Source organism: Nonomuraea sp. NPDC049646, from assembly GCF_044465525.1.
Taxonomy (GTDB): domain Bacteria; phylum Actinomycetota; class Actinomycetes; order Streptosporangiales; family Streptosporangiaceae; genus Nonomuraea.
Genome location: NZ_JBITLU010000014.1, coordinates 219,598 through 275,281 on the forward strand (window position 1 = coordinate 219,598; position 55,684 = coordinate 275,281).

Genomic DNA, 55,684 nt, shown 5'->3' on the forward strand with positions numbered 1-55,684 from the left:
CGTTGACGCCGGCGAAGGCGAGGGTGACGAACGTCCGTCCGGTGAGTGCTTCGCGGGCCTTGCGGATCAGCTTGCGCTGGTGCGCACGCCGCTCCTCGGTGTGAGCACGCTCCTCCTCGGCTTGGGCGGTCTGGAGCTTGGCGTGCGCGTCGCGCAGGGGTGCCAGTTCCAGGTCCGTGCGCAGCCGGCGCTTCTCGGCGGCGGCGTGCGCCTTGTCGGCCTCGGCTTGCGCATGGACCTCGGTGGCGTGCGCACGCGCTCGGGCGGTGGCACCGTCGGCGTGCGCCTGGTCGATGCGGGCTTGCGCCTCGGCGGCGTCGGCGAGCGCACGCAGGCGCCGGGCCTCGGCCTCCTCCGGCGTGATCTTGCGTAGGAACATCTCCATCCTCGGGGGTCGGTTAGAGGGACATGAAAGCGATGACGGCGGCCGCTGCGCACGCGTACCGGAGAAGACGCAGGGTGCGCGGGGTGTGCGAACGGCTGATGACGTAGAGCGCGGAGATGATCAGAACGACCAGGGTGATCATCGTGTGGGTGACGCCCACGGCCAGCGCTCCCAGGGTCTGGGCGCTGCTGGCGGAGATCGCCGCGGTGATGGTCGAGGCGAGGGCGGCGAGCGTTTCCAGCCACGCCACGACCAGCAGGCGGCCGCGCAGTTCCAGAGGCTCCAGGTACGAGATGTGCATGGTCGAGGTCTCCTGTCGTGACGGTGGGTGACGGACTGCTGGAGGGCGGCGGGCGCCGGGCCCGGCCGCCGGTGTGGGAGGTGTGGGTCCACGTGGCAGGCCGAGGGGTGGGGGGTCCCCGGCGGTTCTCCCGGGGGCACCCGGGGGGCGCGTGGCCTGCCACACCTCCCATACGTGAGGTGTTTGCGCTGGTGGGAGCGTCCACGGGGGTCCATGGCCCCCTGTGGACCTGCCACGTGGACCCATGCTCCCCTGTGGCAGTCAGGCGGCGCCCCATCGCGCCACCTCCTCAGGCACGTGGACCTGCCCGAGACGGATACGCTCCGTAGCGTCCTGGAGGTCTTCGAGGGCGTAGCCGCGCAGCTTGACGCCGGAGCGGCTGAAGGCGTTGGGCAGGGTTCGCACGCCCAGGGGGCGCAGCAGGTCGGCCAGCGTGTCCTGGCTGATGCCGAGCACGGCGGCCAGGGTGGCCGAGTGCATGCGGTCATCGCGGGCCTGGGCGAAGGCGTCCAGGCACGCCAGCAGGATGCGCGGCAGGTGCTCGCGGCCGTCGCCGATCGCGGCCGGGGCGGGGACCTGCTCGGCTGTCCAGGTGGGCTGTTCCCCGCCGGTGGGGAAGGCCGGGGCGCGGCTGGATGCCTGCGCGGCGATGTCGGCGGGGTTGGGCCAGTCGTCGGGGTTGTTCGGCACGACGGTGAGCCGGGGCCGTCCGCCTTGGGCCGGCGGGCTCGCAGGGGCGGTCAGCGCGGTGCTGGGCCGCTCGGCCGCCGGGCGGGGCTGGTCGTCGGTGACCGCCAGGTCGGTGGATCGGGTGAAGGCCACCCGCATGCGCTCCCACCGCTCGGCGTAGTTGCGGCCACCGATCGCGGCGGCCGGGGTGTCCACGTCGGGCCGGTTGTTGGCGATGAAGACGGCGGCCTTGCCGACCATGTTGTAGCGGGGGTCGTGCGGCTCGACGTCTTCGGGGAAGAGGTTGCCAGCCTTGAAGGGGCGGGTGCCGATCTCGGGCGACTGGACGAAGCCGGTGCCCGGCCCGTACAGGTCTTCCACGGAGATCGGGGCGCCCCAGCCGAACAGGTAGTTCAGCTCTTCCTCGTCCATGACGAACATGCCCATGCGCAAGGTGGACTGCTTCTTTATGTTGGCCGCGATCGTGTCCTGGGTGGCGCGCAGGGCGGAGACGACGACGTTGACGGCCGCGTCCCGGCCGACCCGCTGCAGTTCCTCGAGCATTTCGCGCAGTTCGACCTTGGCGGGGTCGCGGTTGCCGGGGGCGAGGAATTCCGCGCCCTCGTCGGCGAACAGGGTCAGGGCGGGAGGGCCTTCGCCGGCGGCGCCGGTGCCGATCGGCATGAGCGACGCGTTGTGCTTGATCTTCAGGTGGCGGTAGGTGTGCTTGCGGTCCTTGGCCACGTCCAGCAGCCAGGCCACCAGGGCGAGCCCCTCGTCGATGTCGGCGGCGGCCCAGTCGATCGCGGGCCGGTCGGTGATGTCGTCCAGCCACGGCTGGAGCCAGGGCTGCGACAGCGAACCGGCGTTGAGGTCCAGGTGGTAGGCCAGCCCGTCGTAGCACATGGCGCACCGGTAGGTGAGGCCGTGCAGCAGGGTGGTCTTGCCGGAGCCGCGCTGACCGGTGATCAGCGCCGAGGTCTGGCGCATCCGGATGAGCACCGGCGAGCCGTCCCGGAAGGAGCCGACCGCCTTGGGCTCCTTGAAGGAACGCATCTCCAGCTTGTGGCCGAACTCGACGTCCTCGGTCAGCTTGTTGACCGTCGCCACGTGCAGGACGACCTCGTTGCGGCGGCCGCGGTCGCGCCGGTCGACCTCGACGCCGCACCCGTCAGGCAGCCGTGCCGCAGACGCGAGCTGGTCTTGGAAGTTGGCGAGCTGGCCGCGGGTGGCGCCGCCGTACATGAAGCCCGTGATGCTATAGCCGGCCTTGCTGTCCCACCAGCGGATGGACAGCACCTGCATGCGGATGCGTGCGACGTTGAGCACCCGCTGCTCCCACTCGCGGGCGAGCGCGGCGGTCTTGCGGTGCAGGATGGCTCCGCCTGCCCGGCCGGTGCTGGTGGCCGGTCCTTTGTGGCGGAACAGCGGCGACAGCACGCCCGCGGTGAGCACGCCGAGGCCGAGGCAGATGAGGCTGGTCTTGGGCAGTCCGTCGGCGACGGCGACGGTGTAGGTGAGCCAGCTGCCGGCGCCGAGCACGCACAGCAGCCGGTACAGCAGGGTGGGGGTGTGGGCGCCGATGTCGGCGGAGTGGGCGATGCTGCCCAGGCAGCACACGCCGGTGGCCACGGCGGGCACGATCACGGGCAGGTTGGCGGCCTGGGCGATGACCGACAGTGCTGCGACGCCGAGGAGTCCCATGGCCGATCCGGCGATCGGCCCGGTGGGCTGGGGGGACCAGGTGGCCCTGCGCTTGGTGGATGTGGCGGGCACTGGCCCCCCTTTCTGGTGCGAATTGGCCGGCGGTTCAGCGGCGGACGTTCCAGGCGCCTTCGTTGGTGCGCGGGTTCTCGTCGCGCTTGATGTCGGCGGCGTGGAGCTGGCGGTAGACGGTGTTGAGCTCGGCGGCGATGGCGCCGGTCTTGGCGATCGCCTGGAACAGCTCGAACAGCAGCTCGACGGCCTTGGGCTCGATCGGGTAGTGATCGAGCAGGTTCTTGGCGTAGAGCCTGAAGGCGGCGGCGATGAACTCGGGCACCTGGTGCAGTTGCCGGATGTCCTCGCCGACGTCCCACATGTCGGTGGGCCAGTAGCTGGCCATGGCGCCGACCATCTCCTGGGAGATGACGACGAGCGGGGAGACGCCGCCGCGGACGCGGGTGTTGGCGGACATGGTGCTGTACCTCCGGGTGAGGGTGAGTGGCGTCGGCGGGTTGGCGGGCGCGAGGTGCGTGGTGGCGGGCGGGGGCTCGTTGGGGGTGTTGGCCGGCGGGTCGGTGGAGGGCTGGCCGTTGCCACTGGAGCTGCCGGTGGTGAGGCTGTCGGCGGTGCGGCGGGCCCGGTTGCGCAGGGGCGTGGACAGCCAGGCCGTCAGGCCGACCAGCGCGGCCAGGAGTTCGCTTTCCCAGGCGCGGTAGTGGCCGCGCAGCGTGGTGCGGGCTGCGCGCCAGCCGCCGGCGGTGATCTGTGCCCAGGCGGTGGACACGCGCTGGCCGGTGCGGCGGTCGGCCCACAGGGCCAGGCGGCGGCCGAGGTGGCCGGCGGCCGTGGTCCATTCGGCGTCCAGGGCGCGGCCGTAGGTGCGGGCCCGGCCGACGCCGGTCCGCAGGGCGCGGCCGGCGCGGCGTGCCCGGGGCCAGCGGCCTGGGGCCTGGCGCGAGCCTGTGCCGGGAGGCCGGCCGAGGTCTGGGCGGCGGCGGCTGCTGGGGTCGCGGGGGAAGGTGTATCGGCCGCGGCCTCGCGGTCCGGGGGCGGTGCGGAAGGCACCGGCCCCTCCCCTGCCGGAGCGGCCGGGGCTGCCGGAGCGGCCGCCGGTGGCGCGGGGGCCGCCGCTGGCGCTCGAGCCGCCCGCGCGGCGGCGGGCGGAGCCGGCCATTCCCAGAGCGCTTGACCGGCTACGGCGGCCGGGCGTGCCGCTGCCGCTGGGGCTGGGGCTGCCGAAGGTCATGCGCCGCTGGTTGCCTCTGCCGGAGCGGCCGGTGCCGAGGGTCAGCCCCGCTAGGCCGGCGCCGCCTCGGGCGGTGCGCCTCGGCCCGGTGGCGGGGCCGGGGCGGCCGTCGCGGGGGTGGTTGCGGTGGTGGCGGTAGTAGCCGAGGGCGCCGGCTCCTGCTGTGGCTGCCCCTCCGGCCCACAGCAGCGCCGTGGTGCCGACGTACTCGGCCAGGGCCCAGCCGCCGAGGACGACTGCGGACGCGCCGAGGATGGCGATCTGTCCCATGGGCAGGCCGGTGTCAGGGTCGTCGTCGGGGTCGGCGTCTTGTTCGTCGGGCTGGTCGTCGGGGTCGTCGTCGGCGTAGGAGTGGGAAACCTCGACGACCTCCTCGGGGTCGGCTGTGGCGCCAGTGGTGTCCGCGGTGTCGGCGGCGGGGGCGGGGGCGGGGGCGGGGGCGGGGGCGGGGGCGGGGGCGGGGGCGGCCTGGCCGGCCGGGGCCTTGGGCGGTGCGGCGCCGGGCTTGCGCGGCAGGCGGACGGTGGCACCTTCGGGCACGTCGCCGAGGTGGAAGCTGTCGCCGCTCATGAGCGCACGCAGACACCGGATGAGGGGCGGAAGTTCACTGATAGGTGTCTCATAGGGCCGGACAATAGCATGCTATTGCCGGGGGCGCGGGAATTGCAGTCCACACTAAAGACGCGCGCCGGGCGTTTTGCGCTACATGACGGATTTGAGTGACGCGAGAAGAAAAAAGCCCCACCCAGGCCGCATCATGGTCGCGGCCCGGACAGGGCTATGAAACGAATCTAGCGGCGGGCCCGGCGCTGGAGCATCCGGCGCCGCCGCGGCACCCGGACCGGCTCGGTGAGCGCCTGGCGGCGGTCGAGGCAGTAGAGCCAGCCGAGCAGAACGGCGCAGGCGTGGACGAGGTCAGCTCGCAGAAGATCGGGACGAGGTTCGGCCAGGACCGCGGTGGCAGCCTCCCTGGCCAGGTCCGCCCAGGTCAGATCGCCCCGTTCGCGAGCGTCATCGGCGACCATGCGGGCCACGTCCCAGTCCAGGGTGTTGTTGACGCCTCCGGTGCCGTCAGGCAGGTCACCGCGCAGGTCGAGCTCACCGAACGCCCGCACCACGTCCTTGGCGGTGCGGGCGTTCGGCGTCCGGCGCGTGCTTCTCACCGGTGCGCACCCCCGCGCGCGCACCGGTGAAGCCACGGCCGGAGCCGGCCGCCTGACGGGGCGGCCCGGCGGGCCCGGCCTGCCACGCCTGGCCGCAGCCGCTGGCGCGGCAGGGTCATGAACAACCCGCCGCGTACAGGGCCAGGAAGCTGCCCGCGTGGTAGCCGACGATGAGAGCGGCGAACAGCGTGACAGCGACCAGCGCGGTGACAGGGTGCAGGGCGATGCCCAGGCCGCGGCTCCGTGAGCGGCGGCGTTCCCCACCGGGGGCGCCGGTGACCAGCAGGTGCCAGCCGTCCAGGACGGCCCCGCCGCGCGCACTCAGGACGGCCGCCGTCCAGCTGACGCCGCAGGCGGCGGCCAGGACGACACCGACCAGGCTGTCAGCTCCCATGCCGCTCATGCGGGCACCGGCGCCACCTGGCGGCCGAGGTCGACCGGCCTGCGCAGGGAGGCCTCGACGGGCCCGGCGGCGGGCGCCGGCGACGGCTGGGATGCTCCAGGGCCGGACGACGCGGAGGGGGTGGCCGGGCCGCTCCGGCCCAGGGCCTCGGCGAGCGCTCCTTCGCCGGGCGTGGACGCCTCCCAGTGGCAGTCGATGGCCAGGACGGTCTCGGTACGCACATAGGCGGTCGTCGTTCCGCCCGAGACGAATTCGATCCAGTGGCCGTCAGCCCCGATACGGAAGTCGTCGGCCCAGATCTTTTTCGGTTCGATTTCGGGCAGGTTGTAACCGACGACGTAGTACTTCACGGAAATGCTCTCCTCTTCGATTCGAGCCCTTTCCCTGGCGGCGCGGTGGCGGGGGTGGCGGAGGAGTGCGAATGCCTTACAGGGCCGTGGTCGCGAGGGTGGGCCGGGGGCGGGCTTGGGCGCAGATGGGGCAGCGGTCGATGGTGCCGTCGTAGGTCCACCCCTTGAGGGAGGCGTGGGCGCGCGCGGCGTCGACGTCGGCGACTTCGGCGCGGTACCGGGCGGTACATGAGCCGTCGTCGTCGATCTGCTGCTCGCAGGAGAGAACCACAAATGCACTCACTGTGACAACCCCTTCGCGCAGAGTCAGGTTCGCGTCACGGGCTGGTGGTGTCCATGACGCGGGTGGCGTCGAGGCCGTGCCTGCCGCCGGAGGGCGAGGGGGGCGGGGCGGCCGTGGAGCTCGCCGGCGCGGCCGGCGGGTCGGGCAAGCGCGTGCCGGGCGGATCAGTGATGGGGGGGCTGGACGGGCGCGGGTCGGGCAGCGGGGCCGGCTTGGTGGTGATGCGGTCCCAAAGGGCGCGGGCGAGCCCGGCGCGGGTGAGGGCGGTCTCGGGCTGGGCCAGCTCAGCGGGGGGCACGCCCATGATCGCGGCCGCCACGAACGGGTCGCCGGGGTGGCTGTCGAGCAGGTCGTAGTCCAGGGGCGGGGGCGCGATGGCGTCGAGGCCGGCATGGCGTGCGGCGGCGTACCAGCCGTGGCGCAGGCCGTACATGGCCCAGCGGGCGGCGGGGGTCATGTCGTAGCTGGCGGCCCAGGCGGCCAGCTGGCCGAACCCGGTCAGGTAGCGGGACAGGAAGGGCAGGTCGTGGGCGGGGTCGACGGTGACGACGGTGGCACCGAACAGGTGCTTGGAGACGGTCGTGGCCACGGTGCGCGGGTCGACGGCGGTGGCCACGCCGCCGAGCTGGTGGTCGATGGCGACGGCGTCCTCGGCGTACTGGGACTGGGGGCGGTCGAAGTACTTCGTGCGCTGCAGCTCGGCGGGGTCGGCGTCGGGCAGGCGTGTGGGGCGGATCCACCAGGCGTGGGTGGTCTCGCGGCCGGTGTCGGCGCGCTCGATGAGGGCCAGCTCGACCAGCTCGTGGCGGCGGTGGTCGTTGCCTGTGCGCGTGGTCGCGAGGAACACGATGCGGCTCAAGTGTGCTCCACCAGTCTCAGGTGGTGTCGCCGGGCGGCGATGCGCCGGCTGACGTCCAGCTTCCGGGTAGGGGGGTGGCTGGCGAAGATATCCGTCCCGGAGTCCAGGCGCACGACGACCGCGATGGCGCCGGTCGAGGTGGGGTTGACGGAGCGGACGCGGCCGGGGGCGAGGGCGTCGTGGATGTAGTCGTGCTGCTGCAGGTCGGCGGCCTCGACGAAGTCGCGGATGACGCGGGCCATCGTTCTCCCTGGTCACGGGTGCCCGGGGTGCGGCGGGCCGGGACGGCGAGCGCGGAGTACAGGGGTTGGTGCGGGGCTGGGTGCTGTGGCCGCGCCGGGGGTGGCCGAGGGCAGGGCGGCCTCGCGCCTGTTTGCATGATGGACACTACGGTTAGGTGGTGGGGCGCAGCAACCTGTGACAGGTCTAGGTGTGGGCTGGCCTTGGAAAACAGAAGGCCCCGAAACTCTTGGTGAAGAATTTCGGGGCCTTACTGAACTTGGGCGTGTTGGGCGTTTCCCGCGCGGAACGGGCACTCCGCCTACTCATCCCCCTGCACGGTCTGGACGAAGACGATGATCGCCTCGTCACTGGCCATGCGTTCCGGATTGCGCTCGATGGCGCTTTCGATCATCGACGCCAGCATGCGGGCATCAACCATCGGCACTCCTCGATGCCGGAGGGGCGGCCTCCGGACCTCGTGGGCGCGCTGCTTTCCCCCAGGATCTACAGCGGAATCAGGCTAACCCTTCACACCTCGCCATGAGGGAATTACTCACGATTACCCGATCACTTCCACACGAAGTTAATGCGTTCGGGCTCGAACTCGTTGTTGCCCCGCATGATCACCGGCCCGACGGTGACATGGTCGAGCACGGCCATGATGAGCGCCCGCTGCTGCTCCATGCTGGTGTTCTCGTCCAGCCACCATTCGGCCAGCGCGGCCGGAGTGGTGGGCAACTGCGCAGGCAGGCCGGCCAGCCGCTCCGCCTCGACGATCTTGCCCTTCAGCTTGCGGATGTCGTCCTGCAGCACGTTCTGCGCGGCACGGAAGGCGATCGGGTCGATCTCACCGCGGGCTCGTTCACGGCCGAGCTCCGCCAGGCGCTCCTCCAGCTGCGCGATGCGCTGCGCCGCCGACCCCTCGGTGCCGGGCGAGGCTGCCGCGACAATCTTCTGCCTGACCTTCGGGGAGGCGTAGTGGGCCAGGACCTCGGCGGCCACGTACGCCTCGAACTCCTCGGCCATGATCCGTATGCCGCCACAGCCGGCATACGGCGGCCGCTTACGGCACACGTACCCGCGGCGCTTGCTGTTGGACGGCTGGGCCTGCAGGCGGGCGCCGCACTTGCCGCACAGCGCGATACCGCCGGACAGCAGGTAGGTGCGGCGCTCGTCGAACGTCCGCCGGCCCGGGTCGGTCAGGAACGCCACGATCCTGGCGTGCTCCTCGTCGGTGAACACCCGCGGGAAGACCTCTTCGGCGACCACCTCGCCGCGGTACAGGCGGCGGCCGGTCAGGCGCGGATTCTCCAGCAGGCGGCGCAGCGCGGTCTGGGTCCAGTCCTTTCCGGTGCTGGATTTGATACCGCGCTCGGCGAATTCACGGACCAGGGACCGCATTGATTCCGGATTGGGCGGCAGAACGCGTTCGGCCGCCTCCTTGATAATGTCGACCTCTTCCGCGATGAGTTCTTTATCGTCTTCCGAATAGCCGTAGCACCTCATGCCGCCGCTATGCCTCTTCCCGGATCGTGCCAGCGCCGCATATGCGGTCTTCATTTGCTCGACTTTGTGTTCGCCCTGATAGGCCCCGTAGTTGGAGAGCATGCGGGCGAACAGCCTGCCTGCCGGGGTGGTCAGGTCGATGTCCCCGTGCAGCGACGCGAAGATGGTGCCGTGCGCGTCGTGGATGTCGACGAGCTCCTCGAACTCCTTGGGGCGCCGCGTGTAGCGGTCGACGTGGTAGGCGCCCACGGCCTGGATGCGGCCCCTCTTGGCGTCGGCCTGCATCCGCCTGTACTCGGGCCGCTGCTTGCGCTTGGTCATCCGGCCACTGGCGGGGACGTCGTTGTCGACGTAGATGTCGATGATCTGCCCGTCGGGATCCCACACGGAGATGAGCCGTTGCCTCACCTCCTCGATCTGGGCGCCGACGCCGATCTCCTCCAGCTCCGTGCCCTTGCGCTTGTCGGCCGATAGGCGTGCGTAGATGCCCCAGCGAAGGCCGGTGCGTTCCAGTCGCGCCATGGCGGCTACCGCCCGCCACCGCGGCCTCTGCGGCAGGTATGGGGCGGGTGGTGGCCGGGGGCGCCGGCCGAGCTGGCGGGCGGGGCGCCAGCGCCGTGGCGGCGGGGAGGGGCCGAGGGGAGCCGGGGAGCGGCCGGGGCCGCCGGTGGGCGCGGGGGGCGGGGAGGCCCGCTTGAGGCTCTGATTGAGCCACTGAGGGGCTGAGAGCCCACGGTGCGGCTCTCGGGGCGCACGGGGGGCCGATCGGCGCGCACGGGGCCGTAGGGGCGCGCACAGATGCCTTGGGGGACGTGCATCCAGTCTCCAGCGGGCGCGTCAGGTGATCGAGGGGCGGCCTCAGCGTATGACGTACCACTGCAGATCTGGATCCCCCCTAGGGCGTTTATCCCTAGGTGCAAAGGGAAAGTGCCGCGTTCACCTAGGGTCTCGCCCTAGGTGAATATTAATACATGGGGTTCGCCATCGCCACCACCTGACCGTCGTGCCCGGCGACCAGCGAGAAGCCCCTGCCGCGGTCGCAGAGCCGGTCGAACGTGCGCGGCGGGAGCGCGGGCATCGAGGTGAAGTAGCGGAACCTGCGGGCCTCGGGCGAGCACCTGTCGTGCAGGTCGCGCACGGCCTCGCGGTAGATCGTGGTGAGCGGCCGCACGGTGACCTCGGCGCCGTCGGCCAGTTTCAGCGCGTGTTCGGACGGGGTCTGGCCGGGCGCGGGCTGGGCGAGGCGGGCGAAGGAGGCCGCGCGGGCGGCCTCGGTCAGCGTGAACGGCAGCCCGGTGCGGCGCAGGCGGACCGCGCGCCGCCGCGCCACGGGCACGACGAGCAGGGTCGGGTCGGGGAGGTCGTTCACCGGTTCACCGTAGATCCACCGGGCGTCGTCCGCGCGCAGCAGCTCGGCCAGCAGCTCGGGCAGCCGCCAGGGCATGGAACGCAGCCGGGAGGCCAGCAGCAGCGCCCTGGTCGGCTCGTCGGTCAGCTCGTGGGCGGTGGCGGGGACCACCTGGACGCGGCGGCCGCCGGCGGCCTCCAGCGCCTCGCGGACGGCCTCGGGGCTCGCCGGGATGTCGGCCACGAACTCGTCGACCGTGCCGTCGGCGTCGGACTGGACGCTCAGGCCGAGGATGTTGCCGCCCCTGGCGGCCAGGGCCGAGGCCAGCGAGGCCAGCCGTCCGGGTCGCTCGTCCACCGTGGTCCGGATGCGCAAGAATCCCATACGAGGAGCATGCCTGGGACGTGTTACATGCCCGCTACCGACGGGTTTCATCACGAATTTCGTCGTGAGATGCGCCACCTAATCCCGATATAGCAGGATATGGGGCCATGAACGCGCGAGTTCCCTTGTCGTCCGGATTCGTCAACGGTGACGTGTCCTTCTGGTACCGCTCGTCCGGGGTGCCGGAGCCCGGTCCGCGACTCGACGGCGACCTGCAGGCCGACGTGGCGATCGTCGGAGCCGGCTACACGGGGCTGTGGACCGCGTACTACCTCAAGAAGGCCCGGCCCTCGCTCCGGGTGGTGCTGCTGGAGCAGGAGTTCGCCGGGTTCGGCGCCTCGGGACGCAACGGCGGCTGGCTGACCGGCGACCTGGCCGGCTCCCACGAACGGTACGGCTCGGACGCCCGCCGCCTGCAGCGGGAGATGTACGCCTCCATCGACGAGGTCATCGCGGTCTGCGAGAACGAGTCGATCGACTGCGACATCGTCAAGGGCGGCGTGGTGAACGTGGCCCGCACCCCCGCCCAGGCCGACCGGCTGCGCGCCTCGGTGGCCGCCGCCCGCGCCTGGGGCATCGAGGAGGCCGACCTGCGCCTGGCCGACCCCTCGGAGCACGTACGCGTGGCGGGCGCCCTGGCGGCGTCCTGGAGCCCCCACTGCGCCCGCATCCAGCCCGCCAAGCTGGCCCAGGGGCTGGCCGGGGCCGTACGCAGCCTCGGCGTCCCGGTCTACGAGCGCACCCCGGTCACCGAGATCGCCCCCGGCCGGGCGGTGACCCCGTACGGGACGGTCACGGCGGCGTACGTCATCCGCGCCACCGAGGGCTTCACCGCCCGCCTGAACGGCCTGCGCCGCCAGTGGCTGCCCATGAACAGCTCCATGATCGTCACCGAGCCGCTCCCCGCCTCCTTCTGGGACGAGGTCGGCTGGCGGGGCGCCGAACTGCTCGGCGACCTCGCGCACTACTACATGTACGCCCAGCGCACCGCCGACGACCGCATCGCCTTCGGCGGCCGGGGCCGTCCCTACCTGTACGGCTCCCGCATCGACGCCCGCGGCCGCACCCACGAGTGGACGGTCGAGGCCCTGTGGCGCCTCCTGGTCGACTTCTTCCCCGCGGCCCGCTCCTCCTCGGTCGCGCACGCCTGGTCGGGCGTGCTGGGCGTGCCGCGCGACTGGTGCTCGACCGTGCACGTGGACCGCGCGACCGGCCTGGGCTGGGCCGGCGGGTACACCGGACACGGCGTGACCACGACGAACCTCGCCGGACGCACCCTGCGTGATCTCATACTCGGGGAGGAGACGGAGCTGACGTCCCTGCCGTGGGTGGGGCGCAAGGTGCGCTCCTGGGAGCCCGAGCCGCTGCGCTGGATGGGGGTGCACGCGATGTACCGCCTGTACCGGGTGGCCGACCACCGGGAGCGTTCCATGCCCCGCACCTCGGCCCTGGCCCGCTTCGCCGACCTGATCACCGGCCACTGACCCCGCACTGACCCCGCACTGAGAACCGCACTGAGAAAGGGAGAACCTCCATGAACATCCTCTTCCGTGGTGGAGGCGCCTTCATCGGCGGCGCCGTGCGGCGCGACGCCGTGCTGGTGCGGGACGGGGTGATCGCCGCCGTCGGCCCGGAGGGCGAGCTGTCCCGCAGCGCCCCCGGCCACGACACCGTCGATCTGGACGGCGGCCTGCTCACCCCGGGCTTCATCGACGCGCACATGCACCCGGTACAAGCCGGACTCGAACGAGCAAAGTGCGACTTGTCAGAGATTTTCGGCCTAGACGCCTACATTGCCAAGATCTCCGACTACGCCACGAAAAATCCAGAAAAAGAGTGGATCGACGGCGGAGGCTGGGACATGTCAGCCTTCCCCAACGGCCTCCCCCACCGCTCTCAGCTCGACTTCCTCGACCGGCCGGCCTACCTGATCCAGCGTGACCACCATGCCGCCTGGGTCAACTCCCGCGCCCTCGACCTGGCCGGCATCACCCGCGACACCCCCGACCCCGCCGACGGCAGGATCGAGCGCGACGCCGACGGCACCCCCTCGGGTGTGCTGCACGAGGGCGCGATGGACCTCGTCGGCCTGCTGGCCCCCCGGCCCACCGCCGAGGACCAGGCCCGCGCGCTGGCCGAGGCCGAGCGGCACCTGTTCTCGCTGGGCGTCACCGGCTGGCAGGACGCCATCGTGGGCTCGTACGCCGGCTCGGACGACCAGCTTCCCACCTACCTCGACGCCGCCCGCGCGGGCCGGCTGCGCGCCCGCGTGGTGGGCGCGCTGTGGTGGGACAGGACGCGCGGCGAGGACCAGATCGAGGACCTGGTCCGCAGGCGGGCCGCCGCCGAGGGGCTGGACCGGTTCGCCGCCACCTCGGTCAAGATCATGCAGGACGGCATCACGGAGAACTTCACCGCCGCGACGCTGGAGCCGTACTGCCGGTGCGGCGGCACGGGCCTGTCCTACGTCGATCCCGGCAAGCTCAAGCGGTACGTCGCCGAGCTGGACCGGCTGGGCTTCCAGGTGCACTTCCACGCCATCGGCGAACGCGCCGTGCGCGAGGCCCTGGACAGCTTCGAGGGCACCGACCCGGCCAACCGCCACCACATCGCCCACCTGCAGATCATCGAGCCCTCCGACGTGCCGCGCTTCGCCGCGCTGGGCGTCACGGCCAACCTGCAGCCGCTGTGGGCCACCCACCACGCCCAGATGGACGAGCTGACGCTGCCGTTCCTGGGTGAGCCGCGCTCGTCGTGGCAGTACCCCTTCAAGGATCTCCAGGCGCACGGCACCCGGTTCTGCGCGGGCAGCGACTGGCCGGTCTCCGACGCCGACCCGATCCAGGGCATGCACGTGGCGGTGAACCGTACCGAACCGGGCGGATCGGTGCACGCGGGCTACCCGACGGCGCAGACGCCGTTCCTGCCCGGCCAGCGCCTCGACCTGGCCACGGCGTTGAGCGCGTACACCGAGGGGTCGGCCTGGATCAACCGCTCGCCGGCGGGCGTGATCGCCCCCGGCCGCCCGGCCGACCTGGTGGTGCTCGACCGCGACCCCTTCGAGCTGCCCCCGGCCGACATCTGGACGACGCGGGTGCGCATGACGTTCGTCGACGGCGTGGCGGTGCACGGCCGGTGACGCGCGAAGGGCCCCGGTGACCAGCACCAGGGCCCTTCCGCCGGCTCGCCTACCAGGGGGACTTGTTGTTGCGCAGGCGCTCCAGTGCCTCCTCGAGGATCGCCTTGCCGTCCTTGTCGCTCCGGCGCTCCTTCACGTAGGCCAGGTGCGTCTTGTACGGCTCGTTCTTGGGCGGGGCAGGCGGGGCCTCCTCGTCCTGTCCGGCTGGGAGGCCGCAACGTGGGCAATCCCACATCTCGGGGACCGCCGCGTCGCTGGCGAAACTGGGGCGCGTCTCGTGCATGTTGGCGCACCAGAACGAGACCCGCACTCTCGGAGCTGCCTCGCCGCGCTCGGCCTCCCCCATAGGGCCGGCGCCGACTCGGCTGCCACGGATCGCGTTGCCACTACCCACGGATGAACTCCTCGCTCGATCGCCCCGCGTCGTGACACGGGGGGAGAATCACTGTCACGCGTTAATCAGTTGTCTCAGGGCCGCATGAGCAGGCCGAGAGCGATGATGCAGACGAACCAGACGGTGCCCGTGATGACGGTCAGCCGGTCGAGGTTGCGCTCCACCACCGAGGAACCACCGAAGTTCGACGAGAAACCGCCGCCGAACATGTCAGACAGGCCGCCACCCTTGCCCTTGTGGAGCAGGACGAGCAGGATCATGAGACCGCTCGCCAGGATGAGGGCGATGGAGATTCCGATTTCCACGGTATGCCTGTTCCTTCAGTGCTCTGTTACGCGTGACGATTCAAACTTGCCTCTTGAGGGTACGGCCTGGTGTCAAGTCGCACCCTCAGAACGACTCAGTTAGCCAGGCAATTCGGAGAATCGGCAGATCTTGGCGAACTCCCCGGCATCGATGCTGGCACCGCCCACGAGCGCGCCGTCGACATCGGGTTGAGCCATGATCCCCACGATATTGCCGGACTTGACCGAGCCACCGTAAAGGATACGGACCGCGGAGGCCACTTCGGGGTCGTAGAGCTCCGCGAGTCTGACCCGCAACGCTCCGCAGACCTCCTGGGCGTCCTGCGGGGTGGCCACCTCGCCCGTGCCGATCGCCCACACGGGCTCGTAGGCCACCACTATCGATTTTGCCTGCTCGGCGCTGATTTTGCGCAGGGCGCCGTCGAGTTGACCGAGACTGTGCGCGATGTGGCCGCCCTCTTGGCGCACGGCCAGGCCCTCGCCGACGCACAGGATGGGCGTGAGCGAGTGCCGGTAGGCCGCCTGCACCTTGGCGTTGACGAGGTCGTCGTCCTCGCCGTGGTACTGGCGGCGCTCGGAGTGGCCGATGACCACGTACGTGCAGCCCAGCTTGGCCAGCATGACGCCCGACACCTCGCCGGTGTAGGCGCCGCCGTCGTACTGGGACAGGTCCTGGGCCCCGTAGACGATGCGCAGCTTGTCGCCGTCGACCAGCGTCTGGACGCTGCGCAGGTCGGTGAAGGGCGGCAGGACGGCCACCTCGGCCTTGTCGAAGTCCTTGTCGCTGAGCGCGAACGCCAGCTTCTGGACCAGGGCGATGGCCTCAAGGTGATTGAGGTTCATCTTCCAGTTGCCGGCGATGAGCGGCTTGCGCTGCTGGGCCACCTCAGTCCTCCAGAGCCGCGAGTCCGGGAAGGGTCTTGCCCTCAAGGTATTCCAGGCTGGCCCCGCCGCCGGTGGAGATGTGCGAGAAACCGTCCTCGGGCAGGCCCAGCCTGCGCACGGCCGCCGCGGAGTCGCCGCCGCCGACCACCGTGAAGGCGTCGGAGCCGATGAGCGCCTCGGCCACCGCCCTGGTGCCGCCGGAGAACGCGTCGAACTCGAACACGCCCATCGGCCCGTTCCAGAAGACGGTCTTGGCGTCGGCCAGCTTGCTCGCGAACAGCTCGCGCGTCTTGGGGCCGATGTCGAGCCCCTCGCGGTCGGCCGGGATCGCGGTGGCCTCGACCACCTCGTGCTCGGCGTCGGCCGCGAAGGTGACGGCCGCCACCACGTCGACCGGCAGCACGAGGTCGACGCCCCGCTTGCCGGCCTCGGCGAGGAAGCCGCGCACCTGGTCGAGCTGGTCCTCCTGGAGCAGCGAGCGGCCCACCTCGTGGCCCTGGGCCTTGAGGAAGGTGTAGGCCATGCCGCCGCCGATCAGCAGCCGGTCGACCTTGGTGAGGAGGTTGGCGATGACGCCCAGCTTGTCGGAGACCTTGGCCCCGCCCAGGACGACCACGTAGGGACGCTCGGTGTCCTCGGTCAGCCTGCGCAGCACCTCGACCTCGGCCACGACCAGCCCGCCGGCCGCGTGCGGCAGCAGCTTGGGCACGTCGTAGACGCTGGCGTGCTTGCGGTGCACCGCGCCGAACCCGTCGCCGACGTAGAGCTCGGCCAGGCCGGCCAGCTTCTCGGCGAACGCGCCGCGGACGGCGTCGTCCTTGGACTCCTCGCCCGGCTCGTAGCGCAGGTTCTCCAGCAGGGCGACCTGACCCTCCTGGAGGGCCTCGACCGTCTGCCGCGCGCTGTCGCCGACCACGTCGGTGGCGAAGGCGACGTCCTGGCCGAGCAGCTCGCCCAGGCGGGCGGCCACCGGCCGGAGCGAGTACTCGGGGTCGACCTTGCCCTTGGGCCTGCCCAGATGGGCGCAGACGACGACCTTGGCGCCGCGCCCGGCCAGCGCCTGGATCGTCGGCACCGACGCGCGGATGCGGCCGTCGTCGGTGATCTTGTCCCCGTCGAGCGGGACGTTGAGGTCGGCGCGCACGAGCACGCGCCGCCCCTTGACGTCGAGATCGTCGAGCGTGCGCATGCTCATGCTCCTGTTCCCGCAGCGGCCTCGACCACGCTCACAGGCCGCGGCCGACCAGCTCGATCAGGTCGGCGAGGCGGTTGGAGTAGCCCCACTCGTTGTCGTACCAGCCGACGACCTTGACCTGGTTGCCGATGACCTTGGTGAGGCCGGCGTCGAAGATGCAGGAGTGGGGGTCGGTGACGATGTCGGAGGAGACGATCTCGTCCTCGGTGTAGCTGAGGATGCCCTTGAGCGGGCCGTCGGCGGCGGCCTTGACCGCGGCGTTGACCTCCTCGGCGGTGACCTCGCGGCTGACGTCGACGGTGAGGTCGGTGGCCGAGCCGGTGGGGATCGGCACGCGCATGGCGAAGCCGTCGAGCTTGCCCTTGAGCTCGGGCAGCACCAGGCCGATGGCCTTGGCGGCGCCGGTGGAGGTGGGCACCACGTTGAGGGCGGCGGCGCGGGCGCGGCGCAGGTCCTTGTGCGGGCCGTCCTGCAGGTTCTGGTCCTGCGTGTAGGCGTGGATGGTGGTCATCAGACCCTTCTCGATGGTGAAGGTGTCGTGGATGACCTTGGCCATCGGGGCCAGGCAGTTGGTGGTGCAGGACGCGTTGGAGATGATCGTGTGGCTGGCCGGGTCGTAGACGTCCTCGTTGACGCCCATCACGATGGTGACGTCCTCGTTCTTGGCCGGCGCGGAGATGATGACCTTCTTGGCGCCGTTGTCGGCGTGCACCTTGGCCTTGGAGGCGTCGGTGAACAGGCCAGTGGACTCCACCACGACGTCGACGCCGAGGTCGCCCCAGGGCAGCTTGGCCGGGTCGCGCTCCGCGAACGCCTTGATCGCCTTGCCGTCGACGGTGATCTCGTCGCTGGAGGCCTTCACCTCGTACGGCAGACGGCCCAGGATGCTGTCGTACTTCAGCAGGTGGGCGAGCGTCGCGTTGTCGGTCAGGTCGTTGACCGCGACGATCTCGATGTCCTTGCCGCTGGCGGCGACCGCGCGCCAGAAGTTGCGACCGATGCGGCCGAAGCCGTTGACGCCTACGCGGATGCTCACGGAAACCGATCTCCTCGAACAGATGGCGGTTGAATCTCAACCACGAACACTATCGGACCCAAATTGGTTTAGACCACTGCAGGTACCGCCCTGCGTATCCCCGTTCAGGGGGCGCAATTTGCGAGCTTCGAGTAAAGTGCCCGACTCGTCGGAGTAAATTCGTGCATTCTCTGGGGGCTGAGATGTCACATAAGCGGTCCGGCCTGCTTCCTGGACTGATCGCGGGGCTGGTCGCCGCGCTGGTCTGCGCGGCGGCCCTGGGGCTCGCGGTGCTGTTCCAGGACCGGCTGCCGAAGGCCGTGGCCACGCTGGGCAACGGCCACGCCCTGTCGGTGACGCTGTCGCTCCTGATCGCGCTGCTGGTCGCCCTGGCCGTGGGCGCGGCCCGCCCGCGCAACCGGGCGCTGCCGGTGGTGGCCGCCCTGTACGCGGCGGCGGCCGTCGCCGGCGGCCAGATCTCGGGCGTGTCCATCACGATCGGCGCCGCGCGGCGCACCTCCGCGACCGGCACGCCCTTCTCCCCGCGGCTCGGCGACATCACGGCGGCCAACGCCGGCGACGGGCTTCCCCGCGCCCTGGCGGCCTACCGCGAGCCGCTCGCGCAGACGTGGCAGATGTGGCTGTACATCGCCGTCGCCGCCGTGGCGGCGCTCCTGCTGGTCACGCTGCGCGTCTTGCGCGTACGCCGCGCCGACCGGGCCGCCCTGGCCGCCCAGGAGGCGGCGGAGGAGGCCGGGCAGGAGTACCGGGCGCCCTTCGAGCCCGCGCAACCGCCCACCCAGTCGGCCGCACAGGCGTCCACGCAGTCGGCCGCACAGGTGCTCGCGCAGTCGCCCGGGCAGCAGGCCGCGCCCGCGGACCTGTTCACGCCGCGCAAGCCCGCCAGGGATTGACCCGGGCCCACTCGGTCGCCGTCGGGCGGCCCACGGCGCGCTTCGTCACGGCGAGCGGCCCATGAGCCCTCACGACCGGCCATGACGGGCCCGCGGGGACGTCGGCGCGTGCGGGCCACCGCGCGGAGCCGTACGGGATGGGGGTCTCCCGGAACGGCGCCGCGGCGCCCGCACGGCGGCCAGCCCGCTACGGCGCCAGCATGTCGACGGTGAGGTTGGCCTCGGTGTTGGGGATGCCCAGGTCGGAGGCGCGCTTGTCGGCCATCGCCAGCAGCCGCCTGATGCGCCCGGCGATGGCGTCCTTGGTCAGCGGCGGGTCGGCGATCTGGCCCAGCTCCTCCAGCGACGCCTGCTTGTGCTCCACCCGCAGCCGCCCGGCCACCACCAGGTGGTCCGGCGCCTCCTCGCCGAGGATCTCCAGCGCGCGCTGCACCCGCGCGCCCGCCGCGACGGCCGCCCGCGCCGAACGCCGCAGGTTGGCGTCGTCGAAGTTGGCCAGCCGGTTGGCGGTGGCCCGCACCTCACGGCGCATCCGGCGCTCCTCCCAGGCCAGCACGCTGTCGTGCGCGCCGAGCCGGGTGAGCAGCGCGCTGATCGCGTCGCCGTCGCGGACCACGACGCGGTCGACGCCGCGCACCTCCCGCGCCTTGGCGTGGATCTTCAGCCGCCGGGCCGAGCCGACCAGCGCGAGCGCGGCCTCCGGCCCCGGGCAGGTGACCTCCAGGGACATCGAACGCCCCGGCTCGGTCAGCGACCCGTGCGCCAGGAAGGCGCCCCGCCAGGCCGCCTCGGCGTCGCAGGCCGCGCCGGCCACGACCTGCCGGGGCAGGCCGCGCACCGGGCGCCCGTGGTTGTCGATCAGGCCCGTCTGCCGGGCCAGCGCCTCACCGTCGCGGTAGACGCGCACCACGTAGCGCGAGCCCTTGCGCAGCCCGGCCGGCGCGAGCACGAGCACCTCGGCCTTGTGGCCGAACACCTCGCCGATGTCCTTGATCAGCCGCCGCGCGGTGGCGTTGGTGTCGAGCTCGGCCTCGATCACGATGCGGCCGCCCACCAGGTGCAGGCCGCTGGCGAACCGCAGCAGCGTGGAAACCTCCGCCTTGCGGCAGCACGGTTTCAGCACCGGCAGGCGGCTCAGTTCGTCCTTCACCACACCTGTCATCGCCATAAGCGTTAGTCCTTCCCCCATTCAGACCGGCTCCCGCCAGTCTCTCGCACCTTCGCGCCACGCCGACCAGGATCAACGCTTCTGGAGGAAAATCTCGTCCAGGACGGAGGCAAGACGTCGTGGGTCATGCCGGGGCGAGCCGTCGGCCGCGGCCACGTCGGCCAGGACGAGCCGGGCGCCGAGCGCCGCCGCGGCCTTGTCCAGGGCGTCGAGGTCGTCGACCACGCCGGTGTCGGCCAGCACGACGTCGAAGGCCAGGTCGGGGGCGTGCTGGCGGAGCACCTCCAGGTGCTGCTGGGGGGAGAAGTCGTCGGTCTCGCCCGGCTGGGGGGCCAGGTTGAGGGTGACGAGCCGCTTGGCCCTGCTGTCGTGCAGCGCGCGGGCCAGCTCGGGGACCTTCAGGTGCGGCAGCACGCTGGTGAACCACGAGCCCGGCCCGAACACCAGCCAGTCGGCCTCGTGCACCGCGGCGACCGCCTCGGGACGCGCCGGCGGGTCTTCCGGCACCAGGGAGATGGCCTGGACCCGGCCCGGCGTGAGCGCGCAGGCGACCTGGCCGCGCACGGTCGAGGTGACGCCGTCGAGCTCGACCTCGGCCACGATGTCGAGCGGCACCGAGGCCATCGGCAGCACCCTGCCGTGCGCGCCGAGCAGCCGGCCCACCCAGTCGAGGCCGGCCACCGAGTCGCCGAGCAGCTCCCACAGCGCCACGATCAGCAGGTTGCCGACGGCGTGCCCGTGGAGCTCGCCCTCGCTGCGGAAGCGGTGCTGGACGACCTCGCTCCAGGTGATGCCCCACTCGTCGTCGCCGCACAGCGCGGCCAGCGCCATGCGCAGGTCGCCGGGCGGCAGCACGCCGAGCTCGCGGCGCAGCCGGCCGCTGGAGCCGCCGTCGTCGGCCACGGTCACCACCGCGGTCAGCCGGTCGGTCACGACCCGTAAGGCCGACAGCGAGGCGTAGAGCCCGTGGCCGCCGCCGAGGGCCACCACGCGGGGACCGTTCAGCGGATGGGGCAGCCCCGCCTCCATACGTTCATGGGTCACTCCCGCCCCACATCCCGGTGACTGACCTGGACCTCCATGCCGCGGTCGCGCAGGCGGGCGGCGACCTGCTCGGCCATGGCCACGCTGCGGTGCTTGCCGCCCGTGCAGCCCACGGCCAGGGTCGCGTAGCTCTTGCCCTCGCGGGCGTAGCCGGTGGCGACGACCTGCAGGACCTCCTCGTAGGCGTCGAGGAACTCCTTGGCGCCCGGCTGGCCCAGCACGTAGTCGCTGACCGGCGCGTCGAGGCCGTTCATCGGCCGCAGCTCGGGCACCCAGTGGGGGTTGGGCAGGAACCGGCAGTCGACGACGAGGTCGGCGTCGACCGGCAGGCCGTACTTGAACCCGAACGAGACGACGTTGAGCCGCAGCCCCGGACGGTCCTCGCCGCCGAAGTAGGCGACGATCTTGTTGCGCAGGTCGTGGACGTTGTGGGACGAGGTGTCGATCACCAGGTCGGCGTTGGCCCGCACCTCGCGCAGGATGCCGCGCTCGCGGGTGATGCCGTCGACCAGGCGGCCCTCGCCCTGCAGCGGGTGGGGGCGGCGGACGTTCTCGAACCTGCGCACCAGCTCCTCGTCGCTGGCCTCGAGGAAGACGACCCGGACGCGCACGCCGCGGCCCTCCAGCTCCTCGATGGCCGCGTTGAGGTCGGTGGTGAAGGCCAGGCTGCGCACGTCGACGACCGCGGCCACCTTGTCGGCGGCCAGCTTGACCTTGCCCGCCTCCTCCGCCATCGCGAACAGCAGCCCCGGCGGCAGGTTGTCGATGACGAACCAGCCCAGATCTTCCAGCGCCTTGGCGGCCGTGCTGCGCCCCGCCCCGGACATGCCGGTGACGATGACGAACGCCGGCTCGGTGCTCATGGCCTCACTCCGTTCGCCGACACCCTGCGCTCCCTCGCGGGTGTTCACGATGTATCTCCCTTCAGCGTCGACACGATGACCTCGGCGAGGGCCGGCCCGATGCCGGGAACCTCGCAGATCTCGGTCGCGCTGGCCTCGCGTAGCTTCTTGACGGAGCCGAAGTGCTTGAGCAACGCCTGCCTGCGCGCCGGCCCGAGGCCGGGCACGCCGTCGAGCGCGCTCTCCTTCACTGACTTGGACCTCTTGGAACGATGGTAGGTGATGGCGAACCTGTGTGCTTCGTCGCGGACGCGTTGCAGCAGGTAGAGACCCTCACTTGAACGAGGCATGATCACTGGCTGGTCGTCGCCCGGCAGCCACACCTCCTCCAGCCGCTTGGCCAGGCCGCACACCGCGACGTCGTCGATGCCCAGCTCGTCGAGCGCCCGCTGCGCGGCGGCCGCCTGGGGGCCCGCGCCGTCGACGACGACCAGGTTGGGCGGGTAGGCGAACTTGCGCGGCTTGCCGGTCTCCGGGTCGATGGGACCGTGGCCGTCGTCGTCCTCGGCGGCCAGTTCGCCGGTGGCCGAACGTTCCTCCAGGTAGCGCCGGAACCGCCGCATGATCACCTCGTGGATCGAGGCGACGTCGCCCTCCTTGGTCTTGATCGCGAAGCGCCGGTACTCGCTCTTGCGCGCCAGACCGTCCTCGAAGACCACCATGGACGCCACGACGTTCTCGCCCTGCAGATGGGAGACGTCGTAGCACTCGACACGCAGCGGGACCTGGTCGAGGTCGAGCGCGTCGGCGATCTCCTGCAGCGCCTTGCTGCGCGTGGTCAGGTCGCCGGCGCGGCGGATCTTGTGCTGGGCCAGGGACTCCTTGGCGTTGCGCTCGACGGTCTCCATCAGCGCCTTCTTGTCGCCACGCTGCGGGACGCGCACCTCGACCCGGGCCCTGCGCTGCTCGGTCAGCAGCTCGGCGACCGCCTCGGCGTCGGGCGGCAGGGCGGGCACGAGCACCTCGCGCGGCATCGACTCGGGGCCGGCCTCGCCGTACATCTGCAGCAGGAACTGCTCCACCAGCTCGCCGGGCGAGGTCTCCTCGACCTTGTCGACCACCCAGCCCCGCTGACCGCGGATGCGGCCCCCGCGCACGTAGAACACCTGGACGGCGGCCTCCAGCGGGTCCTCGGCCAGCGCGATCACGTCGGCGTCGGTGGCCTCGCCGAGCACCACGGCCTGCTTCTCCAGCGCGCGCTGCAGCGCCTGGATGTCGTCGCGCAGCCGGGCCGCCCGCTCGTACTCCTGCTCGGCGGCGGCCTCGCGCATGTCCTTCTCAAGGCGCTTGATGAAGCGGGTGGTGTTGCCCGCCATGAAGTCGCAGAAGTCTTCGGCCAGCTCGCGGTGCTCCTGCGGGGTCACCCGGCCCACGCACGGCGCCGAGCACTTGTCGATGTAGCCCAGCAGGCACGGACGGCCGATCTGCCCGGCCCGCTTGAACACCCCGGCGCTGCACGTGCGCACCGGGAAGACGCGCAGCAGCAGGTCGACGGTCTCGCGGATGGCCCAGGCGTGCGAGTAGGGGCCGAAGTAGCGGGTGCCCTTGCGCTTGGCGCCCCGCAGGACCTGGACGCGCGGGAAGTCCTCCCCCATCGTCACCGCGAGGTAGGGGTAGGACTTGTCGTCGCGGTACTTGACGTTGAAGCGCGGGTCGAACTCCTTGATCCAGGAGTATTCGAGCTGCAACGCCTCGACCTCGGTGCCGACGACGGTCCAGTCGACGTCGGCGGCCGTGGTGAGCATCGACTGGGTGCGCGGGTGCAGCGCGGAGAAGTCGGCGAAGTAGGAGTTGAGCCGCTGCCGCAGGCTCTTGGCCTTGCCGACGTAGATCACCCGGCCGTGCGCGTCCCTGAACCGGTAGACCCCCGGGGACTCGGGGATCGAACCTGGTCTGGGCCGGAAACTCAAGGGGCTGCCCGCTGCTCTCGCCACGGTCAAAGACTAGTAGGCGCCACCGACAAGGTGACCCGCCGAGCCATCGGGCGGCACGACGGGACCGACCACGTTCCGGGCCGGGCCATGGGCCAGGCCGGGGTCACTCCACGGGTCAGGCCAGGGTGATCTGGTCGCCCTCCACCTTGATCTGCTGGGCGGCCAGCGGCTTGTCGGCCGGCCCGTCGGTGACCGAGCCGTCGGCGATGTCGAACTTGCTGCCGTGGCACGGGCACACGATCGCGCCGTCCGCGACGCTGCCCACGGGGCAGCCCTTGTGCGTGCAGATCGCGCTGAACGCCTTGAACTCGCCCGCCGTCGGCTGCGTCACCACGATCTTCTGGTCCTTGAAGATCGTGCCGCCGCCGACGGGGATGTCGGCGGTCTTGGCCAGCGCGCCGCCGGCCTGCGGGGCGTTCGACTGCGGGGCGCCGGACTGCGATGCGCCCGGCTGGGCGGCGCTCGACTGGCCGCCCGCGTCGGGGGCGGTGGCCGCCGGGGTCTCTGCGTTTCCGCCGCAGGCGCTGATCGCCAGGGCCAGCCCGCCCGCGCCCACGCCCGCTATCACTGCCCGACGGCTTCGAAGGTCATCTCCCATGCGTCCCACCCAACCGGAGGCAGGTGAGAAATTCATGAGACGGGGATTAGGCGAGTCTGATCTTGTCGCCGTCCACGGTGATCTTCTTCTCGGCGAGCGGCGCGCCGGCGGGGCCGTCGGCCACCGAGCCGTCCTCGATCTTGAACTTGCTGCCGTGGCAGGGGCAGTTGATGGTGCCGTTCGAGACGCTGGCGACCGTGCATCCCGCATGGGTGCAGATCGCCGTGAACGCCTTGAACTCCCCCTCGGTCGGCTGCGTCACCACGACCTTCTGGTCCTTGAAGACCGCGCCGCCGCCCACCTGGATGTCGCCGGTGTCGGCCAGCGCCTTGGCCTTCTTCTTCGCCTTCTTCTTGGGCTCCGACGACGGCTCCCCGGCGGCCGTGTCGTCGGTGGCCGGCGCCTCGTTCGCCGCCGTCGTCGGCGAACCGTAGCTCGCGCACGCCGTCAGAACCGCCGCGAGCCCGGCGCCTCCGGCGCCGAGCATGACCGTCCGGCGCGTCGTTTCTGTCATGGTGCGTCCTCCCAGGTCTCGGTCTCACATGCAGGTACGGCCGGCGCCCCCGCACCGGTTCAGCCTGCACGCCCCCAATCCCGAAAACCACGCACAATTACCCAGAACAAACACACGCTCAAATCACGACGATGCCGTCGCCCTCCACCTTGACGTGGTAGACCGTCAGCGGCGCGGTCGCGGGCCCCTTGGTGGCCTGGCCGCTGTCGGCGGCGAACTCGCTGCCGTGGCACGCACACGTGATGACGTTGTCCTTCGGCGTGCCCACCATGCATCCCTTGTGCGTGCAGACCGCGCTGAACGCCTTGTAGACGCCCTTCGTGGGCTGCGTGACCACGATCCGCCACTCCTGCACGATCGTGCCGCCGCCGACGGGCACGTCCGCCGTCTTGGCCAGCACCTTGCCCTTGATCCCCGACGCCGGTTGCGCCTTGGCGTCCCCAGCCCCGCACCCGGCCAGCGCCAGCCCGCACGCGGCCACCCCGGCCACGCCGAGCATCTCGCGCCGCCCGAGGCCGCCGCCGGTTTCGGGCATGGCTTCGCCCTGATTCGTCACCGTCATGAATTAGCCGACCCTTCGCGTCTGCGCCGACCCCCAGCAGGTCAAGCCGTTACCCGTGCTTCAACTTTATTGGCCCCACCCCCCGGTCCGCCCATCGGGTGACCGATACGGTCACCGTCGCGGCAACGAGCGGTCGGCGCACGGTCCGCGCACGGTCCGCGCACGGTCAGCGGACGGTATGCCCGCGGTCAGCGCCGGGCGCGAGCGTGTCGCTCATGACACTCACCGAGACTCCCATCCCCACGACGTCCGGGCCGCGCTGGTGGCGGCGTCCGTGGGTCGCTCCGCTCGCGGTGCTGGCGATCGCGTTCGTCGCCTTCTCGCTGCCGCCGTACCTGTCGCTGGACCCGAGCCGGTCGCGGGTGCCCGCGCCCGACTTCTTCCCGCCGCACTTCGCGGTGCTCTCCCTGCACGTGATCTTCGGCTCGATCGCGATGATCTCGTGCTGCCTGCAGGTCTGGCCGTGGTTCCGCGCCCGCCATCCGCGGGCGCACCGCGTGATCGGCCGGGTGTACGTCTTCGGCGGCTGCCTGCCCGGCGGCCTGCTGGGCCTGGTGGTCAGCCTGGCCACGCCCTTCGGCCCGGTGACCAGGGCCAGCGGGGTGGTGCTGGCGCTGCTCTGGCTGGGCTGCACGCTGGCCGGCTGGCGGATGGCCAGGCAGCGCAGGTTCGTCGATCACCGCAGGTGGATGATCCGCAGCTTCGCCCTGACGATGTCGATCATCACCAACCGCCTGTGGGGCGCGGTGTTCGTCATCACGCTGTCACCGCAGCTCGACACCACCTTCCACGGCGACCAGGCGCTGCTGGCCGCCACGGTCGGCGCGCTGAGCGCCTGGCTGGGCTGGGTGCTGCCGCTGCTGTTTGCCGAGTGGTGGCTGGAGCGCGGCGACGCCGCCAAGCGCCGCCGCCGCGCCCGAGCCACCCGCCTGACTCCCGCCGACCCCCGAGCCACCACCTGACCCGGGTGCGGCCCAGCCGCACCTGAACCACCACCCGACCCACAGTGAGACGCGGCCGCGCCCGAGCCGGTGCCCTGCCTCAGAGCGAAAGGATCTTGCGCAGGAAGCGCCCGGTGTGGCTCTCGTTGACCAGCGCCACCTCTTCGGGCGTGCCCGCGGCCACGAGCGTGCCGCCGCGGGACCCGCCTTCGGGGCCCATGTCGATGATCCAGTCGGCGGTCTTGATGACGTCGAGGTTGTGCTCGATGACGATCACCGTGTTCCCGCCGTCGACCAGCCGCCCGAGGACGCCGAGCAAGCGGCGGATGTCCTCGAAGTGCAGGCCGGTGGTGGGCTCGTCGAGCACGTAGATCGTCCGGCCGGTCTGGCGGCGCTGCAGCTCGGAGGCGAGCTTGACGCGCTGCGCCTCGCCGCCGGACAGCGTGGTCGCCGGCTGCCCGAGCCGCACGTAGCCCAGGCCGACGTCGTTGAGCGTCTGCAGGTGCCGCTTGATCGCCGGGATCGCGTCGAAGAAGGCCAGCGCCTCCTCGATCGGCATGTCGAGCACCTCGGCGATCGTCTTGCCCTTGTAGTGGACCTCCAGCGTCTCCCGGTTGTACCGGGCGCCGTGGCAGACCTCACAGGGGACGTAGACGTCCGGCAGGAAGTTCATCTCGATCTTGATCGTGCCATCGCCCGCGCACGCCTCGCAGCGCCCGCCCTTGACGTTGAAGCTGAACCGCCCGGGCTGGTAGCCGCGCACCTTGGCCTCGGCCGTCTGGGCGAACAGCTTGCGCACGTGGTCGAAGACCCCGGTGTACGTGGCCGGGTTGGAGCGCGGCGTACGGCCGATCGGCGACTGGTCGACGTGCACGACCTTGTCCACCTGGTCCATGCCGTTGATGCGGGAGTGCCGCCCCGGCACCGTGCGGGCGCCGTTGAGCTCCTTGGCCAGCGCGTTGTAAAGGATGTCGTTGACCAGCGTCGACTTGCCCGAACCCGACACGCCGGTCACCGCCGTGAACACGCCCAGCGGGAACTCGATGTCGACGCCCTTGAGGTTGTGCTCGCGCGCGCCCTTGACCGTGATCTGCCGCTTCTTGTCGCGCTTGCGGCGCTTGGCCGGGATCGGGATGCTCCGGCGCCCCGACAGGTACTGGCCGGTCATGGACTCCTCGCTGGCGAGGAGCTCCTGGACGGTGCCGGACACCACGACCTGGCCGCCGTGCTCGCCGGCGCCGGGGCCGATGTCGACCACCCAGTCGGCGGCGGCGATGGTGTCCTCGTCGTGCTCGACGACGATCAGCGTGTTGCCCATGTCGCGCAGCCTGATCAGCGTGTCGAGCAGGCGCATGTTGTCACGCTGGTGCAGGCCGATGGACGGCTCGTCCAGCACGTAGAGGACGCCGACCAGCCCGGAGCCGATCTGCGTGGCCAGCCGGATGCGCTGGGCCTCGCCACCGGCGAGGGTGGCGGCGGCGCGGTCCATGGTGAGGTAGTCGAGGCCGACGTCGAGCAGGAAGCCCATGCGGGCGTTGATCTCCTTGACCACCCGCTCGGCGATGTGCATGTCACGGTCGGACAGCTTCAGCTCGGCCAGGAACTTGGCGCACTCGCCGATCGACATGGCCGCGACCTCGGCGATCGACCTGTCGTCGACCGTGACGGCGAGGGTGACCGGCTTGAGCCGGGCGCCCTTGCAGGCCGGGCACGGGATCTCGCGCATGTAGCCCTCGAAGCGCTCGCGCGTGGCGTCGCTCTCGGCCTCGGCGTGCCGGCGCTGCACCCAGGGGATGACGCCGTCGAAGGTGGTGTAGTAGGAGCGCTGGCGGCCGTAGCGGTTGCTGTAGCGGACGTGCACCTGCTCGTCGTGGCCGTACAGCAGCGACTTCTGGGCCTTCTTGGGCAGCCGCTCCCACGGCGTGTCGAGGGTGAACCCGACCGTGTGGCCGAGCGCCTCGATCAGCCTGACGAAGTATTCGCTGGTGTGGCCGCCCGACCACGGGTGCAGCGCGCCGTCGCCGAGCGTGCGCTCGGGGTCGGGCACCACCAGGTCGGGGTCGACCTCCATCTTGGTGCCGAGGCCGGTGCACTCGGGGCAGGCGCCGAAGGGCGAGTTGAAGGAGAACGAGCGCGGCTCCAGCTCCTCGAACGACAGGTCGTCGTAGGGGCAGTAGAGGTGCTCGGAGTAGAAGCGCTCCCGGCCCGGGTCGTCTTCCGGCAGGTCGACGAACTCCAGCGTGATCGTGCCGCCGGACAGCTGCAGCGCGGTCTCGACGGAGTCGGTGAGCCGGCGGCGCGAGGACTCCTTGACCGACAGGCGGTCGACGATGACCTCGATGTCGTGCTTCTCGTACTTCTTCAGCGTCGGCGGCTCCTCCAGCCGCACGACCGTGCCGTCGACCCTGGCCCGCGCGAAGCCCTTGGTCTGCAGCTCGCGGAACAGCTCGGCGTATTCGCCCTTGCGGCCGCGGATGACGGGGGCGAGCACCTGGAAACGGGTGCCCTCCTCCAGGTCCATCACGCGGTCGACGATCTGCTGCGGCATCTGGCGGGCGATCGGACGGCCGCAGGCCGGGCAGTGGGGCTTGCCGATGCGCGCCCACAGCAGGCGCAGGTAGTCGTAGACCTCGGTGATGGTGCCGACGGTCGAGCGGGGGTTCTTGCTGGTGGCCTTCTGATCGATGGACACCGCGGGCGACAGGCCCTCGATGAAGTCGACGTCGGGCTTGTCCATCTGGCCGAGGAACTGGCGGGCGTAGGCCGACAAGGACTCGACGTAGCGCCGCTGGCCCTCAGCGAAGATCGTGTCAAAGGCCAGGCTCGACTTGCCGGAGCCGGAGAGGCCGGTGAAGACGATCAGCGAGTCTCGCGGCAGGTCAAGCGAGACGTCCTTGAGGTTGTGTTCTCGTGCACCACGCACGATCAGGCGGTCTGCCACGGCGATCCCGGAGGTCGAAAGGCGGATAGGTCCACGGGGGATGGTAGACGGGGGCACCGACATTTTCGGCGAGCCGATCCCCGGCCCCCGAAAATCCGTCCTTCACAGGTTACGGCCATCTCCCGCGTCGGCAGGAGCCCTTTGAGAGTCAACCACTTGACCTGCCGCTTTATGCCCGAGCCGACCTTGGACACCTAAGTGATGAAATATCTGGACATGACTGTTCTACCCGCGGTGCAGGCCGAACTCGCCTCCGCGACCGACCGGCTGCTGGCCACGGCCGCGTCCCTGTCCGACGCCGACGTCGCGGCCCCGTCCCTGCTGCCCGGCTGGACCAGAGGGCACGTGCTCGCCCACCTGGCCGGCAACGCCCGCTCCCATCTCCGCCTGCTCGCCTGGGCGAGGACGGGCGTCGAGACCCCGCAGTACCCCTCCGTGGAGGCCAGGGCCGCCGAGATCGAGGCCGCCGCCGCCCGTCCGGCCGCGCGCCACCTGGCCGACCTGGCCGGCAGCGCCGCCCGCCTGGCCGCCGCGATCCGCGACCTGCCCGCCGAGGCGTGGCAGGCGTCCGTACGGGGCATGCGGCCGCCGTCGCATCCGGCCTGGTACGTCCTGGTACGCCGGCTGCGTGAGGTGGGCATGCACCACGTGGACCTCGCCGCCGGGTACGGCCCCCACGACTGGCCGCAGACGTTCGTCCACCGCGAACTGCACGACCTCCGCCGATCCTGGCCGTACGGCCGCAGCACGGTGAGCGAGGTCGTCCTGACCGGCAAGCCGGGGCAAAGGTGGCAGAACCTCGGCCACGGCCCGGCGGTCCAGGGCCGGCCGGCCGACATGCTGGCCTGGTTGACGGGAAGGTCGGAGGGCGAGGGCGTTACCCTGGTGCCCGCGGGACAGCCGTCGCCGCCTGGTGACGATGGCGCGCTCCTTCCCGAGCCGCCGCCGTGGCTGACGATGCCGGCTCCCGCTGATCTGCCCGCGACGCCCCCGAAGGACTATCCATGACCTACACCGGCGACGTCCGGGTCGGCGGCCCCGCCGACGTGCGCGAGCTGCCCGCCCTGACCATCTCCAAGCTGGCGGTCGGCCCCCACGACAACAACGCCTACCTGCTGCGCTCCACCGAGACCGGCGACGAGCTGCTGATCGACGCCGCGGCCGACGCCGACCGGCTGCTGGCGCTCGTCGGCGACCAGCCGCTCGGCGCGATCGTCACCACCCACCAGCACGGCGACCACTGGCAGGCCCTCGAACAGGTCTCCAGGGTCACCGGCGCCGAGGTGATCGCCCATCCGCTCGACGCGCCCGGCCTGCCCGTCCCCGTCGGCCGCACGGTCGACCACGGCGACACGATCGCCCTGGGCCCGGTCAGCCTGGAGGTCATCCACCTGCGCGGCCACACCCCGGGCTCGATCGCGCTGCTCTACGACGGCGGCCCCGACGGTCGTCACCTGTTCACCGGCGACTCCCTGTTCCCCGGCGGGGTGGGCAACACCGGCAGGGACCCGGAGCGCTTCGAGCGGCTCTACACCGACGTGACCGAGCGCGTCTTCGACCGCCTGCCCGACGACACCTGGGTCTACCCCGGCCACGGCAAGGACACGACGCTCGGCGCCGAACGTCCCTCGCTGCCGGAGTGGAAGGCCAGAGGCTGGTAGCTCACCTGCCCGCGGCCAGCACGCGCACGATGCGCCCGGCCGCCAGGGCGGGATCGTCGGCCAGGCCCACGAGCTCGCCCCACGACCAGCGGTAGAACCACCCTTCGGGCAGCGGCACGCAGTCGATCGTCTCGGCCAGCAGCGCGGTGTCGGGATCGCTGATCCGCGGCGCGGGCGGGTTGGCCCGCAGGGTGGCGGTCAGCCCGCGCTGCTCCAGCTCGGTGGCCAGCTTGCCGAGGTAGTACGTACGCGTGTGCTCGCGCGGCATGGCCGACATGAATCCATCAAAGCCGAAGATGGATGAAAAATCCCCTAGTTGCCGATTCGCTCGGCTTCCTTGCGCAGCTCCCGCTTGTAGAACAACATGCGCAGCGGGATCGCCGCGACGAGCGCGATCTGCATGGTCGCGCCGATCTTGATCGGCAGGTCGCCGCCTTCCGGCCAGGCCACCCAGAACGTGAGGAAGGCCACGTTCACCATGATCCACCCGAGGACGACCGCCGCGAGCTGACCCTTCGGCTTGGGGTACTCGATCCGGCTGACCATCAGCCAGGCCACGCCGAGCACCGCGAACAGCGCCCAGATGCTGGGCTGGAACAGCAGCACGATGGAGATCACGGTCATGGCGCCCATGGGGATGGGCAGGCCCATGAAGTCGCCGCTCTTGGTCTTGACGCACGCGAAGCGCGCCAGGCGTACGACACCGGCGACCAGCACGGCCGCCGCGGCGGTGACCACCGCGATGAACGGCACCGAAGGCGGCGCGCCGACACCCCAGATCACGACCATGAACGCGGGCGCGAACCCGAAGCTGATCACGTCGGCCAGGTTGTCCAGTTCGGCGCCCATCGCCGAGGCGCGGAAGCGCCGCGCGACGAGCCCGTCGAACAAGTCGCAGGTCGCGCCGATGAGCAGCAGGACGATCGCCGTGGCGAAGTAGCTCGGCGTGGGCGTGAACTTGCCGTCGGCGACCGTGAGCTGCTGAATCGCCGAGTAGGCCAGGACGCAGACGGCGAGGAACCCGCAGACCGCGTTGCCCAGCGAGAGCGAGTCCGCGGCGGACAGGCGGAACGCCTTGCCCACGGGACCGCGGGGCTCTTCCTCGCCTGCCTGCCAGCTGCCGGCGTCAGCCGTGGTCAATTCTGGTCACCCCCGCAACCGTCTTCTCCCCCACGGTGACCGCGGGCGAGATGCCTTCGGGAAGGTAGATGTCGACCCGCGAGCCGAACCGGATGAGCCCGATGCGCTCGGTCTGCGCCACCTTGGCCCCGGCGCTCAGGTACGGCACGATCCGGCGCGCCACGGCGCCCGCGATCTGCACCATCTCGATGTCGCCCAGCGCGGTCTCGAAATGCCACACCACGCGCTCGTTCTGGTCACTGTCCTTGTTGAACGCCGGCAGGAACCCACCTGCGACATGCTGCACGGACGTGACATTTCCCGCAAGAGGGGCACGATTGACGTGCACGTTCAGGGGGCTCATGAAGATCGCGACGCGGGTGCGGCCGTCCGGCCAGGGGTCGATGCTCTGCACCACGCCGTCGGCGGGCGACAGGATGCGCCCCTCGCCAGGAGTGCGCTCGGGGTCGCGGAAGAACCAGAGCATGCCGCCCGTGAGCGCACCCAGCGGGGCCGCAGCCAGGGCCCAGCGCCGGTCTCGGCGCGTCAGCAGCGCGGTGGCGGCCGCCGCGGCCGCCGTCGGGAGGAGCCACGGGGAGACCCCGCGCGCGAGCCGGACGCGGCTCGACTTAGCAGAATCGTCTGACACGTACAACCTTTGGTGGTGACTGGACTAGGCGCTTTGCCATGCTGTTACGGAACTCGCAACTATTACACGGCGCAACTACACAAGCAAAGCGCCTCGATAGCCGTTCCGCTAGACCTGCTCCGGGTGCGTGTGCTCGCCTTCGCCGCTCGTCATGCGGGCTTTGATCAGGCTCGCAACCGTGGTGATCGCCATGGTGGAGCCGATGACCGTGAGCGACACCCAGATGGGAATTTCGGGTGCCCAGGAGACGCCGCTGGCATGCAACGCCTCCATTATCAGCTTAACCCCGATGAACCCGAGGATGAACGCCAAACCATAGCTGATGTAGACGAGTCGCTGCAGCAACCCGCCCAGCAGGAAGTAAAGCTGACGCAGCCCCATCAGGGCAAACGCGTTGGCCGTGAAGACGACGTAGGGGTCTTTGGTGAGCCCGAAGATGGCCGGAATCGAGTCGAGGGCGAACAGCAGGTCGGTGGTGCCGATGGCGACCATCACGATGAGCATGGGGGTCACCATGCGGCGGCCGTCGATCTTGACACTGACCTTCGAGCCGACGTACCCCTCGGTGGTCGGGAACGCCCGGCGCACCCACCTGAGCAGGATGTTCTCGTTGAACTCGTCTTCCTCGCCCTTGAGGTGCTGCCGGATCAGGTTGACGGCGGTGTAGACGAGGAAGGCGCCGAAGACGTAGAAGAGCCAGCTGAACCGCTCCAGAGCGGCGGCGCCGAGCGCGATGAAGATGCCGCGCATGACCAGCGCGAGCACGATGCCGACGAGCAGCACCTTGTGCTGGTAGGGCCGCGGCACCGCGAACCTGCTCATGATGATGAAGAAGATGAACAGGTTGTCGACGCTCAAGCTGTATTCAGTGATGTAACCGGCGAAGAACTCCCCCGCCTTGTCGGCCCCGAAGGTGGCCCACAACCCCACACCGAACAACGCGGCCAGGGCGACATAGAAGGTGACCCAATATCCGGCCTGCCGCATGGAGAACTCACGGGCTTCACCGCGGTCGACGATCCAGAGGTCAAAGGCGAGGACGACCAGCAGACCGCCGATGACGGCGATCCAGGCCCACACGGGTACGGTCACGATTCAAACCCTCCGGCATGCATGACTCATTGCCGGAGGTCTCTCCCGCCCGCGAACAACGCGGACCGGCAGCCCCGGGGGCCCCGTGGAGCGGGGCTGCACCGTGATGACGAGGCTGTCGCGAAGGGATACTCCCCTCCCTAACCCACGCAGTATACGCCGACACTCCGATCTCATCATCCATTCGATCTTGCCCCCTTGTACACCCCGAGGACGCTCTCCACGGCATCGTCACCGTCCGGCAACTCCCGTCCGCGCCGGGCCGCCGCCTCGGCCAGCGTCCGTGCCACCCCCGGCTCGCCCAGGACCTTGCGCAACGCGCTGCGCAGCCCTTCGGCGTCCCCGTACGGCACCAGCATCCCCGCGCCGCCGACCAGCCACGGGATCCCGCCGACGTCGGAGGCCACGACCGGCTTGCCCGCCATCAGCGCCTCGCTGAGGCTGAGCGGCAGCCCCTCCCACCGACTGCAGTTGACCACGACGGACGCGGCCGCCAGCAGGTCGGGGACGTCGTCCCGGTCTCCGAGAAGCAGGACGGAAAGGCTCCGGGACCGGATCCGGTCCTCCAGTTCCGCCCGCAACGGCCCCTCGCCCGCGACGGCGAACAGCGGCGCCGGCGACTCCCACGGCCCGGCCGCCACGTCCAGCAGGGTGTCGAGCCCCTTCTGCTGGGCGAGCCGGCCGATCGTCAGCACCAGGGGACGATCACCCGCCCCCAATTCCTCCCGCACCTCCTCCGGCCTGCGCCGGGCGGGCCGGAGCGGAGGCGCGGGCACCACCGCCTCCGCCACCTCCCGGGCTCCCAGGACGGTCATCCGCTCCGCCAGGTCCGGCGAGACCACCAGCACCCGGTCGGCCCGCCGCGCCACGATCCGCTCCAGCACCCCGTAGACGAACCCCACGAAACCACCGGCAGTGAGCGCATTGTGCAACGTGACCACCACCCCCGGCCCCTTCCCGAGCCGACCACCACCTCTTCGCCCCCCTGCGCCTTCCCCTGAGCCCCCCTGCCCCCTGACCTCGCGTTCCCCAGACGCTTGCCCCGAGCCCTCTCGGCCCGCCCCCTCCAACCCCACCACGTCTGGAACCGGCGCCCCCCGGCCTCCCGCCACCTGCCCCCCGACGCCCTGAACCGAGGCTCCCCCGCCTCCCGCCTCCCGACGCCCGACACCCTGAACCGAGGCCTCCCCGCCTCGCGTCTCTCGCCTCTCGACGTCCTGAACCGAGGTCCCCCGGCCTCGCGCATCCCGACGCCCGGCTTCTTCAACCGGGGCCACCCGGTCTTTTGTCCCCTGAGTCCTGAACGCCCTCAGTGCCAGGCTCGCCAACGCCCCCGCTCGCAGGCCATGGGCGTGCACGACGTCGGCGTCACGCGTCAGCCGCCGGATCGCGAGCACCGCGCGCAGGTCGTTCAGCGGATGCGGCCGGTCGGACACGGGCACCTCGGCGAACGCGGCTCCTGCCGCCCGGAAGGAGAACGCCTCCTCGACACTCCCCGGCCCCACCACCGCCACCTGGTGGCCGCGCTGCATCAGCCCTTCGACGAGCATCCGTACATGCCGCCCGGTCCCACCCGACGTGGTCCCCATCACAAAAGCCACCCGCACGACCCCTCCTAGGCCCTCGCCGAAACCGCAGCCACACCTCAAAGCTGAAACCGTAACCCGAACCACGCCGCAGCTTCCCGCTCTCACCCGCACAACGCACCGACACTCAGCACCGTCCCCACAGGCACCTGACGCTCACGGACCCTCGCCCCCGGCCACCACGCCTCGGCCCGAACGCCATGACCACCAACCCTGCAGACCCTGTGCCCGAGACCAAGGGGCCCAAGATTCCGAGCCTCATAACACCGTCTTGATGCCGGGCAGCTCGGTAGCCTCTGAGCCTCACGGAGGAAGCACCCCAGAATGTGGTCACCTTCACAATCCGACCGGCTCTGTAGGTGCCTGGAGCCAAGCACTACGGGAACCCTGCGCCCACTGCCCTGCCCCCTTCCAAAACCAGGAACCTCCCAGAGGCCACACCCCCAGATGGCTTCCTGGCCCTGCATGGGCCGCCACCTACCACTGGCCAGCCCCGGGAGGGCAAGCCTTCGAGGAAGCCCTGCCCCACACAGAAGACCCCCGTCACAAAACCAAGCACCCACGGCAGACCACACACCGCGAAAGACCAGAAGCCGCACCAATCCAAGAGCCGCGCGCCACTATGGACCACACCCCGAGTCATGCCAGCCCTAATAGCCGCGCGGAACCCAGTGCGCGAGCTCCAGAAGCCGCAGGGGACCAGCCTCCGAACCCCCGAAGCCATGCGCGACCCACCTGTACGGCACCCAAAGCGCGTGGGCCCCAGTTGCGCGAGCCCCAAAGCCGCATGGGACCAGCCGTCCAAAGCCCAGAGCCGTCCGCGCCCAGCCGTACGGCGCCCAGAATCCGCGCGAGACCCGCCGCGCAAGCCCCGAAGCCGGGCGGGCCCAACCGCCCGAACCCCAAAACCATGCGCGACCCAGCCGTACGGCGCCCGGAAGCCGCAGGGGACCAGTCGTCCGAGCGTCAGGAGCGTGGGCCACCAGCCGTCCGCGTCCCAGAAGCTGTGCGCGACTGGAACCGCAGGAGCGCACCTGCCGCCCACCCGCCTGCGACACCAGGCAGACGATCGGTGGCAGTGGATCAGCCGCCCCGGCGGAGCAACCCGGCCACCACCCTGGCATCCGGCCGGTCCGCCACCGCCACGACGGCAACCCCGACCACCCCGGCCACCACCGCCGCCAGCACCACCGCACCCACGTTCGGCCAGATGCCCGAGACCCCGAGCAACCTCACCGCCCCAGCCCCCGCCAGGTACCCCAGCACACCACCGGCGACCGCCGCCCCCGCAGCCCGCGGCAGCCCCGCCGCGGCACCGATCCCGCGCGTCCGCACCACGGCCGCGAGCAGCACCACCCCACCGGCGGTCATGCCGACGCTCATCCCCAGCGCCATCCCGCCGATCTTCCACCCGGCGGGCAGCAGCAGCACCAGCACGGTCTGCGCGACGATGACGACCAGCCACCCCGCCACCGTCCCGGTGGCAGCCGCCCGTCCGAGCCCGGCCGCGTAGAGCACCCGGCTCAGGTGGGCGATGAGCCCGTAGCCGACGATGCCCGGCGCGAACAGCGCGATCGCCAGCGCGAGCTGCGGCGGCGGCACCTCGCTCCTGTCTCCTAGGAACACCACCGCGCCGGGCCCCGACGCGGCGGCCAGCACCCCGGCCGCCAGCCCCGTGACCAGCACCACGGCCCGCGTGGTCCGCGCCGCCAGCGCCGAGAACGCGACCGCGTCGCCCGACTGCGCCGACAGCCGGGGGAACGCGCTGGTGGCGATCGGTACGGCCAGCACCGCGTACGGCACCAGATAGATCGCCCACGCGTAGTTGTAGACGGTGAGGGCCCCGTTGCCGATCGCCTTGTTCGACAGCAGTACGACGACGATCATGGCGGCCTGCTGGGCGAGCAGCGCCGCGATCCCGGCCAGGGCGAGCCTGCGCACCTGCCCGGCCACGCCGTCGGGGAAGCGTAAGGTGGGCCGCCACCGCAGCCCCAGCCGCGACACGGGCCCGACCACGGTCAGTACGAGCGAGAGCACGCCCAGGCTGGTGCCCACCGACAGGGCCAGCTCGGCCGGCCCGGGCAGGTGAGCCGGGTCTACGGTCGCCGAGCTGAGCGGCACGAACAGCAGGTACGCCACGATGACCACGATGCTGGACACCAGCGGCGCGACCGCGGGCCCGGCGAAGCGGTTGTGCGACTGCAGCACGCCGTAGAGCACGACGGCCACGCCGTACAGCGGGATCTGGGGGGCGAAGACGACCAGCATCCGGGTGGCGAGGGCGACGAGCTGGGTCGTGTCGCACCCGTTGACGGCCTCGCCGAGGAACAGGCCGATGACCGGACGGGCGAAGATCGCCGTGAGCCCCCCCAGCGGCACCAGGACCATGACGACCCACGTCAGCAGCGCCGAGCTGATGTGCCTGGTGCGCTCGCGCGAGGCGGCGGACCCGGCCAGCACCGGCACCACCATGCCCGCCAGCGCGCCTCCGACGACGACCTCGAAGACGATGTTGGGGATCTGGTTGGCCGTCATGTAGGCGGTGGACAGGCAGTTGGTGCCGACGGTCTGGGCGAAGGCGTACTGCTTGGCGAAGCCGGCGATCCGGGCCAGCACCGTGATCGCCCCGATGAGCAGGGCGCCACCCGCCACGCCCCGCGCCGTCACGCTCCGCACCCGGCCTCCCCCTCCCAGTATCCGGTCACGCCGACATCCTGGCAGGTGCCACCGACAATCGCGCGCGGAGGGTCACACGTGGTCGACGGGACGCCGCCCGAGCATGTCGAGCCGGTTGAGCACCGGGTTCGCGGCGATGACCTTGGTGAAGCTGACCTTCTCCGAGGCGGCGGTGAGCGCCGCGACCGTGCCCAGGAGGACGAGCCTGCCGGGCCGGCCGAGCTTGGTGACCGCGGCCAGCCCGAGCAGGGCGCCGAGCGAGTTGGCGCCCGCGTCGCCGAGCATGGCGCGCTCGCCGAGGTCGTCGGGCAGCAGCGCGGCGGCGGCGCCCAGCGGCACGGCGGCCAGGGCCGCGGCGGCGGGCGAGGACCGCAGCAGCGAGACCGCCAGCAGCGGCCCGCCGGCCAGCAGCCCGACCTTGATCGCCCGTCCGGGACGCAGGTCGAACAGGTTGGCGAGGTTGGCGGCGCCCGCGATGGCAGCGCCGTTGACCAGGGTGTCGACGGGCCCGTCGGAGACGAGGGCGGCGGCGCCCAGCCCGGTGGCGCCGATCCCGAGGATCTTGACGGCGCCGCTGGTGACCTCGCCGCGGGCCAGAGCCGTCAGGTGGCCCTTGAACCCCTTGGAGGACGTGGTGCCGTAGAGGTCGTCGTAGGCCCCGAGGGCGCCGGTGCCGACGCCGGCCAGCACCGCGGCCAGCCGGGTGCGCGGCGCCAGGCCGGGCGTGAGCGCGGCCGCGGCGCCCGAGCCCGCCACGAACGCGGGCCCCTCCAGCAGGGTGATGGGCTCGCCGCGATGGTTCTTGCGCGTCCATCGGCCGCCCAGGTCGGCCGGGCGGTTCCGGGTGAAGGCGGAGTAGGCGGCACGGGCGGCGGCGGCACCGATCGCGGCGCCGGCCAGCGCGTAGAGCAGGCCACGGGCCATGTCAGCTCCCTGACTGGGTCGGTGAGGGTGTGGTGGTCGTCATCGCGGGCTGGGTGGCCGAGGCCCCCCTGCCGATGCCGTACTGGCCGGCCCGCCCGCTCAGTTGCTCCCGGAGAGCGTAGACGACCACGACCCGGCCCGTGGGCATATCGACGGTATCGACGGTGGACACGCGCTTGGCGACGTCGCCGTCGTCACGCAGGGCGCTGACGGCGCCTCCGGTGACGGCCGCGTTGGCGGCGCTGCCGGCCAGCACCGCGCCCTTGCCCGCGGCGTCGAGCCGGTCGGCGACCGAGACGAGCGCGCCCAGCTGGGTGTCGGCCTGCTCCCCCTCGTACGCCTTCTCCGGCGCGAACATCACCGCCAGCATGGCCCGCTTGGCGGGATCGCCGTCGGTGCTGACCAGCCCGCCCGCCTCGAACCCGCTGAGGACGGCGGCGGTCGCGGCGTTGGGGGTGCCCGCCTGGGCCTGGTCGGTGGTGAGCAGCGTGGAGGCGAGAAGCGCGCCGGCCTTGTCCCAGACGGTCGCCGTGGACGGGAAGACCATGTCGACCGGTTTGAGCTGGTTGACCAGGCCGTCCAGCACGCCGCTGCGGTCGGGGTCGAAGAACTTCTCGGTCAGCGTGACGCGCCCGCCCACCTCGGCGCCCGCCTCCTCCAGCACCTGCTGCTCGGCCTCGCGGAACGTGGTGCTCGACCCCGGCGCCTCGACCAGCAGCACGCGCTGGCCGGTCAGCTCGCCGGCCACCAGCTTCGGAGTGACGCTGGTGACGAACGCGTCGTTGCCCGCCTCGCGGCCCTGGAGCTGGTCGATCTGCACGCGCAGCTCGTCCTTGGTCTTGGTGAGCTGCGCGGTGAGCTCCTGCGCGGACTTGACCGCGGGCTCCTGCAGCAGCGTGGTGCCCAGGACGATCCCGACGGCCAGCGCCAGGAAGATCGCGACGATGGAGACGACGTGGTAGCGAAAATCGATCACGAGAAGAGTCCGACCAGCCAGAAGATGAATGCGTTCCAGACGTCTTGCAGGCCGTTCAGCCAGGTCTGGCCGAGCGGTGACAGGAAGAGCGCGACCCCCATGGTGATCAGCGCGGTGATCACGAGCAGCAGGAGCTGGGAGGTGGTGATGCGGCTGCGGTAGAGCCTGCTCACGCCCTTGGCGTCGATGAGCTTGCTGCCGATGATCAGCCGGGTCAGGAAGGTGCTGGCCATGCCGGAGCGGCCCTTGTCGAGGAACTCCTCCAGGGTGCCGTGGGTGCCGACCGCGACGATCAGCTCGGCGCCCTTGTCGTCGGCCAGGAGCATCGCGATGTCCTCGCTGGTGCCGGTGGCCGGGAAGATGACCGCCTCGCGGCCGAGCTGGTGCACCCGCTCCAGGCCGGGGGCGCGGCCGTCGCGGTAGGCGTGCACGACGAGCTCGGCGCCGCAGGTCAGGGCCTTGGTCGAGACGGAGTCGAAGTCGCCCACGATCACGTCGGGGAGGTAGCCGGCCTCCAGCAGCGCGTCGGCGCCGCCGTCGACGCCGACGAGGACGGGACGGTATTCCCTGATGTAGGGGCGGAGGGTGGCGATGTCTTCCTTGTAGTGATATCCGCGCACCACGATGAGGACATGCCTGCCCTCCATCGGGGTGCGGATCTCAGGCACGCCGACTCCGTCGATGAGAAGCTTGCCCTCACCGCGAACGTACTCCATCGTGTTGACGGCGAAAGCCTCGATCTGCACGGCCAGCCCGGCGCGCGCCTCGGCCATGGCGGCCTCGACGGCCTCGGCCGTCTGCTCGTCGCCCTTGCCCACGACGTCGTCGTCGAGGTAGATCACGCCCTCGTGGAGGCGGATGACGTCGCCGTCCTTGACGCGTTCGAACAGCTCGGGATTGGCGTTGTCGACGAACGGCACATTCGCGTCGAGCAGGATCTGCGGGCCCAGGTTGGGATAGCGGCCGCTGATGCCCGCGGCGACGTTGACCACAGCCGCCGCGCCGCATGCGACGAGCGCCTCCGCGCTGACCCGGTCAACGTCGACATGGTCGATAATCGCTATTTCCCCGGGCTGGAGGCGCTTGGTCAGCCTCTTGGTTCGCCGGTCGATTCTCGCCACTGCCGTCACACCGGGAAGGTCACCGACCTTCCTGCCACGGAGGCCCGGCATCTTGCTCCCCGGAACCTTCATCATGACCATCCTGCCAGAGGGAAACAGCGCGGAGGCCAAGCACTACGCCGCGTGTCCACTATGTCACACAGAATCACCTGTCGGCCGCTGCGAGCCCGAGCAGCTCCTCCGCGTGCGCCCGGCCCAGTTCGGAGTCCTCCAGACCGGCCAGCATGCGGGACAGTTCGCGGACGCGCCCCTCGTGGTTGAGCGTGACGACACCGCTGCGCACGACGCTGCCGTCGCTGGCCTTCTCGACGACCAGATGCTGGTCGGCGAAGGCCGCCACCTGCGGGAGGTGGGTGACGACGATCACCTGCGCGGTGCGCGCGAGCCGGGCCAGCCGGCGCCCGATCTCGACCGCCGCCTTGCCGCCGACCCCCGCGTCGACCTCGTCGAACACGAACGTCGGCACCGGGTCGGCACCGGCGAACACGACCTCGATGGCGAGCATGACGCGGCTCAGCTCACCGCCGGAGGCGCCCTTGTTGAGCGGCAGCGGCGGCGCGGCCGGGTGGGCGGCCATCCGCAGCTCCACCTCGTCGACGCCCTCGGGGCCGAACTCGGCGCTCTGGGTGAGCTGCACCACGACCCGGGCGTGGGGCATGGCCAGCGCGGTCAGCTCCTCGGTCACGGCCTGGCCGAACCGCTCGGCGGCGGCCTGGCGCACCTTGGTGAGCTCGGCGGCCAGGGTGGTGAGCCCGGTGGTGAGCTCCTCGTGCTCGCGGGTGAGCTCCTCGATGCGCTCGTCGTCGCCTTCGAGCTCGCCCAGGCGGGCGGCGGCCTGCTGGGCCCAGGCCAGCACCCCTGCGCTGTCCTCGGCGTACTTCCTGATCAGGCTGCCCAGCACGGACCTGCGCTCCTGCACGGCTCCCAGACGGGCCGGATCGGCCTCGACGGACTCGGCGTAGGCCGCCAGGTCGGTGGCGACGTCGGAGATCAGGTATCCGGCCTCGGCGAGCCGGTCGGCCACGCCGGCGAGCTGAGGGTCGTAGTCGCGCACGGCCTCGACGGCCGCGCGGGCCTCCCCGAGCAGCGAGATGACGTCCCGGGCGCCGCCGCCGGCCTCCATCGGGTCGCCGAGCAGCGCGGTGTGGGACGTGGTGGCGGCGCTGCGCAGCGCGTCGGCGTGCGAGAGGCGCTCCTCCTCCTCGCGCAGGTCGGCGTCCTCGCCCGGCTTGGGGTCGACCTTCTCGATCTCCTCCAGGCCGAACCGCAGCCGGTCGGCCTCCTGGGCGCGTTCTCTGGCCTGGGTGGTCAGCTCGTCGAGCAGCGCCCCGACCTGCTTGTGCCGCTTGTACGCCTGCGAATACGCCCGCAACGGCTTGACCAGCTCGTTTCCCGCGTAACGGTCGAGCGCGGCGCGCTGCCTGGCGGCCTGCAGCAGCCGCTGCTGGTCCATCTGCCCGTGCACCGCCACCAGGTCGTCGGCCAGGTACGTCAGCGTGCCGACGGGCACCGTACGGCCCCCGAGCCAGGCCCTGGAGCGGCCCTCGGCCGAGACGGTGCGCGAGATGATCAACTCGCCGTCCTCGACCTCACCGCCGAGGTCCTCGACCTGCTGGGCGACCCGGCCGCCGGGCTCGACGACGAGCGTGCCCTCCACGGTCGCCTTGTCGGCCCCCGGACGGATGCGCGAGGGATCGGCCCGGCCGCCGAACAGCAGCCCGAGCCCCGTGACGACCATCGTCTTGCCCGCGCCGGTCTCGCCGGTGACCACGTTGAAGCCCGGCGAAAGCTCGAGTACGGCCTCGTCGATGACGCCGAGCCCCTGGATGCGGACCTCCTCGACCCTTGGTCGCACTGCCCACTCCCGTCACTGCCGTGCCTGATGGCCGGTCGATTGTCTCCGGACACCTGTTGCCCATGGGATCCTACGCGCTCCGCCCTCCATTCATTCAGGGTCGCACTCTCCCGCGCCATCCCTGAACCGGTAGTTCGAACTTGGCGACCAGCCTGTCGGTGAAGGGCGCGCCGGTGTTCTCGACGCCGTGCAGACGGGCCAGGCGCACCGGCTCGGCGCCCCTGCGCACCTCCACCCGCGACCCGGAGGGCAGCTCGAAACGGCGGCGGCCGTCGCACCACAGGACGCCGCCCGGAGTGTCGGGCAGGATCTCCACGGCCATCGTGGACCGCGGCGAGACCACCAGCGGCCGGGCGAACAGCGCGTGGGCGCTGATCGGCACCAGGAGCAGCGCCTCCACCTCCGGCCAGACCACCGGCCCGCCGGCCGAGAACGCGTACGCCGTCGAACCGGTAGGAGTGGCGCATATCACGCCGTCGCAGCCCCAGCGGGACAGCGGCCGCCCGTCGATCTCGGCGACCACCTCCAGCATGCGCTCCTGCTTCTCCACGGTGACCTCGTTGAGCGCCCACGTGTCGGCGATCACCCGGCCGTTCTGCCTGGCCAGGACGTCGATCGTCATGCGCTCTTCGACGTCGTAGCGCCCGGCGACCACGCTGTCGACCGCCGAGGCCAGGTCGGCCACCTCCGCCTCGGCCAGGAACCCGACGTGCCCGAGGTTGACCCCGAGCAGCGGCGTGCCGGCGGGCTTGGCCAGCTCGGCCGAGCGCAGCAGCGAGCCGTCGCCGCCGAGCACGATCATGACCTCGGCGTCCTTGGCCGAGCCGGGGTCGTCGCTGGGGACGACCTCCACCCCGCCACAGCCGATGTCACGCGCCTCGGTGTCCAGGACGCGTACATTGATGCCCGCCCCGACCAGCCGGTTGATGACCAGACGGGCGCTCTCGACGGCGGCCCCCCGCCCGGTGTGGACGGCGACCAGCACGGTCCGGTTCATTGCGGCCCTTCCGCGACGGCACGCTGGATCTCGGCATCGAGCTCGGCGACGGGCGGATCACCCTCTCCTTTGCCCAGCCACAGCAGGTATTCGACATTTCCGGAGGGACCGGGCAGCGGGCTCGCCGTCACGCCCCGCACGCTCAGCCCCAGCTCCTGCGCCTTGGCCGCGGCCTCGCGCACCGACCTGGCCCGCAGCTCGGGGTCGCGCACCACGCCACCCGCGCCCACGAGCTCCTTGCCCACCTCGAACTGCGGCTTGACCAGCATGACGAAGTCGGCCCGCGGCGCGGCGACCTGCGCCAGCGCGGGCAGCACGAGCCGCAGCGAGATGAACGACAGGTCGCCCACGACCAGCGTGGGCGGCTCGCCGACCATGTCGGGGGTCAGGTCGCGCACGTTGACGCGTTCCATCACAGTCACCCGCTCGTCGGTGCGCAGCGACCAGGCGAGCTGCCCGTAGCCGACGTCGACGGCGAGCACGTGGGCCGCGCCGTGGCGCAGCAGCACGTCGGTGAAGCCTCCCGTGGAGGCTCCCGCGTCGAGGCACCTGCGCCCCTCCACCGACAGGCTCTTGAACGCCTCCAGCGCCCCGAGCAGTTTGTGCGCTCCCCGCGAAACGTAGTCGGGCCCGTCGGCCGACTCGGCGACGACGATGGCCGAGGCGGTGTCGACCTGGGTCGCGGGCTTGTGCGCCTGCTGGCCGCCCACGCTGACCCGCCCGGCCTCGATGAGCTGGGCGGCCTGCTCGCGCGACCTGGCCAGCCCGCGGCGCACCAGCTCGCTGTCGAGACGGATCCTCCGGCTCACCGCTCGCCCAGCGCTTCGTCGCCCGCGCCCGCGAGAGTGGACTCCAGCCCGGCGAACGCCTCCTCGAACACCGGCACGTGCTCGTTCACCGGCAGCTCGCCCACACGACCGAGACCGGCCACGATGGCGTCGACCCGCTCGTCACCGGTCTCCTCCGGCAGCTCACTCATGACTCGACCGTAACGCCTCGGGCGAGCGCCCGGGACCTTGGCAGGCGTGTCACGCGTTGAAGCTCATACGGGGGTGCTAGTGATGTGGAACGCTACCGACCGCAAAGGGAAAGAAAGGATGCCCAACATGGCAAGCGTCGAGGAGTGCCGGGCGGCACTGGCCAGGCTCGTCGCCCAGTTCGACGAGATCGGCGCGGAGGATCGTGCCAAACACGTGGTCGAGCGCACGGTCAGCGCCCGGGTGTCCGACGTCGACGTGATCTTCTACGGACGGCTGCACCACGGGGGGCTCGACCCGTTCACCGAGGAGCCGCCGGCGGGCGGCAAACCGGCCGATGTGAAGATCACCATTGCGAGCGACGACCTGGTCGCGCTGGTCGACGGCGAACTGGACCTGGCTCGTGCGCTGCTCGGAGGGCGGGTGAAGATCGACGCGAGCTTCGGCGACCTGCTGCGCCTGCGCAAGCTGATCTGACCCGTGCAACGTGCGCGTTCGCGCGACTGTTCTTGCGCAGCTGTGTTCGCTGTCGGGCAACTACTCGGCGCGTGCGTTAACTGTTAGGCGACAAGCGAACAGCGAACCTGCCCCTCGCCCCCCGACCGACTGAGCCGCCCTCCGGCGGCCACGTCGCCCCCGACTACCCCCATCTGACGCTTTCCCGACAAGCCCACCTGCCCCTGCCTCACGGGCGTGTACGAACCCGTTCGTGCCGTGGGGCATGCCGGTCACGACGGGGCTCGTGGGGTGCCTGGCCGCTGTTGGGCGGGGTAAGCAGGGCCGAGGCGGCCTGCCCGCCCGCGCCGATCGCCTCACCCCACGCGCTTCAGGACGTCCTTGACCGCGTCCTCCCCGATCTGCCCCTCGCCCGCGGCCGTCCAGGCGGCGTCGCAGGCCGCGCGCAGGCCGTCGATCCGGCTGCCGTCGCCTTCGAGGTGCAGCGTCCCGTCGCGCCACTCGGCCCGCCATCCCTCGCAGGTGCCGTCCCGCACGTCGGGATAGGGCTGGACCAGCGCGCCGAGGTCCTCGGCCAGGTAGGTGGGCCGGTGCCGGGGCGCAGCGATCAGCACGTCGAGCGGGGTTGCCACCCCGGTGAACACCAGCAGGCTCTCCACCCCCGCGTTGGAGGCCCCTTCGATGTCGGTGTCCAGCCGGTCCCCCACGACCAGCGGTCGCCGAGCGCCCGTACGGATCATCGACTCCCGGTGCAACGGCGGATCCGGCTTACCGGCGTACACCGGTTCAACCCCGGTGGCAGCGGCGATGACCCGGACCATTGCCCCGTTCCCCGGCAGTTCGCCCCGCCCGGTCGGCATAGTGCTGTCACCGTTGGAGGCCACGAACAGCGCACCCTGCCGTACGGCCAGCGCCCCCTCCGACAGCAGGGCATATGACAAACCGGGAGCGATCCCCTGAACCACCGCCGCGGGCGACTCGGCCGCGACGGACACCGGCCTGAGCCCATGGGCACGTACGGCCACCCGCAGCCCCGACCCGCCCACGACCAGCACCGTGGCGCCGGGAGCCACCCGCTCGGCGACCAGCCGCGCGGCCGCCTGCGCCGAGGTCACCACATCGGCCGCCGTGGCCGGGACGCCGAGTTCCCGCAGGTGGGCGGCGATGGCGGCGGGCGTGCGGGAGGCGTTGTTGGTGACATAGGCGAGCCGGACCCCCTTGCCCTGCGCCTCCTCCAGCGCCTGCCTCGCCCCCGGAACCGCGTGCTGTCCGAGATAGACCACACCGTCGAGGTCGAGCAGCAGGGTGTCATAGCCGTCAATCAGCACAGCGCCTCTTCCCGTTTGACTCTCACGCCGCGTGAGACTTTAGCGTCGCCTTCGTACCCCGCCACAGGAAGCCCTCTCCTCGTGGATCGGGAAACCCGTACCCGACAGCGGAAGGACGACCATGTCCCGCCAGCCCGACCCCACGACCGAGGAACACGCGGAACCCCTCGGCGCCCCCGTCCATGACGAGTACGCGGCGGAGGCCGAGGAACGCTGGGGCGACACACAAGCCTGGGCCGAATCCGCACGCCGCACCTCGACGTACACGAAGGAAGACTGGCAGCGGCACGAAGCCGAGGCAGCCGCCCTCTCGGCCCGCCTCGCCGACGCGATGCACGCCGGCGTCCCGGCCGACGGCGACCTCGCGATGGACCTGGCCGAGGAACACCGCGCCCACCTCTCCCGCTGGTTCTACGACTGCACGTACGACCTCCACCGCGGCCTGGCCGAGCTGTACGTCTCCGACCCCCGCTTCACCGCCGCCTTCGACCGCACCTCCCCCGGCCTCGCCGCCTACCTCCGATCCGCCATCCTCGCCAACGCCACCCGCCAGAGCTGATGCCCGCCACCTGACCGTGGTCCGGCGTGTATGGAGACGGCGGCCGGCCCGGAACCGGGGTCCGGTGTGTGTGGAGACGGCGGCCGGCCCGGAACCGGGGTCATGGCCTCTCATGGCGCCGTGCTACCGCCACAGAAACCGGACCAGGACCTTCACACCAGCCTTCCGCCGCCATATGCAGCCACGGCATGTCGCCCCTTATGCAGGGACAGCCGGATACAGCCGCGGCATGCCTGCACGCTTAGGCAGGGGCGGCCTGGGCTACCACGACGGCTGTATTGGCTGCGCCACACCCCTGAGCACTCACGTGGGAGACACAGTGCGATGTCGCACGGCCCATCACCATGCTCTCCTCACCACCCGAGTCGGTCGCCAAGCGAGCTGGGGCAGCCACTTCTCCGGCATCGTGGTGCGCCGTCACGGCTGGCCAGGTGCGCGGAAACGACGGCAGGCTGGTGCCGTGATGTCCCCCGGCCACCGTCAGCGGCTGGGAAGGGCGCGTACAGGGCCGTCCATGCGTCACAGCATGAGTGCTTCATCGAAGCCCTGAAAGGACCTCAGCGACAAGGTCAACCCGATGGGCCAGGCGGTACGGCACGGGATACCGAGAGATCGTCAAGCCCTCTGAACTGACCTGACTCACCTATCGGCGTCGCTCAGCCGGTGGTCGGCGGCGGTGCAAACAGGTCGTGTCCTTCCAAATGGCCGGCGAGCTCAGCCGTGCGCTGAAACCAGTCGGAGGCGGCAAGGACATCCTCCGGTTTCCAACGGGCGTTGACGGGCGATCGACCTGAGTAACGTCCATTCGTGCAGGCGACGAACGACGAACTCCCGCTCTCCCACCTCGGTCGCCCTGGCGAATCCGGGGTCGGTGAGCAACAGTGAGCCCATCGGTCTAGATGCCGGGCTGCCGCGTTTGCGCCATCACCTCATCTGCGTCGCGCAGGATCATCCGGACCAGCTCGGGTGCCGCACCAGACAGCGAGCTGCGGCGCCCCCACCCGATCAGCACGACCAGCCGCAAGCAGACGCCCCTGGGCGGTCCTCATCCGAGCGGACACCGACGGAAGAGACTCTGAAGACCTGGCACAGCCACTTGGAAGGCCACATTCGCCATCGCCAGGTCTGTACCCCTACATCTCCCGGCGAGCCCTCAACGTCGCCCGCACACTCTTCAAGGCCGACACGTAATGCCGCTCGTCCGGCCGCATGGCCACCGCGATGGCCAGCGGCTCCTGAGCCCCTTCCAGATCCCCCGTACGCCACAACGACAAGCCCAGCCCGAAGTACGCATAATCCTCAGCCGGGTTCGCATCCACGATCTGCCGGAAGCTGGCCGCGGCCTCCGCGTACTGACGGGAGTTGAACTGCGCCCGAGCCAGCGCCTCAAGGATGCTCCGGGACTGCGGCTCAGCAGCGGCGGCCCGCTCCAGCAACGCCGCGGCAGCCGCCGGGCTCCCCTCCTTCAGCAACTTCACACCACGCTGATACCAGTCGTAGACACCGCCGCCGGGAACGCCACCCACGGACTCATCGTGACCGTTTCCGCCCTGAACCATGCGTGAGGACTCCTTCATCGCTGGACGACGAACCTCGCTCCCGCTCCGCCGCGTAAGGGGCGCGACAGCAAACGATTGGGGCAACTCCTGGTAGGCGCGAGCATTTATGGGAGCATGCCCGGTATGGGGACTCCTGAACTGCCGGTGCCTGACGGACTGGTGCTACGGCCCTTCCGAGGCGTACGTTTCGATGTCGAAGATCCCGCCAAGGTGACCTCCCCACCGTACGACCTGATCAGCGATGCGGACGTCGAAGCCCTCCTTGCCTCCCACCCGAACAACGTCGTCCGCCTCATCCTTCCCTGCAACCCCGAAGCGACACCCGCCAGCGACCCGGGCACCCCTCGTGACCCCGCTGGGACCCCGTCCAGACTCCGCCACCGGACCGAGGTGCCGCTCGAAGCCCGTTACTCCGAGGCCAGGGACACGCTGAGGGCCTGGCTGGACGCCGGCGTCCTGGTGGCCGACGACACCCCCGCCCTGTACGTGTACGAGCAGAGCGGCCCGCACGTCCTCCAGCGCGGCCTGATCGGCGACGTCGGCCTGGTGGACCCCGCCGAACGCGTCATCCTCCCCCACGAGGACGTCATGCCCGGCCCCATCGCCGACCGGCTGGCCCTCATGAGCACCACCGAGGCCAACCTCGAACCCATCTTCCTGCTCTACAACGGCGACAACGGCAAGGCGACCCGCCTGGTGGACGAGGTGGCCGCCAAACGACCGCCCCTCGTCACGGCCGGCACCGAGGACGGTCTCACCCACCGGCTGTGGGCGATCACCGACCAGGACGAGATCGACGCCATCAACGCCGACCTGCGCAACCGCCAGGCCCTGATCGCCGACGGTCACCACCGGTACGCCACCTACCGCGTCCTCCAGCGCCAGGAGCACGCCGCCCGCCAAGCCCTGCGGAGCGGTCCCCACCAGGCCACGCCTGACGACCTGTCACAAGAAGCCCTCCAGTCCACACTTCCCCAGCCCTCTCAGCACGTCTCCCTCAACACGCCCCCGAGCATGCCCACCCCGGTCGCCTCGTTCCGGCACGAGCTGACCGATCGCCTGGCCCATCCGTCAGAGGAGCCGGCCTCCGCCCCGGCCGTACCCCGCCAGGCGCTGGGCCCCTGGGACTTCGGGCTGGCCCTGATCGTCGACTCCACCGCCTACCCGCCCGACCTCAAGGCCATCCACCGCGTCATCCCCGGTCTCCCCTTGACCGAGGCAGCCGCCAGAGCCAGGGGCGCCTGGCAGGTGCACGACCACGACGACCTCGCGCAGGGCCTGGAGGCGCTGCAGAACGCGGCCGAGCCCGCCTTCCTGCTCGCCGGGGAGGGCGGCACCCATCTGCTCACCGACCCCGACCCGGTGCAGCTCAACCTGGCGATGCCGGACCACCATTCGGACCGCTGGAACTCGCTGAACACCTCCATCCTCAGCGAGTTCATCCTGCCCAAGGTGTGGGGCATGGAGGACGACGAGCGGGCCGTACGCATCGTCCACCACGACACCGAGGCGGCGTTGCGGCTCGCGATCCAGACGGGCGGCACCGCCGTCATCCTGAAGCCGCTCATGGTCCACGACGTGCTGGCGGTCGCCGCGGGCGGCGAACGAGTGCCCCGCAAGTCCACCTCCTTCGGCCCCAAGCCGCGTACCGGCCTGGTGCTGCGCACGTTCGCCATCGACTGACGCCGCCCCTGCCGCGTAGCCGCGCCTTCCCTGCCCACCTCCGAGCGCTCTCCCGGGGCGGCGCCTCGCCATCGCCGGCAAGGTCACCCCGCCCCGGCCAGCTGAACCACCGGCCGCGGCTCCCGGCTCGGCCCCACCTCCTCAGACGGCTCAGGAACCGGCTCCTCGACAGGTCTGACGGCGCCCACCTCCACCTCGTACCGCCAGATCTTGGCGGCGGCCGGGCCGAAGACCCGGCAGCGGAACGCGCCCGTCACCTCGATGAAGTCCCGCGGTTCGAGGCCGCGCACGATCTCCGCCACCCCGGGATCGAACGTGACGCAAGGAATGCTGTCGGTGAGAGCCGGGCCTCGCCGGTGCCTGCGCCGGCGGCGGACGATGACGCGCCACTTCGTGGCCATGTCGCCGCTCGGCATCGCGTATTCCTCGACCGCCGCCGACAGCCGCCCCACCAGCACGACCTCGTTCCGATCCATTGTCGTCCTCCCGTTTGCGTTCCGGAGGAGATCACTCTCTACGATGAAGGGAAGCCCGGATCGATGCGAACGTCGTTCTGGGGATGACGGATGTACGCGCGGGAGTGCCTGTGGACAACATCACCGCACTAGGCGGCGACGTCTATGAGATCGACACCAAAATGGCCGGATACGCGGGCATCACCGCCGGCTACCTGATCCTGGGAGATCGGCCGTGCCTGGTGGAGACGGGCACCTCGACCTCGTCCCCCGTGGTGCGCGACGCGCTCGCCTCGCTCGGCGTCGGCCCGGACGACCTGGCCACGGTGGTGGTGACCCATATCCACCTCGACCATGCGGGCGGTGTGGGGGACATCGCGAAGTTCTTCCCGTCCGCGCAGGTGGCGGTACATGAGAAGGGCGCACGCCATCTGGCCGATCCGTCGCGTCTGATGGCCAGCGCCCGGATGGTCTGGGGTGACCAGCTCGACACTCTCTTCGGCGAGCTGTCCCCCACCGAGGCCGAGCGCATCGTCGCCCTGGGCGACACCGGAGCCATCGACCTGGGCAACGGCCGCACGCTGAGCAGCCATTACTCGCCCGGCCACGCCAAGCACCACGTCGGCCTGATCGACTCCGCCACCGGAGATCTCTATGTCGGCGACGCCGCGGGCGTGTATCTGCCTCAGACCGGCGACCTGCGCCCCGCCACGCCGCCGCCGGACTTCGACCTTCAGACGGCCCTCGACTCGATCGCCCTGTTCCAGGCACTTGGCCCGCAACGATTGCTGTTCAGCCACTACGGACCGGTCGGCGCCGTCCAGGAGACCCTTGAGCGATCCGCCGAAGAGCTCCGGGTCTGGGTGGATCTCACCCGCCAGGCACACTCCGAGGGCCTCGACCTCGATCACGCGGTCGCCATGGTCCGCGACCGCACCAAGGAGCGCTACACCGCCCTGCAGTCGGACGACGTGACGGCCGAGCAGTTCGAACTGCTGAGCGGCGCCCCGTCGAACGTCGCGGGCATCCTCCACTGGCTCAACCGCGTCGAACGATGACGACCGGCCGACCACGCCCCATGTGACACAAAAACTCCGCCGTACCCCTGAGGATCAGGGGTACGGCGGAGCGGCAACACTTACTCGTCGTTCTTCTTCGGACGGTCCTGTGCGGATTCGTCCGTCTCGACCTCCAGCACGTCACCGAAGTTCGGCTCGATGAACGCGGGCGTGATCCCCGGCGTCCCGGCCTCCACCGGCTCCGCTTCCTCGCCACTGTCGGCGGGCTCGCCCGCCTCCGGCTCGGCAGCCTCAGCAGCGACGGCGTCCTCCGGCTCGACGACAGGCTCGGCAGGTTCGACAGGTTCGTCAGCCGCGGCGGGCTCGGCGGCCTCGGGCTCCAGGAGGTCGTCCGCCTCGGCCAGGGCCTCGTCGTCCTCTTCCTCCTCCTCGGCCAGCTTGCCCACCTCAGCGGCACCGGCGTCGTCGAAGTCGTCCTCGGAGTCGAGGTCCTCCTCGTAGTCCTCCTCGACGTCCTCGATGACGGCTCCGGTGAGCTCGGCGTAGCGCTCGGCCGCGTCCGTCTCGCCGTCCTCGTCGAAGGCCATCGCACGGGCGAACCAGTCGGTCGCCGCCTCCTGGTGCCCGGCGTCGGCCAGGGCGTCCGCATAGGCGAACGCGAGACGCGCCGACCACGGCTTGGGCTGCGGGTCGCGCAGCTCAGGCAGGCGCTGGAGGGTGATCACGGCCGCGTCCTGCTGGCCGAGGTCACGCCGGGCGCCCGACTCGACGATGGTCAGCTCGATGCGTCCGGCCCGGTCAAGGCGCTCGGCCTCCGGCGAACGCACGAGGTCGATCGCCCGCTCCGGACGGCCCAGACCGCGCTCGCAGTCGGCCATGACCGGCAGGTACGCGTCCGACCCCGTCATCCTCCTGGCCGCACGCAGGTCGCTGAGCGCCTCGGAGAAGTGTCCGGCCCGATAGGCGACGATGCCCGCAGCCTCACGTACGACACCGATGCGAGCGGCGAACCGGCGCGCCACCTTGGTGTGTTCGTGCGCCTTGTCGGGGTCGTCCTCCTCAAGGGCGCGCTCAGCGGCGACCAGGTGCCTGCCGACCAGGTCGGAGAGGTCACCGGGCAGCGAACGCAGCTCCTCGCGCACTTCCTTGTCGAGCTCTTCCGCGGTGATGTCCGGCGCCACCTCGGGCAGCCTCTCGCGCTGCGGGGCGTCGGCGTCGCGGTCGTCCCGGCCGTACCTGGCGCGGGTGCCGCCGCCCGGACGCTCCCCGCGATCGTCACGCGAGAACGGACGCGACTCACGGTAGCCGCCGCCCTCGCGACGCGGCCCGTAGGAGTCGTCGCGGCGCGGGCCACGGTCGTAGCCACCCTCGCGACGCGGACCCCGGTCGAACCCCTCACGACGCTGCCCGCCGCCGCGGTCGTCACGGAACCCGCCCTCTCGACGCGGCCCCCCTTCGCGACGCGGACCCCGGTCGAAGCCTTCACGACGCGGCCCCCGGTCGAAACCCTCACCGCGGGGACCACGCTCGGAGCCCTCACCACGAGGACCACGGTCATAGCCTTCCCGGCGCGGGCCCCGGTCACCGAAGCGGTCGTCGCGGCGCTCACCGTACCCGCCGCCCTCTCGACGCGGGCCCCGGTCCTGGTACGGACGGCTGTCGCCGCCCTCACGGCGAGGCCCGCGATCGAAGCCTTCACGACGCGGACCACGGTCGAAGCCCTCGCGACGCGGCCCACGGTCACCGTAGCCACCGCCCTCGCGACGCGGCCCCTGCTCGAAGCCCTCACGACGCGGACCACGGTCGAAACCTTCACGACGCGGCCCGCGGTCACCGTAGCCACCGCCCTCACGGCGCGGTCCACGGTCGCCATAGCCGCCGCCCTCACGCCGAGGTCCGCGGTCCTGGAAGGGACGACGCTCGTCGCCCTCTCGACGCGGCCCGCGATCGAAGCCTTCACGGCGAGGGCCACGGTCGAAGCCCTCGCGACGCGGCCCACGGTCACCGTAGCCACCGCCCTCACGGCGCGGCCCACGGTCCTGGTACGGACGGCTGTCGCCACCCTCACGACGCGGGCCCCGGTCCTGGTACGGACGGCTATCGCCGCCCTCACGGCGCGGCCCACGATCATCCCGGTCCCGGTAAGGACGACGCTCGTCACCCTCACGACGCGGCCCGCGATCGAAGCCCTCGCGACGCGGCCCACGGTCACCGTAGCCACCGCCCTCACGACGCGGCCCACGGTCAAAACCTTCACGACGCGGCCCGCGGTCGCCATACCGGCTCTCGCGGCGCTCGCCGTAGCTGCCTCCGCCTTCACGGCGGTCACCGTAGCCGCCCTCGCGGCGGGGTCCGCGGTCGTCCCGGTCGCGATAGGGGCGGCCCTCGTCCCGGGGACCGCCCTCGCGCCGCGGCGCACGCTCGTCGCGGGAACCCTCCGCGCCTCGGGGCGCCCTGTCCTCGCGGTTGTACGGCCGGGGCCGGCCCTCTGAACGGAACGGACGATCGCCACCGGAATCACGCCCGCGAGAGCCGTATCCGCCAGTCCTGCCGCCGCTGGAGCGCCTGTCCCCGTAGTCGCCGCGCTCGCGCTGTCCGCCGTCCGATCCGTTATCTCTGTTCACTTCTGGTCCATTTCGTTGGCTCACTCAGCGGACTCACAACGGCGGTCCACCGTGGCTGGTCGCCGCCCGCCCTCGGGCCTTACGCGACGAAGGCCACCCGTGGGGGTGGCCCGCTCCCCCCAGCCTAGCAAGCCCCTGACCGTTACCGAGCCCTCCAGCCACCCACGACCATTCGACCAACCGCCCACAGAACGACGCTCACCAGAAAGACGCGACGAAAGTCTCCTCAGGAGTATCTGGCGGACGTTCTCGTGCACGTGCCCCCGGAGGCATTGGAGGAAGCCTCGCAACGATTGTTCGGCTGGCGAGAGGGTGGCACCTTACAACTGTTGTGCGCCAGGCATGCCGAAAGAAGTCTCTGCTCTGATGCACCCCGCCGGAAGGAAACGGAACACCATCTAGAGCATTGCTCCTCGTTCCTTGCAGGACAGGCGGCCGCGAGGCATTGTCGGTTCAACCTCGTGCACGGCCATTAGCTCACCACCATCTTCCAAGGCCCGCTCACGAAGCAAATGAAACGTTGCCGGCGCGGATAACGCGTCGACATATGGGGCTGATCTCTTACAGCGCACCGGCTCGCGGTGTTCGCGAACCGGTTGGGATTGACGCGACTGGCTCCCCCTGTCACACCAGAGCCAACCCCAGGGGCGCGCTGCGGGGCCCCGTACCTCTTCATCGAAGAAGGTGTACAACGCAAAGAAGCCCCACACGATCCGTGTGGGGCTTCTTTGAAAGATTGTCCGGCGGTGACCTACTCTCCCACACCCTCCCGAGTGCAGTACCATCGGCGCAGAGAAGCTTAACTTCCGGGTTCGGAATGTAACCGGGTGTTTCCTTCTCGCCATAACCGCCGTAACTCTATGAAACTGTCAAGCGGATTGCCGCTTGCTGTTTCAGAATTGCATAGTGGACGCGGGCAAGAATTTCCTTGGTGTGGCGCAGCTCCGGACCCGGCGAAGAGTAACAGAGCGCAGCACACACCAAAGCATTATGCTTTGTGGTCAAGTCCTCGGCCTATTAGTACCGGTCAGCTCCACACGTTACCATGCTTCCACCTCCGGCCTATCAACCCGGTCGTCTACCGGGAGCCTTAC

General features: G+C 71.0%; 54 protein-coding genes and 2 rRNA genes (1 of these 56 cut by a window edge). 11 read left to right on the top strand and 45 right to left on the bottom strand.

The annotated features are described in order from the left end of the window. From ACIBQ8_RS36105 to ACIBQ8_RS36160, 12 genes are all read right to left on the bottom strand, one after another. A protein-coding gene (locus ACIBQ8_RS36105) for a hypothetical protein (RefSeq protein WP_397194295.1) crosses the window boundary here: on the bottom strand, positions 1-379 show its start. The gene continues 1,124 nt to the left of window position 1, outside the view; 379 of the gene's 1,503 nt are visible here — the first part of the coding sequence; it begins with the start codon at positions 377-379; its stop codon lies off the left edge, out of view. Positions 380-398: 19 nt separating this feature from the next. Continuing rightward, the gene (locus ACIBQ8_RS36110) at positions 399-686 is read right to left on the bottom strand and encodes a hypothetical protein (RefSeq protein WP_397194296.1); all 288 of its coding nucleotides are present in this window, start codon (positions 684-686) and stop codon (positions 399-401) included. A gap of 261 nt (positions 687-947) precedes the next feature. Further along, positions 948-3,131: a hypothetical protein gene (locus ACIBQ8_RS36115; RefSeq protein ID WP_397194297.1), complete on the bottom strand. Its 2,184-nt coding sequence runs from the start codon at positions 3,129-3,131 to the stop codon at positions 948-950. A gap of 34 nt (positions 3,132-3,165) precedes the next feature. Continuing rightward, positions 3,166-4,875 (bottom strand): hypothetical protein, encoded by a 1,710-nt coding sequence (locus tag ACIBQ8_RS36120; protein ID WP_397194298.1) that lies wholly within the window; start codon positions 4,873-4,875, stop codon positions 3,166-3,168. Between the two features lie 221 nt (positions 4,876-5,096). Next, on the bottom strand, positions 5,097-5,468 hold the full coding sequence (locus tag ACIBQ8_RS36125) for a hypothetical protein (protein ID WP_397194299.1): 372 nt from the start codon (positions 5,466-5,468) through the stop codon (positions 5,097-5,099). Positions 5,469-5,583: 115 nt separating this feature from the next. Next, positions 5,584-5,862, bottom strand: coding sequence for a hypothetical protein (locus ACIBQ8_RS36130; RefSeq protein WP_397194300.1), 279 nt, complete (start codon positions 5,860-5,862; stop codon positions 5,584-5,586). Between the two features lie 5 nt (positions 5,863-5,867). Next, positions 5,868-6,221 (bottom strand): hypothetical protein, encoded by a 354-nt coding sequence (locus tag ACIBQ8_RS36135; RefSeq protein ID WP_397194301.1) that lies wholly within the window; start codon positions 6,219-6,221, stop codon positions 5,868-5,870. Between the two features lie 76 nt (positions 6,222-6,297). Next, positions 6,298-6,504: a hypothetical protein gene (locus ACIBQ8_RS36140; RefSeq protein WP_397194302.1), complete on the bottom strand. Its 207-nt coding sequence runs from the start codon at positions 6,502-6,504 to the stop codon at positions 6,298-6,300. 34 nt (positions 6,505-6,538) lie between these two features. Beyond that, positions 6,539-7,363: a hypothetical protein gene (locus ACIBQ8_RS36145; RefSeq protein ID WP_397194303.1), complete on the bottom strand. Its 825-nt coding sequence runs from the start codon at positions 7,361-7,363 to the stop codon at positions 6,539-6,541. Next, the gene (locus tag ACIBQ8_RS36150) at positions 7,360-7,605 is read right to left on the bottom strand and encodes a hypothetical protein (protein ID WP_397194304.1); all 246 of its coding nucleotides are present in this window, start codon (positions 7,603-7,605) and stop codon (positions 7,360-7,362) included. Before ACIBQ8_RS36150 ends, ACIBQ8_RS36145 begins: the two co-directional genes overlap by 4 nt. A 547-nt stretch (positions 7,606-8,152) precedes the next feature. After that, positions 8,153-9,613: a recombinase family protein gene (locus tag ACIBQ8_RS36155; protein ID WP_397194305.1), complete on the bottom strand. Its 1,461-nt coding sequence runs from the start codon at positions 9,611-9,613 to the stop codon at positions 8,153-8,155. A gap of 442 nt (positions 9,614-10,055) precedes the next feature. Continuing rightward, on the bottom strand, positions 10,056-10,823 hold the full coding sequence (locus ACIBQ8_RS36160) for an ACT domain-containing protein (protein ID WP_397194306.1): 768 nt from the start codon (positions 10,821-10,823) through the stop codon (positions 10,056-10,058). A gap of 107 nt (positions 10,824-10,930) precedes the next feature. On the opposite strand from ACIBQ8_RS36160, the gene ACIBQ8_RS36165 reads away from it, so the two are divergent. Both ACIBQ8_RS36165 and ACIBQ8_RS36170 read left to right on the top strand, forming a co-directional pair. Further along, positions 10,931-12,307: an NAD(P)/FAD-dependent oxidoreductase gene (locus ACIBQ8_RS36165; protein ID WP_397194307.1), complete on the top strand. Its 1,377-nt coding sequence runs from the start codon at positions 10,931-10,933 to the stop codon at positions 12,305-12,307. Between the two features lie 50 nt (positions 12,308-12,357). Beyond that, positions 12,358-13,962 (top strand): amidohydrolase, encoded by a 1,605-nt coding sequence (locus ACIBQ8_RS36170; RefSeq protein WP_397194308.1) that lies wholly within the window; start codon positions 12,358-12,360, stop codon positions 13,960-13,962. Positions 13,963-14,011: 49 nt separating this feature from the next. Here ACIBQ8_RS36170 and ACIBQ8_RS36175 read toward each other — a convergent pair whose 3' ends face one another. From ACIBQ8_RS36175 to gap, 5 genes are all read right to left on the bottom strand, one after another. Then, a complete protein-coding gene (locus ACIBQ8_RS36175) occupies positions 14,012-14,356 on the bottom strand; it encodes an RNA polymerase-binding protein RbpA (protein ID WP_082310244.1) in 345 nt (114 codons plus the stop codon). 74 nt (positions 14,357-14,430) lie between these two features. Then, complete coding sequence (gene secG, locus ACIBQ8_RS36180; RefSeq protein ID WP_090942947.1) at positions 14,431-14,661, bottom strand: preprotein translocase subunit SecG; 231 nt, start codon at positions 14,659-14,661, stop codon at positions 14,431-14,433. Between the two features lie 99 nt (positions 14,662-14,760). After that, positions 14,761-15,546: a triose-phosphate isomerase gene (tpiA, locus tag ACIBQ8_RS36185; RefSeq protein WP_397177191.1), complete on the bottom strand. Its 786-nt coding sequence runs from the start codon at positions 15,544-15,546 to the stop codon at positions 14,761-14,763. Position 15,547: 1 nt separating this feature from the next. Next, positions 15,548-16,735: a phosphoglycerate kinase gene (locus ACIBQ8_RS36190; protein ID WP_397194309.1), complete on the bottom strand. Its 1,188-nt coding sequence runs from the start codon at positions 16,733-16,735 to the stop codon at positions 15,548-15,550. Positions 16,736-16,772: 37 nt separating this feature from the next. After that, a complete protein-coding gene (gap, locus tag ACIBQ8_RS36195; RefSeq protein ID WP_397177188.1) occupies positions 16,773-17,777 on the bottom strand; it encodes a type I glyceraldehyde-3-phosphate dehydrogenase in 1,005 nt (334 codons plus the stop codon). A 182-nt stretch (positions 17,778-17,959) separates the two neighbouring features. Here gap and ACIBQ8_RS36200 point away from each other — a divergent pair, with 182 nt between their 5' ends. Next, on the top strand, positions 17,960-18,670 hold the full coding sequence (locus tag ACIBQ8_RS36200) for a hypothetical protein (RefSeq protein ID WP_397177186.1): 711 nt from the start codon (positions 17,960-17,962) through the stop codon (positions 18,668-18,670). A gap of 187 nt (positions 18,671-18,857) precedes the next feature. On the opposite strand, the gene whiA is transcribed toward ACIBQ8_RS36200, so the two are convergent. The 7 genes from whiA to ACIBQ8_RS36235 all read right to left on the bottom strand — a co-directional run bounded on the left by whiA (position 18,858) and on the right by ACIBQ8_RS36235 (position 25,392). Beyond that, a complete protein-coding gene (gene whiA / locus ACIBQ8_RS36205; protein ID WP_138714326.1) occupies positions 18,858-19,838 on the bottom strand; it encodes a DNA-binding protein WhiA in 981 nt (326 codons plus the stop codon). Positions 19,839-19,910: 72 nt separating this feature from the next. Beyond that, entirely contained in the window at positions 19,911-20,867 is a 957-nt protein-coding gene (yvcK, locus tag ACIBQ8_RS36210) for a uridine diphosphate-N-acetylglucosamine-binding protein YvcK (protein WP_387680348.1), read from the bottom strand. 11 nt (positions 20,868-20,878) lie between these two features. After that, the gene (rapZ, locus tag ACIBQ8_RS36215) at positions 20,879-21,745 is read right to left on the bottom strand and encodes an RNase adapter RapZ (protein WP_357705735.1); all 867 of its coding nucleotides are present in this window, start codon (positions 21,743-21,745) and stop codon (positions 20,879-20,881) included. Between the two features lie 44 nt (positions 21,746-21,789). Beyond that, positions 21,790-23,694 carry an excinuclease ABC subunit UvrC gene (uvrC, locus tag ACIBQ8_RS36220; RefSeq protein WP_397177560.1) on the bottom strand — a complete coding sequence of 635 codons (1,905 nt, stop codon included), beginning with the start codon at positions 23,692-23,694 and terminating at the stop codon, positions 21,790-21,792. Positions 23,695-23,833: 139 nt separating this feature from the next. Beyond that, positions 23,834-24,286, bottom strand: coding sequence for a Rieske (2Fe-2S) protein (locus ACIBQ8_RS36225; RefSeq protein ID WP_397177184.1), 453 nt, complete (start codon positions 24,284-24,286; stop codon positions 23,834-23,836). A 76-nt stretch (positions 24,287-24,362) separates the two neighbouring features. Then, positions 24,363-24,830 carry a Rieske (2Fe-2S) protein gene (locus ACIBQ8_RS36230; protein WP_397177183.1) on the bottom strand — a complete coding sequence of 156 codons (468 nt, stop codon included), beginning with the start codon at positions 24,828-24,830 and terminating at the stop codon, positions 24,363-24,365. Between the two features lie 118 nt (positions 24,831-24,948). Then, complete coding sequence (locus ACIBQ8_RS36235) at positions 24,949-25,392, bottom strand: Rieske (2Fe-2S) protein (RefSeq protein ID WP_397194310.1); 444 nt, start codon at positions 25,390-25,392, stop codon at positions 24,949-24,951. A gap of 215 nt (positions 25,393-25,607) precedes the next feature. On the opposite strand from ACIBQ8_RS36235, the gene ACIBQ8_RS36240 reads away from it, so the two are divergent. Further along, positions 25,608-26,354, top strand: a complete 747-nt coding sequence (locus ACIBQ8_RS36240) for a DUF2306 domain-containing protein (RefSeq protein WP_397194311.1) — start codon at positions 25,608-25,610, stop codon at positions 26,352-26,354. A gap of 79 nt (positions 26,355-26,433) precedes the next feature. On the opposite strand, the gene uvrA is transcribed toward ACIBQ8_RS36240, so the two are convergent. Next, entirely contained in the window at positions 26,434-29,274 is a 2,841-nt protein-coding gene (gene uvrA, locus ACIBQ8_RS36245; protein ID WP_352323036.1) for an excinuclease ABC subunit UvrA, read from the bottom strand. Between the two features lie 216 nt (positions 29,275-29,490). Here uvrA and ACIBQ8_RS36250 point away from each other — a divergent pair, with 216 nt between their 5' ends. Together ACIBQ8_RS36250 and ACIBQ8_RS36255 are read left to right on the top strand one after the other, a co-directional pair. Further along, on the top strand, positions 29,491-30,282 hold the full coding sequence (locus ACIBQ8_RS36250) for a maleylpyruvate isomerase family mycothiol-dependent enzyme (RefSeq protein WP_397177178.1): 792 nt from the start codon (positions 29,491-29,493) through the stop codon (positions 30,280-30,282). Next, on the top strand, positions 30,279-30,935 hold the full coding sequence (locus tag ACIBQ8_RS36255) for an MBL fold metallo-hydrolase (protein WP_397177176.1): 657 nt from the start codon (positions 30,279-30,281) through the stop codon (positions 30,933-30,935). Before ACIBQ8_RS36250 ends, ACIBQ8_RS36255 begins: the two co-directional genes overlap by 4 nt. Before the next feature lies 1 nt (position 30,936). Here the strand turns inward: ACIBQ8_RS36255 and ACIBQ8_RS36260 are convergent, their stop codons facing one another. The 13 genes from ACIBQ8_RS36260 to ACIBQ8_RS36320 all read right to left on the bottom strand — a co-directional run bounded on the left by ACIBQ8_RS36260 (position 30,937) and on the right by ACIBQ8_RS36320 (position 44,909). Next, complete coding sequence (locus ACIBQ8_RS36260; RefSeq protein WP_397194312.1) at positions 30,937-31,212, bottom strand: hypothetical protein; 276 nt, start codon at positions 31,210-31,212, stop codon at positions 30,937-30,939. Between the two features lie 35 nt (positions 31,213-31,247). Next, a complete protein-coding gene (gene pssA, locus ACIBQ8_RS36265; RefSeq protein WP_357983442.1) occupies positions 31,248-32,075 on the bottom strand; it encodes a CDP-diacylglycerol--serine O-phosphatidyltransferase in 828 nt (275 codons plus the stop codon). Continuing rightward, the gene (locus ACIBQ8_RS36270) at positions 32,062-32,703 is read right to left on the bottom strand and encodes a phosphatidylserine decarboxylase (RefSeq protein ID WP_352329585.1); all 642 of its coding nucleotides are present in this window, start codon (positions 32,701-32,703) and stop codon (positions 32,062-32,064) included. The genes pssA and ACIBQ8_RS36270 overlap by 14 nt, the downstream gene beginning before the upstream one ends. A gap of 108 nt (positions 32,704-32,811) precedes the next feature. Further along, positions 32,812-33,795, bottom strand: coding sequence for a TerC family protein (locus ACIBQ8_RS36275; RefSeq protein WP_352364449.1), 984 nt, complete (start codon positions 33,793-33,795; stop codon positions 32,812-32,814). Positions 33,796-33,971: 176 nt separating this feature from the next. Beyond that, positions 33,972-35,384 (bottom strand): glycosyltransferase, encoded by a 1,413-nt coding sequence (locus ACIBQ8_RS36280; RefSeq protein ID WP_397194325.1) that lies wholly within the window; start codon positions 35,382-35,384, stop codon positions 33,972-33,974. A 1,080-nt stretch (positions 35,385-36,464) separates the two neighbouring features. Next, positions 36,465-38,057: a murein biosynthesis integral membrane protein MurJ gene (gene murJ / locus ACIBQ8_RS36285; protein ID WP_397194313.1), complete on the bottom strand. Its 1,593-nt coding sequence runs from the start codon at positions 38,055-38,057 to the stop codon at positions 36,465-36,467. 72 nt (positions 38,058-38,129) lie between these two features. Beyond that, positions 38,130-38,981: a hypothetical protein gene (locus tag ACIBQ8_RS36290; RefSeq protein ID WP_364340006.1), complete on the bottom strand. Its 852-nt coding sequence runs from the start codon at positions 38,979-38,981 to the stop codon at positions 38,130-38,132. Between the two features lies 1 nt (position 38,982). Next, positions 38,983-39,957, bottom strand: coding sequence for a copper transporter (locus ACIBQ8_RS36295; RefSeq protein ID WP_397177174.1), 975 nt, complete (start codon positions 39,955-39,957; stop codon positions 38,983-38,985). Further along, on the bottom strand, positions 39,954-41,150 hold the full coding sequence (steA, locus tag ACIBQ8_RS36300; RefSeq protein WP_397177557.1) for a putative cytokinetic ring protein SteA: 1,197 nt from the start codon (positions 41,148-41,150) through the stop codon (positions 39,954-39,956). The genes ACIBQ8_RS36295 and steA overlap by 4 nt, the downstream gene beginning before the upstream one ends. A gap of 73 nt (positions 41,151-41,223) precedes the next feature. Then, a complete protein-coding gene (gene recN / locus ACIBQ8_RS36305) occupies positions 41,224-42,933 on the bottom strand; it encodes a DNA repair protein RecN (RefSeq protein ID WP_397194314.1) in 1,710 nt (569 codons plus the stop codon). Positions 42,934-43,027: 94 nt separating this feature from the next. Next, positions 43,028-43,930: an NAD kinase gene (locus tag ACIBQ8_RS36310; RefSeq protein WP_352364459.1), complete on the bottom strand. Its 903-nt coding sequence runs from the start codon at positions 43,928-43,930 to the stop codon at positions 43,028-43,030. Then, positions 43,927-44,739, bottom strand: coding sequence for a TlyA family RNA methyltransferase (locus ACIBQ8_RS36315; protein WP_352364461.1), 813 nt, complete (start codon positions 44,737-44,739; stop codon positions 43,927-43,929). Before ACIBQ8_RS36315 ends, ACIBQ8_RS36310 begins: the two co-directional genes overlap by 4 nt. After that, positions 44,736-44,909, bottom strand: coding sequence for a hypothetical protein (locus tag ACIBQ8_RS36320; RefSeq protein WP_397194315.1), 174 nt, complete (start codon positions 44,907-44,909; stop codon positions 44,736-44,738). The genes ACIBQ8_RS36315 and ACIBQ8_RS36320 overlap by 4 nt, the downstream gene beginning before the upstream one ends. 127 nt (positions 44,910-45,036) lie before the next feature. Between ACIBQ8_RS36320 and ACIBQ8_RS36325 the strand changes: the two genes are divergently transcribed. Next, positions 45,037-45,384: an SCP2 sterol-binding domain-containing protein gene (locus ACIBQ8_RS36325; protein ID WP_397194316.1), complete on the top strand. Its 348-nt coding sequence runs from the start codon at positions 45,037-45,039 to the stop codon at positions 45,382-45,384. A 335-nt stretch (positions 45,385-45,719) separates the two neighbouring features. Here the strand turns inward: ACIBQ8_RS36325 and ACIBQ8_RS36330 are convergent, their stop codons facing one another. Continuing rightward, complete coding sequence (locus tag ACIBQ8_RS36330) at positions 45,720-46,691, bottom strand: HAD-IIA family hydrolase (RefSeq protein WP_397194317.1); 972 nt, start codon at positions 46,689-46,691, stop codon at positions 45,720-45,722. A gap of 121 nt (positions 46,692-46,812) precedes the next feature. Between ACIBQ8_RS36330 and ACIBQ8_RS36335 the strand changes: the two genes are divergently transcribed. Next, complete coding sequence (locus ACIBQ8_RS36335) at positions 46,813-47,250, top strand: TipAS antibiotic-recognition domain-containing protein (protein WP_397194318.1); 438 nt, start codon at positions 46,813-46,815, stop codon at positions 47,248-47,250. 895 nt (positions 47,251-48,145) lie between these two features. Here the strand turns inward: ACIBQ8_RS36335 and ACIBQ8_RS36340 are convergent. Next, positions 48,146-48,274 (bottom strand): hypothetical protein, encoded by a 129-nt coding sequence (locus tag ACIBQ8_RS36340; protein WP_397194319.1) that lies wholly within the window; start codon positions 48,272-48,274, stop codon positions 48,146-48,148. Between the two features lie 109 nt (positions 48,275-48,383). Then, positions 48,384-48,809, bottom strand: a complete 426-nt coding sequence (locus ACIBQ8_RS36345) for a tetratricopeptide repeat protein (protein ID WP_352326203.1) — start codon at positions 48,807-48,809, stop codon at positions 48,384-48,386. Between the two features lie 123 nt (positions 48,810-48,932). On the opposite strand from ACIBQ8_RS36345, the gene ACIBQ8_RS36350 reads away from it, so the two are divergent. Continuing rightward, positions 48,933-50,492, top strand: coding sequence for a DUF1015 family protein (locus ACIBQ8_RS36350; RefSeq protein ID WP_397194320.1), 1,560 nt, complete (start codon positions 48,933-48,935; stop codon positions 50,490-50,492). 83 nt (positions 50,493-50,575) lie between these two features. Here ACIBQ8_RS36350 and ACIBQ8_RS36355 read toward each other — a convergent pair whose 3' ends face one another. Then, on the bottom strand, positions 50,576-50,968 hold the full coding sequence (locus tag ACIBQ8_RS36355; protein ID WP_397194321.1) for a single-stranded DNA-binding protein: 393 nt from the start codon (positions 50,966-50,968) through the stop codon (positions 50,576-50,578). An 83-nt stretch (positions 50,969-51,051) separates the two neighbouring features. On the opposite strand from ACIBQ8_RS36355, the gene ACIBQ8_RS36360 reads away from it, so the two are divergent. Further along, positions 51,052-52,005, top strand: a complete 954-nt coding sequence (locus tag ACIBQ8_RS36360) for an MBL fold metallo-hydrolase (RefSeq protein ID WP_397194322.1) — start codon at positions 51,052-51,054, stop codon at positions 52,003-52,005. 80 nt (positions 52,006-52,085) lie between these two features. Here the strand turns inward: ACIBQ8_RS36360 and ACIBQ8_RS36365 are convergent, their stop codons facing one another. Next, positions 52,086-53,108: a hypothetical protein gene (locus tag ACIBQ8_RS36365; RefSeq protein ID WP_397194323.1), complete on the bottom strand. Its 1,023-nt coding sequence runs from the start codon at positions 53,106-53,108 to the stop codon at positions 52,086-52,088. On the opposite strand from ACIBQ8_RS36365, the gene ACIBQ8_RS36370 reads away from it, so the two are divergent. Then, positions 53,052-54,458 (top strand): hypothetical protein, encoded by a 1,407-nt coding sequence (locus ACIBQ8_RS36370; protein WP_397194324.1) that lies wholly within the window; start codon positions 53,052-53,054, stop codon positions 54,456-54,458. The genes ACIBQ8_RS36365 and ACIBQ8_RS36370 overlap by 57 nt on opposite strands. Positions 54,459-55,328: 870 nt before the next feature. Here the strand turns inward: ACIBQ8_RS36370 and rrf are convergent. Together rrf and ACIBQ8_RS36380 are read right to left on the bottom strand one after the other, a co-directional pair. Further along, positions 55,329-55,445, bottom strand: a 5S ribosomal RNA gene (gene rrf / locus ACIBQ8_RS36375). Between the two features lie 142 nt (positions 55,446-55,587). Further along, positions 55,588-55,684 (bottom strand): 23S ribosomal RNA (locus ACIBQ8_RS36380); the annotation flags it as partial.

What these genes read in the sequence shown, in the direction of transcription:
- ACIBQ8_RS36110 (WP_397194296.1), bottom strand. Translation starts at nt 686, where the DNA reads ATGCACATCTCGTACCTGGAGCCTCTGGAACTGCGCGGCCGCCTGCTG.
- ACIBQ8_RS36120 (WP_397194298.1), bottom strand. Translation starts at nt 4,875, where the DNA reads ATGAGCGGCGACAGCTTCCACCTCGGCGACGTGCCCGAAGGTGCCACC.
- ACIBQ8_RS36130 (WP_397194300.1), bottom strand. Translation starts at nt 5,862, where the DNA reads ATGGGAGCTGACAGCCTGGTCGGTGTCGTCCTGGCCGCCGCCTGCGGC.
- ACIBQ8_RS36150 (WP_397194304.1), bottom strand. Translation starts at nt 7,605, where the DNA reads ATGGCCCGCGTCATCCGCGACTTCGTCGAGGCCGCCGACCTGCAGCAG.
- ACIBQ8_RS36155 (WP_397194305.1), bottom strand. Translation starts at nt 9,613, where the DNA reads ATGGCGCGACTGGAACGCACCGGCCTTCGCTGGGGCATCTACGCACGC.
- ACIBQ8_RS36160 (WP_397194306.1), bottom strand. Translation starts at nt 10,823, where the DNA reads ATGGGATTCTTGCGCATCCGGACCACGGTGGACGAGCGACCCGGACGG.
- ACIBQ8_RS36165 (WP_397194307.1), top strand. Translation starts at nt 10,931, where the DNA reads ATGAACGCGCGAGTTCCCTTGTCGTCCGGATTCGTCAACGGTGACGTG.
- ACIBQ8_RS36170 (WP_397194308.1), top strand. Translation starts at nt 12,358, where the DNA reads ATGAACATCCTCTTCCGTGGTGGAGGCGCCTTCATCGGCGGCGCCGTG.
- ACIBQ8_RS36190 (WP_397194309.1), bottom strand. Translation starts at nt 16,735, where the DNA reads ATGCGCACGCTCGACGATCTCGACGTCAAGGGGCGGCGCGTGCTCGTG.
- ACIBQ8_RS36200 (WP_397177186.1), top strand. Translation starts at nt 17,960, where the DNA reads ATGTCACATAAGCGGTCCGGCCTGCTTCCTGGACTGATCGCGGGGCTG.
- whiA (WP_138714326.1), bottom strand. Translation starts at nt 19,838, where the DNA reads ATGGCGATGACAGGTGTGGTGAAGGACGAACTGAGCCGCCTGCCGGTG.
- yvcK (WP_387680348.1), bottom strand. Translation starts at nt 20,867, where the DNA reads ATGGAGGCGGGGCTGCCCCATCCGCTGAACGGTCCCCGCGTGGTGGCC.
- rapZ (WP_357705735.1), bottom strand. Translation starts at nt 21,745, where the DNA reads ATGAGCACCGAGCCGGCGTTCGTCATCGTCACCGGCATGTCCGGGGCG.
- ACIBQ8_RS36230 (WP_397177183.1), bottom strand. Translation starts at nt 24,830, where the DNA reads ATGACAGAAACGACGCGCCGGACGGTCATGCTCGGCGCCGGAGGCGCC.
- ACIBQ8_RS36235 (WP_397194310.1), bottom strand. Translation starts at nt 25,392, where the DNA reads ATGACGGTGACGAATCAGGGCGAAGCCATGCCCGAAACCGGCGGCGGC.
- ACIBQ8_RS36240 (WP_397194311.1), top strand. Translation starts at nt 25,608, where the DNA reads ATGACACTCACCGAGACTCCCATCCCCACGACGTCCGGGCCGCGCTGG.
- ACIBQ8_RS36250 (WP_397177178.1), top strand. Translation starts at nt 29,491, where the DNA reads ATGACTGTTCTACCCGCGGTGCAGGCCGAACTCGCCTCCGCGACCGAC.
- ACIBQ8_RS36255 (WP_397177176.1), top strand. Translation starts at nt 30,279, where the DNA reads ATGACCTACACCGGCGACGTCCGGGTCGGCGGCCCCGCCGACGTGCGC.
- ACIBQ8_RS36260 (WP_397194312.1), bottom strand. Translation starts at nt 31,212, where the DNA reads ATGTCGGCCATGCCGCGCGAGCACACGCGTACGTACTACCTCGGCAAG.
- ACIBQ8_RS36280 (WP_397194325.1), bottom strand. Translation starts at nt 35,384, where the DNA reads ATGGGGACCACGTCGGGTGGGACCGGGCGGCATGTACGGATGCTCGTC.
- ACIBQ8_RS36290 (WP_364340006.1), bottom strand. Translation starts at nt 38,981, where the DNA reads ATGGCCCGTGGCCTGCTCTACGCGCTGGCCGGCGCCGCGATCGGTGCC.
- steA (WP_397177557.1), bottom strand. Translation starts at nt 41,150, where the DNA reads ATGAAGGTTCCGGGGAGCAAGATGCCGGGCCTCCGTGGCAGGAAGGTC.
- ACIBQ8_RS36310 (WP_352364459.1), bottom strand. Translation starts at nt 43,930, where the DNA reads ATGAACCGGACCGTGCTGGTCGCCGTCCACACCGGGCGGGGGGCCGCC.
- ACIBQ8_RS36320 (WP_397194315.1), bottom strand. Translation starts at nt 44,909, where the DNA reads ATGAGTGAGCTGCCGGAGGAGACCGGTGACGAGCGGGTCGACGCCATC.
- ACIBQ8_RS36325 (WP_397194316.1), top strand. Translation starts at nt 45,037, where the DNA reads ATGGCAAGCGTCGAGGAGTGCCGGGCGGCACTGGCCAGGCTCGTCGCC.
- ACIBQ8_RS36335 (WP_397194318.1), top strand. Translation starts at nt 46,813, where the DNA reads ATGTCCCGCCAGCCCGACCCCACGACCGAGGAACACGCGGAACCCCTC.
- ACIBQ8_RS36345 (WP_352326203.1), bottom strand. Translation starts at nt 48,809, where the DNA reads ATGGTTCAGGGCGGAAACGGTCACGATGAGTCCGTGGGTGGCGTTCCC.
- ACIBQ8_RS36350 (WP_397194320.1), top strand. Translation starts at nt 48,933, where the DNA reads ATGGGGACTCCTGAACTGCCGGTGCCTGACGGACTGGTGCTACGGCCC.
- ACIBQ8_RS36355 (WP_397194321.1), bottom strand. Translation starts at nt 50,968, where the DNA reads ATGGATCGGAACGAGGTCGTGCTGGTGGGGCGGCTGTCGGCGGCGGTC.
- ACIBQ8_RS36360 (WP_397194322.1), top strand. Translation starts at nt 51,052, where the DNA reads ATGACGGATGTACGCGCGGGAGTGCCTGTGGACAACATCACCGCACTA.